Origin of the sequence: Kitasatospora sp. NPDC085464 (genome assembly GCF_044541955.1) — a bacterium.
Lineage (GTDB): Bacteria > Actinomycetota > Actinomycetes > Streptomycetales > Streptomycetaceae > Kitasatospora.
The window spans coordinates 31959-80496 of sequence record NZ_JBITTM010000045.1; the positions used below are offsets into that span (position 1 = coordinate 31959).

Sequence of the window (48538 nt, forward strand, 5' to 3'; positions counted from 1 at the left end):
CCTGGGGGGGGCCCACCCCCGGCCGGCCCCCCCCGTGCTCACCCGCGCCGGCGGGGGGCGGGCGGGGGGCCCGGGGCCCGCCCGACGGCGTTCCGGCGTGTGCGGTGGGGGTCGCGCGGCCGGTGCGGTGCGGTGGGGCGCTGTGGGGGCGGCGCGGGGGTCGGAGGGGGCCCGGAGCGGGCGAGGGCCGGGGCCCGGGAAGAGTCGGGGGCCCGGCGGGTCTCAGAGGGAGATGCTCACAGGGCGATGCCGCCGTCGATCCGGAGGACCTCGCCGGTGAGGTAGGCGGCGCGCGGCGACACCAGGAAGGCGACCAGGTCGGCCACCTCGTGCGCGGTGCCGAAGCGCCCCATCGGGATCCGGCGCAGCAGTTCCTGCTCCCGCTTCGTCGACAGGCCGGCGCTCATATCGGTCGAGATCAGCCCGGGCGCCACGGCGTTGACCCGGACGCCGTGCGGGCCGACCTCCTTGGCCAGGGCCTTGGTCAGGCCGACCAGGCCGGCCTTGGAGGCGGCGTAGTTGGCCTGGGTGGCGTTCCCGGTGAGCCCCACGACGGAGGACAGGGTGACGATGGCGCCGCGGCCGCGCTTGATCATCGGGAGCAGGGCCGGCCGGCAGACGTTGAACGTGCCGTCCAGGTTGGTGCGCAGCACGGTGTCCCACTCGGCGCCGCTCATCAGGGCCGCCGGGCGGTCCCGCAGCACGCCGGCCGAGGCGACCAGGGCGTCCAGCGGGCCGAGGTCCGCGGTCACCTCGGCGACGAACTCCTCCGCGGCCGTCCGGTCGGCGACGTCGAGCCGGCGGGCCAGTACCCGGGCGCCGTGGGCGCGGGCCAGGTCGGCGGTCCGTTCCGCGGCCGCCTCGTCGCTGCGGTAGCAGAACGCGATGTCGTGGCCGTCCTGGGCGAGGCGTTCGACCACGGCCCGGCCGATGCCGCGGGAGCCTCCGGTGACCAGGGCGATCGGCCGGGGCACGGGCTGTTCCGCCGTCGGCGGCGGAACGGGGACGGACGGGGCGGTCATGGTCTCTCCTCGGGGTCGCGCGGTCGGGTCGGTCGGGTCGGTCGGGTCGATCGGGTCGGGAGGGTCGGGAGGATCGGAAGGATCGGAAGGAGCAACGGGAGCAACGGGAGCAACGGGAGCAACGGGAGCAACGGGAGCAACGGGATCGGCCGGGTCGGCCGGGGAGGCCGACCCGGCCGGGTCGGGCGGGGTGGTGCCGCCCGGCGTCGGCCGCGGGCGGGCCGGTCAGGCGGCGGCGGGGTGCTCCAGCCGGAGCAGGGTGCAGCCGACCGTCCCCGCCGGACTGACCGAGGTGACCAGGGCCAGCGCTCCGTCCGGCTGGGGCTGCGCGCGGGCCAGCGAGAGGACGGCGGCGAGCTGGAACCCGGCGGAGGCCGCGCCGGTGTCGCCGAGCAGCCGCCGGACCCGCAGCCGGACCGGAGCCGATCCGGCGGTTCCGGCCGTTCCGAGCGCGCGGTCCAGCCCGGCCTCCTCCTGTGCGCCGAGCGGGCCCGGCGCCTCCCCGGGCGCGATCACCCGGACGTCGGCGGCGGTGGCGCCGGCGGCGGCGAGCACCTCGGTGACGGCGCGGGCCAGGGTGGCCCCCACGGCCCCGGGGGCGTGGAAGGCGAGGAAGCGCGAGCCGAGCACGGTGGCCAGCGGCTGCCTCCCGGCCGCGCGCGCCCCGGCCGCGGTCTCGGTGAGGAACACGGCGCAGCCCTCGCCCAGCGGGCCGGGCGCTCCGCCGCCCCCGGGGCCGCCGCCGTGCCACTCCAGCCGGGCCCGCTGGGCCGAGTACTCCTCGACGGCGCCGCAGAGGAAGACCCGGCCGTGGCCCTGGCGGTGCATCCGGACCGCGTAGTTGAGCGCCAGCAGCGAGGTGAGGGACCCGCCGCTGATGGTGGTGTTCGGGCCCTTCAGCCCGTAGCGGATGGCGCCGGCCCCGGTCGCCCGGTTCTGCACGGTGTTGGGGAAGAGCGCCGGGTCCACGTCGTAGGGCCGCTCGCCGGCCTGGGAGGCCCGGGAGAAGTCCATGATGCTCTGGACACTGGTGGCACCGATGCCCAGGACCAGCCCGATGTCCTCGGGGTCGGCGCCGAGTTCACCGTCGTACTGGTCGAGCAGCAGGCCGACGGTGGCGAGCGCGATGCCGGTGGAGCGGTCCAGGGCGCGGGTGCCCTTGCGGCCGAGCACGCCCGCGACGGTGAAGTCGGGGATCAGACCGGCCGTGTCGTACGGGCCGTCCCAGTGTTCCCGGTCCAGCGGCGCGGTCGCCGCGTGGCCGGCCGTCAGCCCCTCGGTGAAGGCCTCGGCGCCGAGGCCGAAGGGGGAGGCGGCCGACCAGCCCGACAGCACGATCGGCCGGTCCGGCGGGGAATCGGTGGTCACGTGAGAGCTCCTGATCGTCGGGGTGCCGTCAGGCGGCGGCGGGCGCCGCACCCAGCAGCAGGACGGCGTTGTTGCCGCCGAAGGCCAGTGCGTTGTTCTGCACCACGCGCAGGTCGGCCGGCCGGGCCACGTTCGGCACCACGTCCAGGCCGATCTCCGGATCGGTCTCGACGTGGTTGATGGTGGGCGGGATGAAGCGCTCGGTGAGGGCGATGGCGCAGGCCGCGGCGGCGATCGCGCTCGCGGCGCCCATCGAGTGCCCGATCATCGACTTGATCGAGACGGTGGCGGGCGGCCGTTCGCCGAAGACCCGCCGGATCGCGCGGGACTCGGTGATGTCGTTGGCCTTGGTGCCGGTGCCGTGCGCGCTGATGAAGTCGACCTGGTCCGGGGTCACCCCCGCGTTGCGCTGGGCGATCCGGATGCACCGGGCGATGCTGTCCTCGTCCGGGGCGACGGGGTGCTGGGCGTCGCAGGTCAGGCCGTAGCCGAGCACCTCGGCGTAGATCCGGGCGCCGCGGGCGAGCGCGGAGTCCAGCGACTCCATCAGCAGGATGCCGGCGCCCTCGCCGGTGAGGATGCCCTGGCGGTTCACGTCGAACGGCCGGCAGACCTCGGGGGCGATCGTGCCCAGGCGGTAGAAGCCCGCGAAGGTCTTGCGGCAGAGCGCGTCGGCGCCGCCGCACAGGGCCAGGTCGGCGTCCCCGAGCCGGATCGCGTCGTAGCCGTAGCCGACCGCGTAGTTGCCGGCGGCGCACGCGGTCGGGACGGTCGCGGCCTCGACGTCGACCAGCCCGAGCTCCCGGACGATCCCGGCGGAGAGCTGCTCGTTGCCGACGCGGCGCGCCAGCACCGGGTCGACCTGCTCCGGGCCCTCCGCGATCTGCCGGCCGACCAGCGCGTCGAGGTCGCGGGTCTCGCCGTCGGTGGTGCCGACGGCGACCACGGTCCGGGCGGCCAGCAGCCTCTCGCGGTCGAGCCCGGAGTCCTCGAACGCCATCCGGGCGGCGGCGGCCGAGAACTGCGAGGCCCGGCCGAGGTCCTCGGGGCGGACGGTGCGCAGGTGCTCGGCCGGGTCGAAGTCGGTGATCTCGCCGGCGTTGGCGTACGCGAAGCCCGCGGTGTCGAACGCGGTGATGGGCTTGACGCCGCTCGCCCCGGCCCGCAGGCCGGAGGCGAACGCGTCGACGCCGATCCCGATGGCGGAGACCAGGCCGAGGCCGGTCAGCACCACTCTCCGCCCCCGGGTCGGGTCGACGGTGGTCACCGGGACTCGGCGTCGGCGACGACCGCGTAGACACCGGCCAGGTTGGTCATCCGCTCCAGTTCCTCCTGCGCCAGCTCGATGTGGAGGTCGCGCTCCAGCGTGGCGAGGATGGTCAGGCCGGCCAGCGAGTCGGCCTCGTGCTGCTCGACGAAGTCGTCGTCCTCGCCCAGCTCCGCCGGCTCGACCTCCAGCACGTCGCAGACGATCGACTTGACCAGGGCCTTGCGCTCGGCGTCCAGGATGCCGGTGACTTCGGTGTCGGACATGGTGTCCCTCGATTCTTCGGTGGGAGCGGAAGGATGTCGGGCGGCTGCCGCGCGGCGGGGTGGTGCCCCGTCCCGGCGGCGTGCACCGCGGGAGGAAGGCTCCCCCCGGTTCCTATGCGGACTCCATATACGGCTCCGCTCGCAGGGCGCAGGCCGGGCACTGCGCGGCGTCGTGCGGGACCAGGAGCGAGGGCTCGCCCACCCAGTAGCGGGGCGAGCCGTCGTGGCCGGGCTCGCGGACCTTCAGCAGCCCGGCCCGGACCATGGCGGCGAGGACGTCCTCGCCGCGCACCGGGAGGGTGGAGTGCACCAGTGCGAGCAGGTTCTCCCGGCCCCGGACGTGCTCGGGACCGGCCGTCCTGGCCGGCCGGGCGCCGGGCGGTTGCGGCCCGCCGGGCCCGGTGAGGAGTTCCGGGCTGTCGGTCAGCACCGCCTGGTGGACGGCGGTCAGCTCGGGGCCCGGGTCCACGCCGATCTCGTGGGCGAGGATGCGCCGGCCCTGCTGGTAGGCGGCGAGTGCGTCGGCCCGCCGGCCGGAGCGGTAGAGCGCGGTCATCAGCTGGGCCCGCAGCCTTTCCCGCAGGGGGAGTTCGGTGACCAGCGAGGTCAGCTCGGGGACGAGCCGCTGGTGCCGGCCGAGCGCCAGGTCGGCTTCGACCCGGCCCTCCAGCGCGGCCGTCCGGGCCTCCTCCAGCCCGGGGACCTCCAGTTGGGCGAGGGCCTCGGTGACGTTGCCGAGCGCCGGCCCCTGCCAGAGGGCGAGTGCGGATTCGAAGTCCCGTGCGGCGGCGTCGAACCGGGACGCCGCCAGGGCGGACCGGGCCTGCCGGGTGAGCCGCTCGAACTCGACCAGGTCGAACCGGGTGTCGCCGATGTCCAGTTGGTAGCCGGGGCCCTGGCGGGAGAGCCGCACCCGGGGTCCGAGCCGCTTGCGCAGCCGGGAGATGTAGGTGTAGATCTGCGCGCTCATGGTGGCCGGCGGATTCCAGTCCCAGAGCAGTGTGCTGAGTCGGGCGTCCGTCACCACCCGGCCGCGGGCCAGTAGCAGGGCCGCCAGCACCGTGCGTTGCTTGGCACCGTCGAGCCCCACCTCCGCCCCGCGGGCGTCCTTCACCGAGACCAGGCCGAGAACACTGAACTCCATCGAGCTACCCCCGTTCTGTCGCCATCGGCGCCCAGGCTAGGAAGCTCGCTTTTTGGATCTGTATCGCTTCCATTTCGCCGCGTGCGGGCCGCCGCCGGACGGGCGGGGCGGGCGCCGGGCGCGGCGGGCGCGCGGCGGGTGGGGGCCGGGCCGGGGCGGTGGTCAGCCGTTGAGGTAGGCGAGGACGGCCAGCACCCGGCGGTTGTCGTCGTCGTCCTCGGGGAGGTCGAGCCGGGCGAAGATGCTCGCGGTGTGCTTGCTGACGGCCCGTCCGCTGACCACCAGGCGTTGGGCGATCGCCGCGTTGGAGCGCCCCTCGGCCATCAGGGCCAGCACCTCCCGCTCGCGCGGGGTGAGCCGGGCCAGGGCGCTGGACTGCCGCCCGCCGGAGAGCAGTTTGGAGATGACGTCCGGGTCCAGCGCGGTGCCGCCGCCGGCGACCCGGTGCAGCGCGTCCATGAACTGGGCGACGTCGAAGACGCGGTCCTTCAGCAGGTACCCGACGCCGCCGCTGTTGTCCGCCAGGAGCTCGCGGGCGTAGAGCTGTTCGACGTACTGGGAGAGCACCAGCACCGGAAGCCCGGGGATCTCCTTGCGGGCCGCGATGGCGGCCCGCAGACCCTCGTCGGTGAAGGTGGGGGGCAGCCGGACGTCGACCACCGCGACGTCCGGCCGCTGGGTGAGCAGGGCCTCCAGGAGGTCCGGCCCGGTGCTGACCGCCGCCACCACCTCCAGGCCGGCGGCTTCCAGGATGGCGACGAACCCCTCCCTCAGGAGGACGAGGTCTTCGGCGATGACAACACGCACGGGATCTCCAGAATCGCCATGGTCGGACCGGACTCGGGGCTGCTCAGGGTGAGGATGCCATCAAAGGCGGCCAGTCGGCGCTCGATTCCGCGCAGTCCGCTGCCCTTGTCCGGGTCCACCCCGCCGTGGCCGTCGTCGCTGACGGAGATCCGCAGCAGGTTGTTGCTGTGCGCGAGGTCGATCCAGACCCGGGCGGCACCGGAGTGCCGGGTGGCGTTCGTCAGGAGCTCGGAGACCGCGAAGTAGGCGGCGGACTCGACCGGCAGCGACACCCGGCCGGGCACGTCCGAGACCACCTCGACGATCAGCGGGCTGTCCAGGGCCAGGGCGCGCACCGCCTCCGACAGGCCGCGGTCGCAGAGCACCGGCGGGTGGATGCCGCGGACCAGGTTGCGCAGCTCGCTCAGCGCCTTGGACGAGGAGTCCTTGACCTCGGCGAGCAGGCGGCGGGCCGCCTCCGGGTCGCTCGACAGCAGCTGCTCGGCGGCCCCGATCCGCATGCCCATCGCGACCAGCCTGGCCTGGGCGCCGTCGTGCAGGTCGCGCTCGATCCGGCGCAGCTCGGCGGCCTGGCTGTCCACCACCTCCGTTCGGGTGGCGGCGAGTTGTTCGACCCGCTGCCCGAGGATGGCCTCGGCGCTGGGGGCCAGCAGCGCGGCCGTCCAGCGGCCGTGCAGCTGCAGCAGGGCCGGGCCGGTGGTCAGGCCGAGGGCGATGGACGCCAGGCCGATCGGGACGGCGAACAGGGCGCCGATCCCGAAGCTGCCGTGCACGTGGATCACCAGGGCGTACCAGTCCTCGTACCCGGCCGAGGTGAGCGGGTGCCACAGGAGCGGAAGCAGCACGCCCTCGAACCCGTACGCGATCAGCGCGGCGGGCAGCAGGGCCGCGACGCCGCCGACCACCGGGTCGGTGACCGCCCAGGCGAGGTCCCGCCAGGTCGCACGGTCCGTCAGGATCCAGCGGACGCGCTCCACCCAGCCCACCGGGCCGGCGCTGAACTCGGGCCTCGGTGCGTACGGCCGGGCGATCTCGACGCCCGCCCACCGGCCGTTGAGCCGCCGGGCGGCGTCGGCGACCCGGCGCAGCCCGGCCGTGGCGGCCGGGAGCAGCAGGACGCCCACCCCGAGGAGGAGGTAGCCGATCGAGGCCAGTGAGAGGGCGAACAGCACCAGTGCCGGGATCTTCAGTGCGAAGAGGCGCAGCCCGCGCAGCGGTGCCTTGAAGTCGAGCCGCAGCCGCCTGCCGCTCAGGGCGCCCGGGAACCCTGCCCTCCGGACGGTTGACGTCTGGTCCACCATGATGAACTCTCCCCATTCGGGAGCCCGTTGGCTCCGTGGCCTCAAGTCTGGCCGCGCGGGCGGCCCGGTGCAGTGGGTCTTACCCCCGAGTCCACCGGTGTAGGTAACTACACCCCGGTGGTTCCGGGAGCGGCACACCGGAGCGCGGGGGCGTCCGGCCGGGGCCCGGAGGCGCAGCCGGCGGCGGCCCGCGGAGCGGCCCGGGGGGCGGTCCCGGCGTGTTCCCGGAGTGTTCCCGAGCGGCTCCGGAAACGCCCGCGGAGTGCCTCCGGAATGTTCCCGGGAATGCGCCGGGGAAGGCCGGGTCGGGTGGCTCCCGCAGGCATTCTCCAAGGTCCGGCTATATTAATTCGATACGTCGGAATCGTTCGCCCCGGGGAATTCCCGCCGGTTATGCTACGGCCGGATGGAGGAGGACGGGAAATGGCTGATCCGAAGAATTCCGGCGACGCGTCCTGGTTCCGGCACCGCCCGGGGGTCGAGCCCCCGGCGCTGCGCCTGGTGTGCTTCCCGCACGCCGGGGCCGGTTCCGCCGCCTTCGCCGACTGGCAGTCCGGCCTGCCGTCCGGGGTGGCGGTGCTCGCCGCGTGCCACCCCGGGCGGCAGGACCGGCTGGCCGAGCCGCCGGTCGGTTCGATGGACGAGCTGGCCGACCGGTCGGTGGCCGCACTGCTGCCCTGGCTGGACCGGCCGTACGCGCTGTTCGGCCACAGCATGGGCTCGGCGGTGGCCTACGAGGTCGCCCGGCGACTGGCCGAACTGCCGGTGCGGCAGCCGGAGTTGATGGTGGCCTCGGGGCGGGTCGCCCCGCACCGGGTGGTCCCCGGGGACTTCCCGGGCGACGGTGACGAGGAGATCCTGGCCTCCCTGCGGGAGGTCTCGGGGCACCGGCTGGACGCCTTCGCCGAGCCGGCCCTGCGCGAGCTGCTGATGCCCGCCCTGCGGGCCGACTACCGGGTCCTGCGGACCTACCGCCCGGACCGGGCGGTGCTGGACGTGCCGGTCGCCGGGTGCGTCGGCATCAGCGACCCGCGCTGCGACCTGGCCGGCATCCGGACCTGGTCCGAACTGACCTCGGCCGGATTCGAGCACCGGTTGTTCGCCGGGGACCACTTCTATCCGGAAACGCACCGGAGCGACCTGCTGGGATACCTGTCCCGGCGGCTGCCGTGCGGCGGCGGAATTCCGGTGCCGGCCCGGCGGTAGGTGCGGCGCATTTCGGGGCCGGCCGTCCGGTCGGCCCTTTTTCCTGTCCGTGGACGAGAACGGGCCCGGCGGACTGCCGGGCGGAGCGAAAGGGGATCGGCCGATGGCCGAGGAGGACCTGCGGGTCGCGGTGGTCGGGGCCGGCATCGGCGGGCTGGCTGCCGCAACGGCGCTGCACCGCAAGGGAGTTCGGGTCGAGGTCTTCGAACAGGCGCCCGCGCTGCGCGAGGTGGGCGCCGGCCTGCACCTGGCCCCGAACGGCAGCCGGCTGCTGCACCGCTTCGGGCTCGCCGACCGGCTGCGCGCGATCGCGGTGCGGCCGGAGGCGCTGGAGGTGCGACTGTTCAACGGGGCGAAGGTGCTGACCAGGCAGCCGATGGGCGACTCCTGGGAGGCCGAGTTCGGGGCCCCGCACTACACGGTGCACCGCGCCCACCTGCACGCCCTGCTGGCGGAGCAGGTGCCGGCCGGGGCGATCCGGACCGGCCGGCGGCTGGTCGGCTTCACCGAAGCGGCGGACGGCGTGCGACTGGAGTTCGCCGACGGAACGGCCGCGCGGGCCGATCTGCTGGTCGGTGCGGACGGGGTGCACTCGGTGGTCCGCCGGGCCCTGGGTCACCCGGACGAGCCGGTCTTCTCGGGGACGGCCGCGGTGCGCGGCGTCGTCCCGGCCGGGCTCGTCCCGGAGGTCGCCCCGGACACCATGTACGTGTGGGCGGGCGCCGAACTCCGGCTGATGGCCCAGCCGGTGGACGGCGGGCGGCAGATCTCCTTCGTCGCCGTGCTGCCGGACACCGGCGGCAGCGCGGAGTCCTGGAGCCGGCCCGGCGTCCGCGGGGCACTGCTCGACGCGTTCGCGGGCTGGGACCCGGCCGCGACCGCCCTGCTGGCCGCGGCGACGGAGACGTGGCACTGGACGCTGTACGACCGGGAGCCGCTGCCCGGCTGGAGCACGCCGCGCACCACGCTGCTCGGCGACGCCGCCCACCCGATGCTGCCGCACCACGGCCAGGGCGCCAGCCAGGCGATCGAGGACGCCGTCGCGCTGGCCGCCGTGCTGGCCGACCGCGCGCCCGGCCCGGAGGGGTTGGCGGAGGCGCTGCAGCGGTACGAGCGGCTGCGGCTCGACCACACCTCGCGGGTGCGCGCGGGCTCGTTGGCGGGCGGCTCGCAGCGGCTGGCGCCGCCCGCCGGTGGCGCGGGCGGACCGGGCGGCTCGGGTGGTCCGGGCCGCCCCGGAGGCGCCGGCGGCGCGGGTGGTCCCGGCGGGCCCGGCGCGGCCGGTGGTGCGATGTCCGCGCTGGTGGCGGACGTGTCCTGGGTGCAGAAGTACGACGTGGCGGCCGAGTTGGCCGCGATGCCGACCGGACGGTGAGTCAACTCCCTTGGGAGCAAGCAAAATCTCCTTGCAAAGAAGACTTGCAAGGAGATTTTGCAACCCCTACAGTGGTGGCATGGTCGATCGCGATGCGAAGCCGGTCACACGTGAGGTCACCGACATCGAGGCACTACGCCTGTTGGCGCACCCGCTGCGGAACCGGATCGTGCAGCAGCTCAGGTCCGGGCCGGCCACCTCAACCACGCTGGCCAAGGCCCTCGGCGAAAGCAGCGGCCTGACCAGTTACCACCTTCGGCAGATGGCTCAGCACGGCTTCATCGAAGAGGTCCCGGAACTCTCCAGGGGCCGGGAACGCTGGTGGCGCACGGCGCCGGTGGATCTGCGGATCCCCCGCCGGGTCGACCAGAGTCCGGAGATGCGTGCCGTCATCGACGAGATGACCAGGCTCGACCTGGCCTTCGACCTGGAGCACTTCGCCAGGCTCCAACTGGAGGCCGGATCGGAGGACGGGCCCTGGGGAGAAGGACTGCCCATCTCCCGGGGGCAGATCAAGGTCACCTACGACGAACTCCTGGAGTTCTTCGAGGAGTACATCAAACTGCTCTACCGCTACAAGCGCCCCGAGTCGGAAACCCCGCCGGGCGCCCGCGCGGTGCTCACCCGGTTCTTCGCCTTCCCGGCGCAGCCCGCAACCGGCGGGATACCGGACGAACCCGGACCGGACCGTCCGAACAACTGATCCCCGTGCGTTCCCGGAAAGGGAACACCGGGCCGTCCAGCGGCAACTGGGCGACCCGGCAGCGGAAGTCGCAGCACCACGCCGAATCGACGTGGCTTCATCGAATTGCACGCCTCCACAGATGAGGAGAACATCCCATGTCGGGATCCAGCAAGTCCGGCGGCGGATTCCTCGGGTTACCGGGGAGCCGGGTGGGCAAATGGCTGGTGCTGGTCGCCTGGATCATCGCCACCGTCGTTTCGGTACCGCTGGGCGCCAAGCTCTCCGGTGTCGAGAAGAACAGCGTCACCGTCGAACTCGCCCGCGGGGCCGAGTCCACCAACGCGGCCAACGCCGCCGACAACTTCCCCGACGCCAAGATCTCCAACGGCATCGTGGTCTACGTCCGTGACTCCGGTGTCACCGAGGCCGACAAGGCCAAGGCGGAGGCCGACCGCAAGGCCTTCGGGGACTGGGCGGTCGGACCGGTGCAGGCCGTCTCCACCTCCTCCGACGGCAGGGCGCTCAGCGTCGTCGTCCCGCTCGACAGCAACACCACCAAGCTGCCCGTGGACGCGGAGAAGGTCCGCGACCAGGCCACCGGCAACCTGCCGGACGGGCTGACCGCCAAGCTCACCGGCCCGGCCGGGTCCTCGCTGGACGCCGCGGACGCGGCCAAGTCGACCGGACACGTGCTGACCCTGGTCACCATCGTCGTCGTGGCCGGCCTGCTGCTCTACACCTACCGCAGCCCCTCGCTCTGGCTGCTCCCGCTGCTGACCGTCGGCTTCGCCTTCGCGCTGTCCCGCGGCCTCACCTACGTGATGGCCGAGGTCACCGGCGTGACGGTGGACTCCGGCAACGGCATCGTGGTCACCGCGCTGCTGTTCGGCGTCGGGACCGACTACGCGATGCTGCTGCTCGCCCGGTACCGCGAGGAACTGTACGAGCACGAGGACCGGCACGTCGCGATGAAGATCGCGCTGCGGCGTTCCGTCCCGGCGATCGGCGCCTCCGCGGCGACCGTCGCCATCGCCCTGCTCTGCCTGCTCGCCGCCGACATGGGCTTCAACTACACCTTCGGACCGGCCGGCACGCTCGCCGTGATCTGCGGCTTCATCGCGATGACCACGCTGCTGCCGGCGCTGCTGGTGATCCTCGGCCGCTGGATCTTCTGGCCGGCGATCCCGCGCCCCGGGGCACCGCTGACCGGCCGGCGCGCCAAGGCCGCCCGCAACGGCACGGTCTGGGACCGCATCGGCGCCCGGATCAGCCGTCGGCCCCGGACGGTCTGGCTGACCTCCGCGCTGCTGCTCGGCGTGGTGGCGTTCGGCTCGGTCGGCATCAAGACCGGTCTGGACGACGCCCACGTGGTCACCGGCAAGCCGGGCTCGGTGGCCGGCCAGGAACTGCTGGCCGCGCACTTCCCGGCCGGCCGGACCAAGCCCGTCATCGTCATCTCCGACACCGGGGCGGCCACCGCGGTCGCCGCCGCGGTCAAGGGCGTCGACGGGGTGGCCGAGGTCAGCGCGCCGAAGGCCTCCAACGACGGCTCCCAGACCATGGTCCGGGCCGTCCTCAAGGACGCCGCCGACAGCCCGGCCGCCGTCGCCGCCGTGGAGCGGATCCGCACCGCGGCCCACGCGGTGCCCGGTTCCAACGCCCTGATCGGCGGCCCCACCGCCATCGAGCAGGACAAGGAGATCGCGCAGGCCCACGACCGCAAGCTGGTCATCCCGCTGGTGCTGGCCGTGGTCTTCCTGATCCTGATCGTGCTGCTGCGCGCACTGGTCGCCCCGGTGCTGCTGATGCTCACCGTGGTGCTGTCCTACTTCGCCGCGCTCGGCATCAGCTGGCAGCTGTTCGACAAGGTGTTCCACTTCCCGGCCGTGGACATCCAGGTCATGCTGATGGCCTTCCTGTTCCTGGTCGCCCTCGGGGTGGACTACAACATCTTCCTGCTGCACCGGATCCGGGAGGAGGTCGGTGCGCTCGGGCACGCCGACGGCATCCGCCGCGGCCTGTCCGCCACCGGCGGGGTGATCACCAGCGCCGGCGCCGTCCTGGTGGCCACCTTCGGTGCGCTCACCGCCTCCCCGCAGACGGCGTTCATCGAGATCGGCACCATGGTGGCGCTCGGCGTCCTGATCGACACCTTCCTGGTCCGCTCGGTGCTCGTCCCGGCGCTGGCGATCGACACCGGCCGGAAGTTCTGGTGGCCGGGCCGGCTGTCCCGGCTGACCGGCGGCCCGGGGCCGGTCGCCCAGGATCCCGCCCCGCTCAGCCTGGTGGACTCCGCCGGCTGAGCACCCCGTGAACTCCGTGGTTGCGGCCTCTCCGGAGAGGCCGCAACCACGGTTCGGCGTTTCCGGGGCCGGACGGACGGACGGGCGGACGGACGGGCGGCGCCGGCCGGTGACCGGGAGCCGATATGGGCGCGCTATAGCCGGGTGCCGGACGGTGGTCCGAATCCCACCGGGTGGCCCGCCCGGACCCCGGAGCGTGGGCCCGGTGACCGGCCCCTGGGAGCCCGTCCATGTCGCCCGACCAGCAGTACCGGCCGTTGCCGGCCGACCAGCAGTACCGGCCGTTGTCGGCCGGCCAGCAGATGATCTGGACCGCGCACCGCGTGGCCCCGCAGAGCAGCGCCTACGTCATCGCCGTCGCGCTGCGGATCCGCGGCGAGCTGCGCACCGACGCGCTCGCCACCGCCGTCGACGCCCTGGTGGCCCGGCACGAACTGCTCGGCTCGGTCGTCGTCGAGGACGCCGGCCGGCCCCGGTTCGCACCCGCCCCCGACACCGGACGGGTCCTGCGGGTCGAGGACCTGCCCGAGGAGGGCGAGGCGGCCTTCCTCGCCGCCGTCCGCGACCGCTGCCGGGAGGGGTTCGGACCGGCCGAGGAGCCGATGGTCCGGGTGACGGTGCTGCGCCGGCCCGGGCAGGAGGCCGCACTGGTCCTCACCGCGCACCACATGATCAGCGACTACGCCTCCCAACACGTGATGCTGCGCGAGCTGTTGGAGGACCACCACGCACTCCTCGCCACCGGCGCCCCGCTGCCGCGGCCCGCCGCCTTCCCGTACCGGACATACGTCGCCGAGGAGCGCGGGCTGCCGGGCACCCCGGCCGCCGAGCGGGCCGAGAGGCACTGGCGGTCGGTGTGCGAGGGCTCCGAACCGATCGGGCTGGCGCTGGACCGCCCGCGCCCCGCGGTGCCCGGATACCGCGGCGGAACCGTCGAACTCGACCTCACCGAGAGCGAGTTCGCCGGGGTCAGGGAGCGGGCGGCACGGGCGGGCACGATCCCGTTCGGCTACCTGCTCGGGCTCTTCCAGGCCGCCCTGTACCGCTACACCGGCCGCCGGGACTTCCTGATCGGCGTCCCGGTGTCGCAGCGGCGCCGGCGCGCCGACGCCGTCGGGTACTTCGCCAGCACCGTGCCGCTGCGGGCCCGCTTCACCCCCGGCACCACCGTGCGCGACGCGGTGCAGTCGGTCGGGCGCCAGCTCGGCGAGGCACGGGTGCACGCCCGCCACCCCGTGACCCCGCCGCTGCGGGTCGCCCTCACCATGATCACCACGGACCGGCAGCTGCCGGTGCTCGACCACGTGCCGGCCGGCACGCCGTACGGGCCGGAGCGCGAGTACCTCGGGCTGCGGATCAGCCGGATCGGGATCAGCCAGCAGGAAGGCCAACTCGACCTGGTGGTGCGGCTGGAGGAGAGCGGTGGCGCGCTCAAGGCGGTGTTCGCCTACGACGGGGACCTCCTCGACCGCGCCACCGTGCAGCGGATCGCCGACTACTTCGGGCGGCTGCTCGACCGGGCCGCCGTGGACACCCGGATCGACGACATCCGGCTCGCCGACCGCACCGACCTGGCCGACCTGCTCGCCCTCGGCCAGGGCTGAGTGCCACCGGCCGGGGTCGAGCGGCCCCGCAGGGCACCGCCGCGGCCGCGCGGGGGCCTATAGGTCGGGTATAGCGCGGCGACGGAGGCTGGGGGAGTGCGGACGGTGGCGGCGGGACAACCGCCCCCCGGTCGCCGCGCGGCGCCGCCCCCGTGAGCAGACGCCGGGGGCGGACACCGGGGCCCGGAACCACGCCCGGACCTCGTACGAACCCACGAAGGGGACACCGTGGCCGAATCTGGGCCCAGAGGGATTCTCTCCACGATCGGGAACACTCCGCTGGTACAGCTGGACCGCCTGCTCCCGGGGTTTCGCGGCAGGGTCCACGCCAAGCTGGAGCGCTTCAACCCGGGTGGCAGCATCAAGGACCGCTCCGCGTACAGCATGGTGCGGGCCAAACTGGCCTCCGGCGAACTGCAGCCGGGGCGTTCGGTGGTCGTCGAATCGAGTTCGGGCAACCTGGCGATCGGGCTGGCGCAGGTCTGCCGTTACTACGGCCTGCGCTTCATCTGCGTCGTGGACGCCAAGACGACGGAGCAGAACCTCGCGATCCTGCGCGCCCTGCAGGCCGAGGTCGAGGTGGTCACCGAGGCCGACCCGGCCACCGGCGAGTACCTGCCGATGCGGCTGCGCCGGGTCCGCGAGCTGGTCGCCGCCCTGCCCGACGCGTTCTCGCCCGACCAGTACGCCAACCCGCTCAACCCGTCCGCCCACTACGAGACCATGCGGGAGATCGCCGAGGCGCTCGACGGCCGGGTGGACTACGTGTTCTGCCCCACCAGCACCACCGGCACCCTGCTCGGCTGCCGCGCCTACATCGCCGACCAGGGACTGGACACCCGGCTGGTCGCGGTCGACGCCGTCGGCAGCGTGCTGTACGGCCGCGGCGACGGCCGCCGGCGGCTCATCCCGGGCCACGGCGCCTCGGTGCGCCCGCCGCTGCTCGACCCGACCGCACCCGACCACGTCGTCCACGTGAGCGACCTCGACTGCGTGGTCGGCTGCCGACGGCTCGGCCAGCGCGAGGCGATCCTCGGCGGCGGCTCCTCCGGAGCGACCGTCGCCGCCCTGGACAAGCTGGCGCCGACCCTGCCGGACGGCGCGGTCTGCGTCCTGGTCTTCCCGGACGGCGGCGACCGCTATCTGGACACCATCTACTCCGACAGCTGGGTGCACGAGCACTTCGGGGAAGTGACCCACCTGTGGAAGGAATCCCGGGAAGGGGTGCCACAGCCTTGCTGATCCTTCGACACGACGACGTCCGGCGGATCCTGGACGGCCGGACGGCCGAGCTGATCGACCTGGTCGCCGAGGCCTACCGGGCGCACCACGAGGGCCGTTCCTCGTTGCCGCACTCGGTCTTCCTCCGCTTCCCGGAGCAGCCGGCCGACCGGGTCATCGGACTGCCCGGCTACCTGGGCGGGGAACGGCCCGTCGCCGGGATGAAGTGGATCGCCTCGTTCCCCGGGAACCTCGCGGCCGGCCTGGCCCGGGCCAGCGCCGTCATGGTGCTGAACTCGCCGGCCACCGGCCACCCCGAGGCGCTCGTCGAGGCCTCGCTGATCTCCGCCCGGCGCACCGCGGCCAGTGCCGCGCTCGCCGCGGGCCTGCTGCTGCCCGAGGGCGGCGCCGGCACCACCGGCGTCACCCTGGTCGGCACCGGGGTGATCAACGGCGAGGTCCTGGCCGCCCTGCGCGTCCGGCTGCCGGACCTCGCCGAGGTGACCGTCCACGACCGCGACCCGGAGCGGGCCGAGCGGTTCGCCCGGGTCACCGCCGACGAGACCGGCCTCAAGGTCGGCCGGGAGGACAGCCTGCCGGCCGCACTCGCCGCGCACGGCCTGGTCTCCTTCGCCACCACGGCCGGCGGACCGTACGTCGACCCGGCCGACGTGCCGGCCGGCTCCACCGTGCTGCACGTCTCGCTGCGCGACCTGCACCCGGAGACCGTCCTGGGCAGCCGCAACGTCGTCGACGACGCGGACCACGTCTGCCGGGAGCGCACCTCGCTGCACCTCACCGAACAGCGCGTCGGGAACCGGGAGTTCATCGAGGCGGAGATCGGCGCCCTGATCGGCCCGGACGCCGCCCCGTTCGTCCGGGACCGCGAGCAGACCGTGGTGTTCTCGCCGTTCGGCCTGGGCGTGCTCGACCTCGCGCTCGCCGACTTCGTCCGGCACGAGGCCCGCCGCCAGGGCCTCGGCCTGACCGTGGACGGCTTCCTGCCGCAGCACGACTGACCCACCGACAGCAGTCCGACACCGGCGGCCGGCGGGCCGCCGCGACGAGAGGAGGCCACGATGGCCGACGAAGCGAACGACCGGGTCCACCTCGTGGTGCACAACGACGAGGAGCAGTACTCGATCTGGTGGGCCGAGCGCGAGGTGCCGGCCGGCTGGTACCGCGAGGGCACCGAGGGCACCCGGGCCGAGTGCCTGGCCCGGATCGAGGAGGTCTGGACGGACATGCGGCCGCTGAGCCTGCGCCGCCGGGTGGAGCAGGCCGGCGCGGTCTGACCGCGGACGAGCCCGCCCCCCCCGGGCCCCGGGCCGGTCCGCCGGCCTGGGGCCCCGCCATCGAAGTCCGCCGTCGAGCTCCGCCATCGAACCCAGTCGTCGAGCTCCGCCGTCGAGCTCCGCATCAGAACTCCCGCCTGCGAACTCCCTTCTGCGGGCGACGAACCACCCGCCGCGAGGCGATCGAGCATCCGCGCACAGAGCCCAGGAGTAGTGGTGACATCCCAGCTGAGGCCCCAGAAGTCGACCGCGGCCCGGCCCTCGGCCGGGCACGTGCTGCCCGGCCTGTTCGCCGAGCAGGCCCGCCGCACCCCCGATGCGATCGCCGTCGAGACCGCCGACGAGCGGATCGACTACCGCACCCTCGACCGGAGGGCGGACGCCCTCGCGGCCCGCCTCGCCGCGCGCGGGATCGGCGCCGGTGCGCTGGTCGCCGTGTGCCTGCCGCGCGGCGCCGACGTGGTGAGCGCGCTGCTCGCCGTCTGGCGGGTCGGCGCGACGTACGTCCCGCTCGACCCCGCCCACCCCCGCGAGCGGCTGGCCTGGCTGCTGGAGGCCACCGCGGCGCCGCTGGTCCTGACCGACCGGGCCACCCGGGCCGTCCTGCCGCAGGACGCCCCGGCCGGCTGCCTGGACGAGGACTGGCCGACCGACGGCGACGCCACCCCGGCCGCGCCGTTCCCCGTCGAGCCGCTCGACGCCGCCTACGTCATCTTCACCTCCGGCTCGACCGGCCGCCCCAAGGGCGTGGTGGTGCCGCACGAGGGCATCGCCAACCGGGTCGGCTGGACGGTCCGCCGCCACGGGCTCGGCCCGGGCGACCGGATCCTGCAGAAGACGACGCTCAGCTTCGACGCGGCGGGCTGGGAGATCTTCGCGCCGCTGGTCAGCGGGGCGACCGTGGTGATGGCGCCGCCCGGCACCGAACGCGACCCCGCGCTGATGGTCGCCACCGTCGCCGAGCAGCGGATCACCGTGCTCCAGGTCGTCCCCTCGGTGCTGCGGCTGCTCACCGAGCAGCCCGGGTGGGAACGCCTCGACTCGCTGCGGCTGCTGTTCTGCGCCGGCGAGCCGCTGCGCGCCGAACTGCTCCGCAAGCTCCCCGCCGGGCTGACCGACGGCGTGTGGAACACCTACGGCCCCACCGAGTGCTCGATCGACGTCACCGCCCAGGAGGTCGACCTCGACCAGGCGGACGGCCCGGTGCCGATCGGCCGGCCGATCGAGGGCATGCGGGTGCTGGTGCTGGACACCGCCGGTGAGCCGGTGCCGATCGGCGTCCCCGGCGAGCTGTACGCGGGCGGCCCCGGCGTCGCCCTGGGCTACCTGAACCGTCCCGACCTGACCGCCGAGCGCTTCGTCCCGGACCCGTACGGCCTGCCCGGCGGCCGGCTGTACCGCACCGGCGACCTGGTGCGCTGGCGCGCCGACCGGACCCTGGAGTACCTGGGCCGGCTCGACCAGCAGACCAAGGTCAACGGCGTCCGGATCGAGCCCGGCGAGATCGAGGCGGCCCTCGCCACCCACCCCGGCCTGCACGCGGCCGCCGTCACCGTCGCCACCGGCCCGGACGGCGCCGTCCGCCTGGTCGCCCACGTCCGGCCGCAGGCCGAGCGGATCACGTCGGCCGAGCTGCGGACCTTCCTGCGCGACCGGCTGCCCGAGGCCATGGTTCCCGCGCTGTACCGCAGCGTCGACCGGTTCCCGCTCACCCCCAGCGGCAAGACCGACCGCCGGGCACTGGCCGCCGAGGCCGCCGCCGACATCGCCCGGCCCGCGTTCGTCCTCCCGGCCGGAGCGGCCGAGCGGGCCGTCGCCGAGGCCTGGGCCGCGCTGCTGCCCGCCGAGGCGATCGGCCGCGACGACGACTTCTTCCAACTCGGCGGCTCCTCCATCCTGTTCACCCGGCTGCTGGCCCTGCTGCGGGACCGCTCGGAGCGCGAGATCGACCTGCGCGAGCTCTTCACCGCCACGACCGTGCGCCGGCAGGCCCTCCTGCTCGCCCCCGACGGCGGCCGGCACACCGCGATCACCCCGGTGCCCCGTACCGGGCCGCTGCCGCTCTCGCCCGCCCAGCAGCGCTTCTGGTTCCTCGACCGGATGGACCCGGGCAGCTCCGAGTGGGTCACCCCGCTGCTGGTGCGGCTGCCCGCCGGCGTCACCGAGGAGCGGCTGCGCGCCGCCCTGTCCGCGCTCGCCGGCCGGCACGAGATCCTGCGCACCCGCTACCTCACCGTGGACGGCGAGCCCCGCCAACTGGCCGACCTGCCGGCCGGGGCCCCGCTGACCGTCCGGGAGACCGGACCGGACGGCGTCGCGGCCCTGCTCGCCGAGCGGCTGGCCGAGGGGTTCGACCTGGAGCACGGCCCGGTCTGGCGCGCCCTGCTGCTGAAGCCGGCCGGACAGGACCCGCTCCTGGTGGTGACGATCCACCACATCGCCTCGGACGGCCGGAGCTCCGTCGTGCTGGAGCGCGATCTGCTGGACCTCTGCGCCGGCCGCGAGCCGGCCGAACCGGTCGTCCAGTACGCGGACTTCGCCGCCTGGCAGAACCAGCGGCTGACCCCGGAACTGGTCCGGCCGCAACTGGACTTCTGGCGGGAGCGGCTGGCCGGGCTGGAGCCGCTGGAGCTGCCCGCCGACCGGCCCCGGCCGGCGGTGCGCGACTCCCGCGGCGGTGTGGTCGAGTTCAGCGTGCCGGAGGACCTCACCGGCCGCCTGCGCGCCCTCAGCCGCCGACGCGGGACCACCCCTTTCATGACCCTGCTGGCCGCCTACGCGGTGGCGCTCGCCCGGCACACCGGCCGGGAGGACATCGCGGTCGGCACCCCCGTCCTCGGGCGCAGCCGCCCCGAGGCCGCCGACGTGGTGGGCTGCTTCCTCAACAACCTGGTGCTCCGCTGCGACCTCACCGGCGACCCGACCTTCGAGGAACTGCTGGACCGCGTCCGGGAGACCTCGCTGGCCGCCCTCGCCCACCAGGACCTGCCGTTCGAGCGCCTGGTCGAGGAGCTGAGCCCCGAGCGCGACACCTCGCGCACCCCGCTCCACCAGGTCGCCTTCGACTTCCAGGACGAGGGTGCCACCGGCACCGCCCTGGACGACGCGGACCTCGCGGCGCTCGCCGCGGGGTGGCGGGTCGCCAAGACCGACCTGACGCTGTTCGTCCAGCACACCGTGGGTGGTGGGTTGCGGGGGCAGGTGGAGTTCGCTTCGGCGTTGTTCGATCGGGTGTCGGTGGAGGGGTTCGCGGGTCGGTTCGTGCGGTTGTTGGAGGGGTTGGTGGGGGATCCGTCGGCGCGGGTGTCGTCGGTGGGGTTGTTGTCGGTGGGTGAGTTGGCGGTGGTGGCGCCGGGTGCGGTGGTGCCGGCGGGTGTGGTGGTGCCTCGGTTGTTGCACGAGGTGTTTCAGGAGCGGGTGGTGGAGTCGCCGGGGTCGGTGGCGGTGGTGGCCGGCGGGGTGGAGTTGTCGTATGGGGAGGTGAATGTTCGGGCGAACCGGTTGGCGCACTTCTTGCGGGAGTTGGGGGTGGGTGCGGAGTCGCCGGTGGGTGTGTGTCTGGGTCGTGGTGTGGATCTGGTGCCGTCGTTGTTGGGGGTGTTGAAGTCGGGGGCGGCGTATGTGCCGTTGGATCCGGCGCATCCGGTGGAGCGGCGTGGGTTCGTGTTGGGTGACACGGGGGCGTCGGTGGTGGTGACGTCGTCGGAGTTCGTGGACGAGTTGGCGGGGGTGTTCTCGGGTCGTCTGGTGGTGGTGGACGAGGGGTTGCCGGTTCGTGCGGGGTGGGATGCGGATCCGGTGGCGGTGGGGTCGCCGGAGGGTTTGGCGTATGTGATCTACACGTCGGGTTCGACGGGTCGGCCGAAGGGCGTGTGTGTGTCGCACGCGAGTGTGTGGCGGCTGTCGGTGGTGACGCGGGGTGAGTACGGGTTCGACGGGTCGGATGTGTGGCCGTTGTTCCACTCGTATGCGTTCGACGTGTCGGTGTGGGAGATGTGGGGGGCGTTGTTGAACGGTGGCCGCCTGGTGGTGGTGCCGTTCGAGGTGGCGCGGTCGCCGGAGGACTTCCTGGATCTGTTGGTGGAGCACCGGGTGACGGTGTTGAACCAGACGCCGTCGGCGTTCCGTGCGCTGGTGTCGGCGGCGGGGGCGGGTGACGAGCGGGTCGGGCGGCTCGCGGTGCGGGTGGTGGTGTTCGCGGGTGAGCGGCTGGAGTTCGGTGAGCTGCGGCCGTGGGCGGAGCGGTTGGGGCTGGAGTGCCCGGTGTTGGTGAACATGTACGGGATCACGGAGACGACCGTGCACTCCACGTACTACCGGGTCACCGACAAGGACCTGTCGGGCACCGGGAACCCGGTGGGTGTGCCGCTGGGTGATCTGCGGATCTACGTCCTGGACCGGTTCGGTGAGGTCGTTCCGCCCGGTGTGGTGGGTGAGATGTATGTGGGCGGTCCCGGTGTGGCGCGGGGCTATCTGGGGCGTCCTGCTCTGACGGCGGAGCGTTTCGTGCCGGATCCGTTCGGTCCGGCGGGCGGGCGTCTGTATCGCAGTGGTGATCTGGCGCGGCGGATGGCGGATGGTTCGCTGGAGTTCGTCGGCCGGATCGACGACCAGGTGAAGATCCGTGGTTACCGCATCGAACTCGGCGAGATCGCCGCCGTGATCGCCCAGGACGAGGCGGTGCGGGACGCCGTGGTGCTGGCCCGGGAGGACGTGCCGGGTGAGCGCCGACTGGTGGCGTACGTGGTGCCGGCAGACGCGGGATCGGCCGGCGCCGGGTCGGACGGTGTCCGGTTGCGGGCCCGGGTGGCGGAGCAGCTGCCCTCGTACATGGTGCCGGCGGCCTTCGTGGAACTCGACGCCTTCCCGCTGACCGCCAACGGCAAGCTCGACAAGCGCGCCCTGCCCGCCCCGGACGGGCGTGCCCTGGCCCTGGGCGGGGAGTTCGTGGCCCCCGACGGACCGGTGGAGGAGCTCGTCGCGGCGGTGTGGGCGGACGTCCTGGGCATCGAGCGGGTCGGCGCCCACGACAACTTCTTCGACCTCGGCGGCAACTCGCTGCTGGCCCTGCGCCTGGTGTCCCAGGTGCAGGAAGCGATCGACATCGACCTTCCGGTACGGCAGGTGTTCGACCAGCCGACCGTGGCCCGGATGGCCGACCAGGTCGAGGCAAGGCTCAGGGCGGAGCTGTCGCAGACCGGCGACTCCGCGGTGAACGGCACCAAGGACGCCGAGGAGACGAAAGCATGAGCGCCGCAGACAGCCAGCGCCGGGACAGCCGGCGCCAGGACACCGCCGACGACGTCAGCACCGAGCAGCTGCGGGCCGAGCTGCTGCGCCGCCGGGCCGCCGGCCGCGCGGGCGGCGGCCGCACCGCCATCCCCCGGGCCGACCGGTCCGCCGCCCTGCCGCTCACCTTCGGCCAGCAGCAGCTCTGGTTCCTGCACCGGCTGGACCCGACCAGCCCGGAGTACCTCGTCCCGCTGCTGCGCCGGCTCCGCGGCCCGCTCGACCACGGGGCCCTGGACCGGTCCTGGCAGGAACTGCTGGACCGGCACGAGGTCCTGCGCACCCGGTACGGCCTGGCGGACGGCCGGCCCGTCCAGCTGATCGACCCGGCCGCGCCGCTCGACCTCCCGCTGACCGACCTCACCGGCCTGCCCGCCGACGAGCGCGAGGCACGCGCCACCGAGCTGGCCGAGGCCGCCGTGGCGGAGCCCTTCGACCTGGCCGCGCAGTGGCCGGTGCGCGGCTCGCTGATCCGGCTCGCCGAGGACGACCACCTGCTGGTCGTGGTGTTCCACCACATCGCCTGCGACGCGTGGTCGACCCGGGTGTTCGAGGAGGAACTGGGCGCGCTGTACGGCGCGTTCACCGCCGGCCAGGCGTCGCCGCTGGCTCCGCTGCCGGTGCAGTACGCGGACTTCGCGGCCTGGCAGCGGGACCGGGTCACCGGGGACGAGCTGGACCGGCTGCTCGGCTACTGGCGGGAGCGGCTGGCCGGGCTGGAGCCGCTGGAGCTGCCCGCCGACCGGCCCCGGCCGGCCGTGCGCGACTGGCGCGGCGCGGCCGTTCCGGTGGAGGTCCCCGCGGCGCTGGCCCAGCGGCTGGACGCCTACTCCAAGGAGCGGGGCGTCACCCTCTTCACCACGCTGCTGGCCGCCTTCGACGTGGCGCTCGCCCGGCACACCGGCCGGGAGGACATCGCGGTCGGCACCGTCGTCTCCGAGCGCAACCGCCCGGAGCTCGCCCGGATGATCGGGTACGGCGTCAACACCCTGGTGCTGCGCGAGCAGTGGACGGGCGAGCCGTCGTTCGCCGAGCTGCTGGACTCCGTCCGGACGACCGTGCTCGACGCCTTCGACCACCAGGAGGTGCCGTTCGCCCGGCTGGTGGACGAGCTGAGCCCCGAGCGCGACACCTCGCGCACCCCGCTGTTCCAGGTCGCCTTCACCCTGCACGAGTCCGTCGAGGGGCTGCTCAACCTGCCCGGGATCGACACCGAGGTCGTCGAACTTCCCTGGCGGACCGCGAAGTTCGATCTCGCGATGCAGATCGAGACCACCGTGGGTGGTGGGTTGCGGGGGCAGGTGGAGTTCGCTTCGGCGTTGTTCGATCGGGTGTCGGTGGAGGGGTTTGCGGGTCGGTTCGTGCGGTTGTTGGAGGGGTTGGTGGGGGATCCGTCGGCGCGGGTGTCGTCGGTGGGGTTGTTGTCGGTGGGTGAGTTGGCGGTGGTGGCGCCGGGTGCGGTGGTGCCGGCGGGTGTGGTGGTGCCTCGGTTGTTGCACGAGGTGTTTCAGGAGCGGGTGGTGGAGTCGCCGGGGTCGGTGGCGGTGGTGGCCGGCGGGGTGGAGTTGTCGTATGGGGAGGTGAATGTTCGGGCGAACCGGTTGGCGCACTTCTTGCGGGAGTTGGGGGTGGGTGCGGAGTCGCCGGTGGGTGTGTGTCTGGGTCGTGGTGTGGATCTGGTGCCGTCGTTGTTGGGGGTGTTGAAGTCGGGGGCGGCGTATGTGCCGTTGGATCCGGCGCATCCGGTGGAGCGGCGTGGGTTCGTGTTGGGTGACACGGGGGCGTCGGTGGTGGTGACGTCGTCGGAGTTCGTGGACGAGTTGGCGGGGGTGTTCTCGGGTCGTCTGGTGGTGGTGGACGAGGGGTTGCCGGTTCGTGCGGGGTGGGATGCGGATCCGGTGGCGGTGGGGTCGCCGGAGGGTTTGGCGTATGTGATCTACACGTCGGGTTCGACGGGTCGGCCGAAGGGCGTGTGTGTGTCGCACGCGAGTGTGTGGCGGCTGTCGGTGGTGACGCGGGGTGAGTACGGGTTCGACGGGTCGGATGTGTGGCCGTTGTTCCACTCGTATGCGTTCGACGTGTCGGTGTGGGAGATGTGGGGGGCGTTGTTGAACGGTGGCCGCCTGGTGGTGGTGCCGTTCGAGGTGGCGCGGTCGCCGGAGGACTTCCTGGATCTGTTGGTGGAGCACCGGGTGACGGTGTTGAACCAGACGCCGTCGGCGTTCCGTGCGCTGGTGTCGGCGGCGGGGGCGGGTGACGAGCGGGTCGGGCGGCTCGCGGTGCGGGTGGTGGTGTTCGCGGGTGAGCGGCTGGAGTTCGGTGAGCTGCGGCCGTGGGCGGAGCGGTTGGGGCTGGAGTGCCCGGTGTTGGTGAACATGTACGGGATCACGGAGACGACCGTGCACTCCACGTACTACCGGGTCACCGACAAGGACCTGTCGGGCACCGGGAACCCTGTCGGCGTGCCGCTGGGTGATCTGCGGATCTACGTCCTGGACCGGTTCGGTGAGGTCGTTCCGCCCGGTGTGGTGGGTGAGATGTATGTGGGTGGTCCCGGTGTGGCGCGTGGCTATCTGGGGCGTCCTGCTTTGACGGCGGAGCGTTTCGTGCCGGATCCGTTCGGTCCGGCGGGCGGGCGTCTGTATCGCAGTGGTGATCTGGCGCGGCGGATGGCGGACGGTTCGCTGGAGTTCGTCGGCCGGATCGACGACCAGGTGAAGATCCGTGGTTACCGCATCGAACTCGGCGAGATCGCCGCCGTCCTGACCGCCGACCCGGCCGTCCGGGACGCCGTCGTCCTCGCCCGCGAGGACGTCCCCGGCGACCGCCGGCTGGTCGCCTACCTGGTGCCCGCCGACGCCGGGTCGGACGCCGCCGCGCTGCGGGCCCGGGTGGCGGAGCAGCTGCCCTCGTACATGGTGCCGGCCGCCTTCGTGGAACTCGACGCCTTCCCGCTGACCGCCAACGGCAAGCTCGACAAGCGCGCCCTGCCCGCCCCCGAGGGCCACTCCCTCGCCCTGGGCGGGGAGTTCGTCGCCCCCGACGGACCGGTCGAGGAGCTCGTCGCGGCCGTGTGGGCGGACGTCCTCGGCACCGAGCGGGTCGGCGCCCACGACAACTTCTTCGACCTCGGCGGCGACTCCATCCGCGGTGTGGTGCTGGTCGGTGCGCTGCGGGCGGCCGGGCTGGACGTGTCGGTGCGCGACGTCTTCGAGCACCGTACGGTGGCCGCGCTGGCGCGGTCCGCCGAGGGCCGGGCGGCGGCCGTCGAGCAGACCTACGTCCGGCCGTTCGAGCTGCTCTCGGCGGCGGACCGGGAGCGGGTGCCGGCCGGTGTCACCGACGCCTACCCGATGTCGCAGGTGCAGCTCGGCATGCTGGTCGAGATGCTCGCCGACGACGAGCTGAACAAGTACCACAACATCACCCTGTTCAAGATCCGCGACGACGGCCCGTTCGACGGCGAGGCGCTGCGCGAGGCCGTCCGGGTGGTGACCGCGCGGCACGAGATGCTGCGGACCGCGTTCGCCGTCTCCGGCTACTCGGTGCCGATGCAGCTGGTGCACGCCGAGGCCGGGATGCCGGTGCTGATCCACGACCTGTCCGGGCTGGACGCGCAGGAGCAGCAGCGCGAACTCGCGGCGCACACCGCGCGGGAGCGCGCCGCCCTGTTCGACCTCACCAGCCCGCCGCTGCTGCGGGTCTCCGCGCACCCGGTGGACGAGCGGACCTGGTGGTTCGGGCTCACCGAGTGCCACTCGATCCTGGAGGGCTGGAGCTTCCACACCCTCCTGATGGAGTTCCTGGCGGTCTACCGGCAGGTCCGCGACGGCTCGGAGCCCGTGCCGTTCGACCCGCCCGCCGTCCGCTACGCCGACTTCATCGCCGCCGAGCTGCAGGCGCTGGAGTCCGCCGAGGACCGCGCCTACTGGCAGGAGACCGTCCGCGACCACCAGCCGGTCGGCCTGCCGGCCACCTGGGCGGGCGGCGCGGACGAGCCGCGGGAGAGCTACCGGATCAAGGTGCCCTACCTGGACCTGGACGCCAGGCTGCGCGCGCTGGCCGCCGAGGAGGGCGTCTCGCTGAAGAGCGTGCTGCACGCCGCGCACCTCAAGGTGATGAGCCAGCTGACCGACGCCCCGGCGTTCTTCACCGGCCTGGTCTGCAACGGCCGGCCGGAGGCGGAGGGCGCCGAGCGGGTGTACGGGATGTACCTGAACAGCCTGCCGTTCGGCCACGAGCGGGGCGCCCGGACCTGGCGCGAGCTGGTCGGCCGGGTGTTCGCCCGCGAGGTGGAGCTGTGGCCGCACCGGCGGTTCCCGATGCCGGTGATCCAGCGGGAGTTCGGCGAGGGGCCGCGGCTGCTGGACATCCGCTTCAGCTACCTGGACTTCCATCAGGTCGACACCGACCTCGTCGACGCCGGCGCCAGCGTGGACGACAGCCTGACCGAGTTCGCGCTCGCCACCCTCGTGCTGGGCGGCAACCTGGTCCTGATGTCGCACACCCACGCGATGACCCGGGCGAACGCCGAGCGGCTGGCCGGCATGTACCGGTCGGTGCTGGAGGCGATGGCCGCCGACTTCGACGGCGACGCGCTCGCCGCCCGCCTCCCGGTCGGCGAGCGGGAGACGGTGCTGCGGGGGTTCAACACCTCCGCCCCCGCCGGGGGCGCCCCGGGAAGCGTGCTGGACCTCTTCGAGGCGCAGGCCGACCGGACGCCGGACGCGGTGGCGCTGACCTTCGGCGAGGCCGCCGAGGGCGCCACCACGTACGCCGCACTGGAGGCCGCCGCCAACCGGCTGGCCCACCGGCTGCGGGGCCTGGGCGTCGGCCCGGAGTCCGTGGTCGGCGTCCTGCTGGACCGCGGCCCGGACCTGCTGACGGCCCTGCTGGCGGTCTGGAAGGCCGGCGGCGCCTACCTGCCGCTGGACCCTGGCCACCCGGGCGAGCGGATCGGCGCCATGCTGGCCACGGCCGGGGTCCGCGCCGTGCTGACCCAGGAGGCGTACCGGGACGCGGTGTCCGGTGCGGCCGGGCGGCCGGTGGTCGTGCTGGACGCCGAGCCGGAGCGCGCGGCGCTGGCCGCCCTGCCCGCCGGGCGGACCGGGCAGGGCGCCGACCCGGCCGGGCTGGCGTACGTCATCTTCACCTCCGGCTCGACCGGCACCCCCAAGGGCGTCCAGGTGCACCACCACGGCCTGGCCAACCACGTCCGCTGGGCGGCCGCCGACCTGGCCGGTCGGGGCCGCGGTGGCGGGGCGCTGTTCTCCTCGGTCGCCTTCGACCTGGTGGTGCCCAACCTCTGGGCGCCGCTGGTCACCGGGCAGCGGGTCCATCTGCTCCCGCAGGACCTCCCGCTCGACCGGCTGGGCGAACTGCTCGTCGCCGCAGGCCCGTTCAGCTTCCTCAAGCTCACCCCGGGCCACCTGGAGATCCTCTCCCGGCAGCTGGACGAGCGGCAGGCCGAGGCGCTGGCCGAGGTGGTCGTGGTGGCCGGCGAGGCCTTCCCCGGCCGGTCGGCCGACCACTGGCTGGGGCTGCTGGGCACCGGCCGGCTGATCAACGAGTACGGTCCGACGGAGGCGTCGGTCGGCACCAGCATCCTGCCGGTGGACCGCCCGCAGCCGGTCGACGTGGTGCCGATCGGCCGCCCGCTGCCGGGCCTGCGGATGTACGTCCTGGACGACGCGCTGGAGCCGGTGCCGGTCGGCGTGGTCGGCCAGCTGTACGTCGGCGGCGAGGGTGTGGCCCGCGGCTACGCCGGCCGGCCGGACCTCACCGCCGAGCGCTTCCTGCCCGACCCGTACGGCCCGCCCGGCGCGCGGCTGTACCGCACCGGGGACCTCGCCCGGCTGACGGCCGACGGCGTGGTGGACTTCGTCGGCCGGGCCGACGACCAGGTGAAGATCCGTGGCCACCGGATCGAGCCCGGCGAGATCCGCAGCGTGCTGCTGGCCCACCCCGGGGTGGCGGACGCGACCGTGGTCGCCCACCGCGCGGCCAACGGGGACCTCCGGCTGGCGGCCTACTGGGCCCCGGCCGGGGACGGCGGCCGGTCCGGTGCCGAGGCGCTGCGGGCGCACTGCGCCGGCCTGCTCCCGGAGCACATGGTCCCGGCCTCGTTCACCTCCCTGGAGCGGATCCCGCTCAACCGCAACGGCAAGGTCGACCGCCGCGCGCTGCCCGCCCCGGACGAGGGCGGCGCCGCGGGCGGCCGGGCGTACGTCTCGCCGCGCAACCCGCTGGAGGAGCAGCTCGCCACGGCCTGGGCCCAGGTGCTGGAGACGGACCGGGTCGGGGTCGAGGACAGCTTCTTCGACCTCGGCGGCCACTCCATCCGCGCGGTCGTGCTGGTCGGCTCGCTGCGGGCGGTGGGGCTGGACGTGTCGGTGCGCGACGTCTTCGAGCACCGCACGGTGGCCGCGCTGGCCGCCTCGCTGGCGGGCCGCTCCCACGTCGCCGCCGAACGGCCGGTCGAGCCCTTCGAGCTGATCGGCCCGGCCGACCGCGAGCTGCTGCCGGCGGGCGTCACCGACGCCTACCCGATGTCGCAGGTCCAGGTCGGCATGCTGGTCGAGATGCTCGCCGACGACGAGCGGAACAGCTACCACAACGTCACGGTGCTCAAGATCCGCGACGACGCGCCGTTCGACGCCGAGGCGCTGCGCGGCGCCGTCCGGGCGGCCACCGCGCGGCACGAGATCCTGCGCACCTCGCTGCACGTCTCCGGGTACTCGCTGCCGCTGCAGCTGGTGCACGCCGAGGCGCCGGTCCCGGTGGCGGTGCTGGACCACCGGGAGCTCGACGACCGGGCCCGGCGTAGCGCACTGGACGACCACACGGCCCGCGAGCGGGCCGAGCTGTTCGACCTGACCCGGGCGCCGCTGGTGCGGGTCGCCGCCCTGCTGGAGGGCGAGCACGGCTGGCGGCTGGCCTTCACCCAGTTCCACGGCATCACCGAGGGCTGGACCTTCCACAACCTGGTGATGGAGCTGCTGGAGGACTACCGGCGGCTGCGCGACGGCCGGCCGGTCCCGGCGGACACGCCGCCCCCCGTCCGGTACGCCGACTTCATCGCCGCCGAACGGCGCGCCCTGGACTCCGCCGAGGACCGCGAGTACTGGCGCGACCACGCCGCCCGCTACCCGCGCTTCGGCTTCCCCCAGGACTGGGCCGACCTCACCCGGCCGCGCGAGGACTACCACCTGTACGTGATGCACCGGGACCTCGAAGCCGGGCTGCGGGCGCTGGCCAGCGAGGCCGGGGTGTCCCTGAAGAGCGTGCTGCACGCGGCGCACCTGAAGGTGATGAGCCAGCTGACCGACGCCCCGGCGTTCTCCACCGGCCTGGTGTACAGCGCCCGGCCGGAGGTGCGGGGTGCCGAACGCGTCCACGGCATGCAGCTGAACAGCCTGCCGTTCGGCTTCGACCGGGGCGCGCGGACGTGGCGCGAGCTGGTCCGCCGGGTGTTCGCCCGGGAGCTGGAGCAGTGGCCGCACCGGCGGTACCCGATGCCGGTGATCCAGCGGGAGTTCGGCGGCGGGGAGCGCCTGGTCGACGTCCTCTTCACCTTCCAGGACTTCGAGCAGATGGACGCCGACCTGGTCGACCTCGACGCCGGCGAGGGCGACGACAGCACCGACTTCGCCCTCGGCGTGCCGACCACGCCCGGCTACTACACCCTGCGCACCCACACCCACGCGCTGAGCCGCGCGCACGCCGAGCGGCTGGCCGCGATGTACCGGTCGGTGCTGGAGGCGATGGTCGGGGACACCGACGGCGACGCGCTCGCCACCTACCTGCCCGCCGGGGAACGGGAGTCGGTGCTCGGCCCCTGGAACGGCCCGCTCGCCACCGAGCCCGTCCGGGGCACCGCGGCCGCCGCCTTCGAGGCGCAGGCCGCCCGCACCCCCGAGGCCGTCGCGGTCGAGCACGGCCAGGACCGGCTGGGCTACGGCGAACTGAACGCACGGGCCAACCGCCTGGCGCACCACCTGCGGTCGCTCGGCGTCGGGCCCGAGTCGGTGGTCGGCGTGCTGCTGCCGCCGGGCACCGAGCTGGTCACCGTCCTGCTCGCCGTCCTGAAGGCCGGCGGGGCCTACCTGCCGCTCGACCCGGACCAGCCGCCGGCCCGGCTGGCGCACATGGCGCAGGACGCCGGGAACCCGCTGGTGGTGACCCGCGCCGAGCACGCCGACCGGGTCCCGTCCGCCGCCGCCCGGGTGCTGCTCGACGGGGACGCCGGGCAGATCGCCGCCCGGCCGGCCACCGACCCGGCGCCCGTCGCCGGGCCGGACAACCTGATGTACGTCATCTACACCTCCGGCAGCACCGGGAAGCCCAAGGGCGTCGGCCTCACCAACGCCAACCTGCTGCGCCTGTACCGGGCGACGGCCGGGCGCTGCCCGTTCGACGCCGACCAGACGTGGGCCCTGCTGCACTCCGCGGCCTTCGACGTCTCGGTCTGGGAGATGTGGGGCGCGCTGCTGCACGGCGGGCGGATCCTCGTCGTGCCGTCCGCGACGGCGCGCGAACCCCGCGCACTGCTCGCGCTGCTGACGGAGAGCCGGACCACCCACGTGTCGATCTCGCCGGTGGCGTTCCGCGCGCTGGTCGCGGCGGCCGACGGCGACCGGGCGGTGCTCGACGCGCTCGCGCTGCGCACCGTGGTCTTCGGCGGGGACCGGCTCGCGGCCTCCGACCTCGCCGAGTGGACGGCGGTCCGCTCCCCGGAGGCCACCGCGCTCGCCCAGGCGTACGGGCCGACCGAGGCCACCGTGCACGCCACCTACCGCCCGATCGGGGCCGCCGACCTCGACCTGGCCGGCGGCATCCCGCTCGGCCGGCCGATCGACGACACCCGGGTGTACGTCCTCGACCCGGAGGGCCGGATCGTGCCGGTGGGCGTGCCCGGGGAGCTGCACCTGGCCGGCCCCGGCCTGGCCCGCGGCTACCTCGGCCGGCCGGCGCTGACCGCCGAGCGGTTCCTGCCGGACCCGTACGGCGCGCCCGGCAGCCGGATGTACGCCACCGGTGACCAGGCCCGGCTGCTGCCCGACGGCGAGCTGGAGTTCCTCGGCCGGGTCGACGAGCAGCTGAAGATCCGCGGCTACCGGATCGAACCCGGCGAGGTCCAGGCCGTGCTCACCGAGCACCCGGCCGCCCGCGAGGCCGTGGTCACCGCCACCGCGCCGGGCAACGGACCGCGCCGGCTGGTCGCCTACTACGTGCCCGAGGCCGGGGCCGCCGCGACCGGGACCGAACTCGCGGCGCACTGCGCCGAGCGGCTGCCCGCGTACATGGTCCCCGCCGCCTTCGTCCCGCTGGAGCGGATCCCGCTCAGCGTCAACGGCAAGCTCGACCACGCCGCGCTGCCCGCGCCCGACCGCGAGGACTCGTGGGCCGGCGAGGAGTTCGTGGCACCGCGCACGCCGGTCGAGCGGCAGCTGGCGGAGATCTGGCGGGACGTCCTGGGACTGGAGCGGGTCGGAGCGCGGGACAGTTTCTTCGAGCTCGGCGGGGACTCGATGACCGTGCTGCGCGTCATGGAGCAGGCGCGCGCCGCGGGCCTGCCGCTGACCCTGCGGATGCTCTACCAGACCGCCTCGATCGAGGAGCTCGCCGTGACCCTCACCGCCCCCGAGTCCGCCCCCGAGCCCGCCTCCGGGTCCGCCGCGGAGCCCGCCCCGGAGGGGCCCGCCGGGCAGTCCGCCGGGCACCGGCCCCGCCGGGCGTCCGCCGCCTCCCCGTACGCCGGGCTGATGGAGCGCCACGGCGTCCCCGGGATGAGCGTGGCCCTGCTGCGCGACGGCGAACTCGCCGGGCTGGAGACGCACGGCGTGGTCGCCGCCGGCAGCACCGACCGGGTCACCGCGGACACCCCGTTCAAGGTCGCCTCGGTCAGCAAGCACATCACCGCGCTCGGCACGCTCGCCCTCGCCGCCGAAGGGCTGCTGGACCTCGACACCGACGTCAACGCGTACCTGCGCGACTGGCGGGTGCCTGCCGCCGTCGGCCCGGTCACCGTGCGCCGGCTGCTGCTCAACACCTCCGGCCTGGCGCTCGAACCGGCGCACGAGCCGTACCGCCCCGGCGACGAGGTGCCCACCGTCCTGCAGGCGCTGCGCGGCGAGCACCCCTCCCGGACCCCGGAGCCCGCCTTCGAGCACCGCCCCGGCGAGCTGTTCCGCAAGAACAAGCTCAACTACCTGCTGCTGGAGCAGGTCCTGACCGACCTCACCGGCCTGGCGTTCCCCGAGCTGATGCGCAGCCGGGTGTTCCTGCCGCTCGGGATGACCGGCAGCCGCTACGACTGGGGCTTCGGACTGCGCTCCCGGCGGCCGGTCGCCCAGGGCCACGACACCGCGGGCCGGCCCGTCCCGGTCGGGCTGCCGATCCACCCGTCGGTGGCCGGCGGCGGCCTGTGGACCACCGCGACCGACCTCGCCCGGGCCGCCGCCGAGATCCGCCGCGCGTACCTCGACGACGAACCGGTCCTGCTCACCCCGTCGCTCGCCCGGGACCTGCTCACGCCGAGCCCCGGCTCCATGTACGGCATGTCCACCGTCATCGACGCCACCGCCGGTGACCTCGACTTCGGCGTCTTCGGCGAGTTCGAGGGCTACTTCGCGATGACCATGACCCAGGTGCACGGCGGCAACGGCTTCGTGGTGCTGACCAACGGCGACAACGGCAAGGAGCTCGCCCGGGCCGTCATCGAGGCGGGCGAGGGCGACGACGCCCACTTCGGCTCGCGCTGGTGACGCCCCGGCGCTGCGGCCCACCCCCACCGACCGCAAGGAGACACCCGTGACACCCGCGACACCCGCGACACCCGCGACACCCGCGACACCGGAGACACCGAGGACGCAGTCCAGGCGCAGCCTGGTGTCCCTCGACGACCTCACCGACGCCGAACTCCGCCACCTCGCCCGCCGCGGCGCGGAGTTCGCGGCCGGCCGGGCCGGCGCCGGGCGGCCGCTGAGCGGCCTGATCGCCGGCGCGTACTTCGCCAAGACCTCCACCCGCACCCGCACCGCCTTCTCCGCCGGGGCCCTGCGCCTCGGCGCCCAGGTCATCGCCTACGGGCCGGGCGACCTGCAGACCAACACCGGCGAGACGGTGCAGGACACCGGCCGGGTGTTCGCCGGGATGCTCGACGTCCTGGTCGCCCGCACCACCGGCGACCCGGCCGAACTGCGCGGCTGGGCCGAGGACGGCCGGCTGGCCGTCGTCAACGCGATGACCGCCGACGAGCACCCCACCCAGGCGCTGACCGACCTGGCCACCCTGCTCGGCCACTTCGGGCGGATCGAGGGCCTGCGGGTGCTCTACCTCGGCGAGGGCAACAACTCGGCCGCCGCCCTGGCCCTGGCCCTCGCCCGCTTCCCGGGCGCCCGGCTGGAGCTGCGGACCCCGCCCGGCTACGGCCTGGCCGCCGACGTACTGGCCCGGGCCGGCGCCCACGCCGCCCGCTGCGGCGCGGAGGTGACCGAACGCCACGACCTCGACGACCTCGGCGAGCCCTTCGACGCCGTCTACACCACGCGCTGGCAGACCACCGGCACCAGCAAGCCCGACCCCGACTGGCGCACCCTGTTCGAACCGTTCCGGGTCACCGCCGACCTGTGGAAGCACAGCCCGGACGCCGTCCTCCTGCACGACCTGCCCGCCCACCGCGGCGAGGAGGTCACCGCGGAGGTGCTCGACGGCCCGGCGAGCCTGGCGTTCCGGCAGGCCGAGAACAAGATGCACAGCGCCATGGCCGTCCTGGAGTGGAGCTGCGCCGCCCGGGACATCGAGCCCCGCGGATGAGCGACCCGGCGGACCCCTCCGCCGGGGCCGGGCACGCGGCGCCCGCACCGCTGCGCCGCAACCGCGACTTCCTGCTGCTGTGGGGAGGCGTCGGCCTCACCCTGCTCGGCGCGCGGGCCTGCGTCGTGGCGTACCCCTTCCTGGTGCTGTGGAAGACGGGCGAGGCCCGCGACGCCGGCCTGGTCGGCTTCGCGGGCCTGCTGCCCAACCTCCTGGTGCAGCTGCCCGCCGGAGCGCTGGTGGACCGCTGGGACCGGCGCCGACTGATGATCGTGTGCGACATCGGTGCGGTGCTGGTCGCGGGCAGCGTCGCCGCGGCGGTGCTCGCCGACCGGATCGGCCTGGCCCACCTGGTGGCCGCGGCCTTCGCGGAGTCGACCCTCGCGGTCTTCTACCAGCTCGCCGAACGCGCGGCCGTGCGGCACGTGGTGCCCGCCGAGCAGCTCTCGGCCGCGCTCGGCCAGAACGAGGCCAGGTGGCGCGCCGCCGGGCTGCTCGGCCAGCCGCTCGGCGGCCTGCTCTACACCGCGGCCCGGTGGGCGCCCTTCCTGTTCTCGGCCGTCACCCACGTGCTGTCGCTGCTCGCCCTGCTGCCGATCAGGACCAGGCTGCAGAGCGAACCGGACGGCCCGCGGGCCCCGCTCGTCGCGGAACTGCGCGAAGGGCTGGTCTGGACGTGGCGGCGCCGCTTCCTGCGCGTCCTGGTCAGCCTGATCGCCGGGACCAACCTGCTGTTCCAGGTGATCAGCCTCGCCCTCGTCCTGATCGTCCGGGAGAACGGCGGCTCGGCCACCACCCTGGGGCTGGTCACCGCCGCGGGCGGCATCGGCGGCACCGTCGGCGCGCTCACCGGCATGCGGGTGGCCCGGAGGGTGCCGCTGCGCGCCGTGGTGGCCGGCGGCACCGCGCTGTGGGCCGTCCTCGTCCCGGTCCTCGCCCTCACCGGCTCCCCGGTGCTGCTGGGCGCCGTGATGGCCGCGATGGCCTACGTCGGCGGGCTGACCAACGTGGCCGGCGGCGTCTACCAGGTCACGATCACCCCGGAACGGATGCAGGGCCGGGTCAGCAGCCTGATCCAGCTGCTCGCCTTCGGGACGGGCTCCTTCGGCGCGCTGGCCGGCGGCTACCTGCTGGACGGCCTGGGCGTCACCCGCACGCTCGGCGCGATCGCCGCCGCGATGGCCGTGCTCGCGCTGTTCGCGGTGGTCAGCCCGGCGCTGCGGCACCCCGACCGGGCGCCGGAGGCGGACCTCCCGGTGGGGGAACCCGCCGCCGCCGGCTATATGGACGCCGTATAGCCGGCGTTCCTAGGCTCCGAAGCACCATCAGCGCAGGCCGGGATCCCCGGCCCGTCCCCGCTGCCGGGCGGCAGGCCCGTGCCGGCGGCCAGGGACTCGCAGCGCAGTCGAAAGTCCACGGACCACAGCAGGACCGGAGCGCCCCGGGCGCCCGGCCCGCACGTCCCACACGAGGAGACCTCCGTGTCCCAGCCCATCGACCGTCGGCGCATGCTCAAACTCTCCGCCGGCGCGGTCACCCTGGCCGGTGCGGGCCTGGCCGTCGCCGCCGTCCCGGCGTCCGCGGCCCCGGCCTCCGCGACCGCGGCGTCCGGCACCGCCGCCCCGGCCCGCCGCCGGGACCGCGTCGTCCTCCCCGACGTCCCCGGGATGCTCGGCGACCCGTACGCCAACGAGTTCTGGTACCAGTACGACGAGGTGCTGTGGTTCAAGGCCACCCCCGAGATCAAGGCCGCCTACGGGCAGCTGGCGGCGGCGCTCGGCAAGGACTTCGAGGTGGCCATCGTCAAGGCCTACCAGGACCAGCGCAAGGCCGGCACCTACCCGGGCAGCTTCATCGCCATGGTCCGCCCGCTCAAGGACGCGCTGACCGTGATCTCCACGGCCCAGCTCGGCGTCATCGACACCTTCTTCCCGCACGACCGGCACCGGATGATCAGCGCCTTCGTCGACTTCGGCCAGGGCGTGCTGTACGACCCGCGCCGCAACCCCGGCGGCCGGACCCACATCATGAACGGCAACCCGCCGGTCGGCTTCCACGCCTGGCACGGCTTCGTCCGCGCCATGCAGTTCCTGGACATCGACGCGGACCGCTGGGCCGAGGTCGACCCGCTGATCGCGCTCTCCTGGGCCGTGCAGTCCACCGCCAAGCCCAAGACGGACACCGTGGCCGAGCCCCTCGCGCCGGAGGTGCTGCGCTCGCTGCGCCGCACCTGGCTGCACAAGTCGCCGGAGGAGATCGACGCGGCCTACGACAGCTTCCCCTACCCGCCCGGCATCTGACGGGCAGTCGCAGCCGTCGGGCAGGGAACGGGGCCTGCTCCCCGGGGGCGCACCCCCGGGGAGCAGGCCTTCGTCTCCCGGCCGCTCCGGCGGCGGTCCCAGCAGCGGAAGGACCAGGATGAACACGGAACAGCACAGGACCGGCGTCTGGCTGGTCGGAGCCCGCGGATCGGTGGCGACCACCGCGGTGGTCGGCGCGGCGGCGATCGCGGCAGGGCTCGCCGAACCGACCGGCTGCGTCAGCAGCCTGCCGGACTTCGCGGAACTGGACCTGCCCGGCTTCGACGGGCTGGTCTTCGGCGGGCACGACACCGCCACCGAACCGCTGGCCAAACGCGCCGAACGGCTCGTCGACGCCGGCGTGCTGCCGGGCGTCCTGCTGCCGCCGCTGGCGGCCGAACTGGCCGCCGCCGAGGAAGAGATCCGGACCGTCCCCACCGGGGACGACCTCCCGCAGGCCGAACTGGTCGACCGGCTCGCCGCGGACCTCCGGGACTTCCGGAACCGCCACCGCCTCGACCGGGTCGTCGTGGTCAACGTCGCCACCACCGAGCCGAGCACCGACCCCGACCCCGCCTGGGCCACGCCCGGCGCCCTGCGCGAGGCCCTCGCCGCGGGCCGCGCCCCGCTGCCCTACAGCGCGGTCTACGCGTACGCGGCCCTGCTGGCGGACTGCGCCTACGTGGACTTCACCCCGTCCACCGGGGCCCGGATCCCCGCCCTGGACGCGATCGCCCGGGAGAACGGCCTGCCGTACGCGGGCAGCGACGGCAAGACCGGGGAGACCCTGGTCAAGTCGGTGCTCGCCCCGATGTTCGCCAAACGGGCGCTACGGGTGCGCAGTTGGTCCGGCACCAACCTGCTGGGCGGCGGCGACGGCGCGGCCCTCGCCGAGCCTGACCGGGCCCGCAGCAAGGTCGGCTCCAAGCGGCGCGTCCTGGAGGAGACGCTCGGCCACCCCGTCGAGGGCGGCGTGCACATCCACAACGTGCCGGCGCTCGGCGAGTGGAAGACGGCCTGGGACCACATCGGCTTCGAGGGCTTCCTCGGGGTGCGGATGACGCTCCAGTTCACCTGGGAGGGCTGTGATTCGACGCTGGCCGCGCCGCTGGTCCTCGACCTGGCCCGGTTCGCGGCGCTCGCCCACCGCCGAGGCGTGGCGGGGCCGGTCGCCGAGCTGGGGTTCTTCTTCAAGGACCCGGTCGCGGGCACCACCCACGAACTCGCCGCGCAGTACCAGCGGTTGCGCGACTGGGCGCTCGGACCGGAGGCGGTGCGGTGAGCCTCCTCCTGGCCGGGCCCGGGGCGGTCGGCGCCGCCACCGGCCCGGCGGTCGCTCCCGCACCGACCGGGGTGGGCGACCTGCTGGAGCTGGTCCGCGCGCCCGCCGCGCTCTCCGTGCCCGGCGACGTCCTGCTCGGCGCCGCCGCGGCCGGCCTGCCCACCGGGCCGCGCACCGCCCTGCGGGCCGCCTCCTCGGTCTGCCTCTACTGGGGCGGGATGGCCCTCAACGACTACGCCGACCGCGAGCTGGACGCCGTCGAGCGGCCCGAGCGGCCGATCCCGTCCGGGCGGGTCACCCCGGGGACGGCGCTGGCCGTCGCCACCGGCCTCACCGCCGCCGGGTTCGCCCTGGCCGCGGCCGCGGGCGGCGCCGCCGCGCTGCGGGTGGCCGTCCCGCTGGCCGGCACCGTCTGGCTCTACGACCTGGTGCTCAAGGACACCCCGGCCGGACCGGCCGCGATGGCGGCCGCCCGCGGCCTGGACGTGCTCTCCGGCGCCGCCGGCAGCGGCCGGGTCCGCGCGGCCCTGCCGTCCGCGCTGGTGCTGGCCGGGCACACCGCGGCGCTGACCGTGCTCAGCCGGCGCGAGGTCCACGGCGCCACCCCCGCCCTGCCCCGGGCCACCCTGGCGGCCGGCGGCCTCGTCGCCGGGACGGTCCTCGCCCTCGGCCGCCGCCGGGGAGCCGCCGGGCGGGCGCTGACCGGCCTGCTCACCGCCGGCTACCTCGCCACCGCCGCCCCGGCCCAGCTCGCCGCCGTCCGGGCGCCCTCCCCGGTGCGGGTCCGCCGGGCCGTCGGGGCCGGCATCCACGCGATGGCGCCGCTGCAGGCCGCGCTGTCCGCCGCCGCCGGCGCCCGCGGCGTCGCCCTGGCGCCCGTCCTCGCCGTGTCGCTGGCCCGCCGCCTCGCCCGGAAGGTGTCCCCGACATGACGCACCGGCACCCCGGACCGCCGCCCCCGCGCTTCGGCTTCGGCACCAACGGACTCACCGACAACCGGCTCCCGGACGCGCTGCGCCTGCTCGCCGACCTCGGCTACGACGGGGTCGCGCTGACCCTGGACCACGCCCACCTCGACCCGCTCGCCCCCGGCCTCGTCCACGAGGTGGAGCGGACGGCGGCGCTGCTCCAACGGCTCGGACTGGCCGTGGTCGTCGAGACCGGCGCCCGCTACCTGCTCGACCCCCGCCGCAAGCACCAGCCGACCATGCTCAGCGACGAGGGCGCCGAACGCCGGGTGCGGCTGCTGACCACCGCGGTGCGGATCGGCGCCGAACTGGGCGCCGAGGCGGTCTCGTTCTGGAGCGGCACCGCCCCCGCCGGCGTCCCGGAAGGGCTGCTGTGGGAGCGGCTGCTGCGCGGCTGCGAGCCGGTGCTGCGGGCCGCCGAGCAACAGCGGGTCGTGGTCGGCATCGAACCCGAACCCGGCATGTTCGTCGACACCCTCGACTCCGCCCGGCGGCTGCTGGCCCGGCTGGACGGGGCCGGTGCACCGGGCCGGCTCGGGATCACCCTGGACATCGGCCACTGCCGCTGCCTGGAGCCGCGGTCCATCCCGGAGTGCGTCGACCTGGTCGCCGACCGGCTGGTCAACGTCCAGATCGAGGACATGCGGCGCGGCCGGCACGAGCACCTGGAGTTCGGCCACGGCGAGATCGACTTCCCGCCGGTGCTGGCCGCCCTCGGCGCGGCCGGCTACCGCGGGCTGATCAGCGTCGAACTGCCGCGGCACAGCCACGACGGCCCCGGCGTGGCCCGGCGCTCACTGGAATTCCTGCGCGCGGCCGCCGCCCGGCCCGCGATGACGATGGAGACGGCGCGATGACGGAACCCGAATGGAGCACGACCCGGCTGCGCGAGGCGCTGGCCGACCGGCTGACGCCGCAGGCCGACGACTGGCTGCGCGGGCGGCTGGCCGCGGCGGCCGCCGGACCGGAAGCGGTCCGCACGGCCTTCCCGGGCGCCGCCCGGCACGGCGGCCGGGGCGACCTGCAGCCGGCCGGCCGCGGCGGCGGAGCCGACCACCCACTGGCCCGCTGGCAGGTCGAGGACGCCGTCCGCACCCTGCTGCTCGCGGCCCTGCCGCTGCGCGGCGAGGCACTGGTGGCCGAACTGACCGCACTGTACCGGGGCGGCGACACCGCCGAACGCCGGGCCGTGCTGCGCGCGTTGAGCGTGCTCGACCACCGCACCACGGACGAGCAGCTGCCCGGGGCGGGCCCGTACGGCCTCGGCGACGGCGCGCTGCCCCTGGTCCGGGACGCCCTGCGCACCAACGACCTGCGCCTGATCGCCGCCGCGCTGGGCGACTACGCCGCCCGCCGGCTGGACCAGGCCGCCTGGCGGCAGGCCGTGCTCAAGTGCGTCTTCACCGGCGTCCCGCTGGCCCTGGTGGCCGGCCTGGCCGACCGTGCGGACACCGAACTCCTGCGGATGCTGGACGACTTCGGCACCGAGCGGCGCGCCGCGGGCCGGGCCGTGCCGGCCGACATCGAGTCCGTCCTGCACGCCCACCGAGTGTCCTGACCCGCCCGGCCTCCCCGCACCGAAGGAACCCACCGCCATGCGCATCTTCGACCCGCACATCCACATGACCTCCCGGACCACCGACGACTACGCGGCGATGAGCGCCGCGGGCGTACGCGCCCTGGTGGAGCCGTCGTTCTGGCTCGGCCAGCCGCGGACCAGCGTCGGCAGCTTCGTCGACTACTTCGACGCCCTGATCGGCTGGGAGCCCTTCCGCGCCGCCCAGTTCGGCATCCGGCACCACTGCGCCCTCGCCCTCAACCCCAAGGAGGCCAACGACCCGCGGCTGCGCGAGGTCCTGGACCTGCTCCCGCGCTACCTGGAGAAGGACCAGGTCGTGGCGATCGGCGAGATCGGCTACGACTCGATGACCGCCGAGGAGGACGAGGCGCTCGCCGCCCAGCTCGCCCTCGCGGTGGAGCACCACCTGCCGGTGCTGGTGCACACCCCGCACCGCGACAAGGCGGCCGGCACCCGCCGCACCCTGGACGTGGTGCGCGAGTCCGGCATCGACCCCGCGCTGGTCGTCCTGGACCACCTCAACGAGGTCACCGTCGCCATGGTGCGGGACTCCGGCTGCTGGGCCGGCTTCTCCGTCTACCCGGACACCAAGATGGACGAGCCCCGGATGGCCGCGATCCTCGCCGAGTACGGCCTCACCGGGATGCTGGTCAACTCCGCGGCGGACTGGGGCAACAGCGACCCGCTGAAGACCCGGAAGGTCGGCGACACCATGCTCCTCGCCGGGTTCACCGAGGCCGACGTCGAGCAGGTGCTCTGGGAGAACCCGGTGGCCTTCTACGGGCAGAGCGGCCGCCTCGACCTCAGCGAGCCGGCCGTCGACGCCACCGGGCTGCACGAGGGCAACTCCGTCCTGCGCGGCGGCGCACCCGCGCCCGGGGCGGTGCGGTAGCCCGTGCGCTTCCGGCACCCGGACGGCACCACCGTCCACCTCGCCTACTGCACCAACGTCCACCCGGCGGAGGACCTGGCCGGGGTCCGGGACCAGCTCGGCCGGTACGGCGAGCCGGTCCGCGAACGCCTCGGCGTCGACCGGCTCGGCCTCGGCCTCTGGCTGGCCCGCCCCGTCCTGGACGAACTCCTCGCCGACGGCGCCGCGCTGCGCCGCCTGCGCGCCGACCTCGAAGCCCGCGGCCTGGAGGTGGTGACCCTCAACGGCTTCCCCTACCGGGGCTTCGGCGGGGCCGTCGTCAAGCACCGGGTGTACCGGCCGGACTGGGCCGACCCGGAACGCCTGCGCTACACCCTGGACCTGGCCCGGGTGCTCACCGAACTCCTCCCGGACGACGCCCGGCGCGGCAGCATCTCCACCCTCCCGCTCGGCTGGCGCGCCGACTGGACGCCGCGGCACGCCGACCCGGCCCGCCGGCAGCTCGACCGGCTCGCCCGGGAGCTCGCCCGGATCTCCGGGAGCACCGGGCGCCTCCTGCGGGTCGGGTTCGAGCCCGAACCCGGCTGCGTCGTCGAGTCGACGGCCGACGCCGTCCGCGAGCTCGCCGACGCGGCCGGCCCGCACCTGGGCGTCTGCCTGGACGCCTGCCACCTCGCGGTCGAGCACGAGGAGCCGGCCGCCGCGCTCGACCGGCTCGCCGCGGCCGGCCTGGAGGTGGTCAAGCTGCAGGCGTCCGCCGCCCTCGTCGCGGACCGCCCGCGCAGCGCCGCCGGGCGCACCGCCCTGGAGCCGTACGCGGAGCCGCGGTTCCTGCACCAGACCCGCGAGCCCGGCGCGGACGGCCTGCTGCGCCGGGACGACCTGGACCAGGCCCTGGCCGGGCCGGATCCGCTGCCGGGGGAGCACCCCTGGCGGGTCCACTTCCACGTCCCGCTGGGTGCCGAACCGGCCGCGCCGCTGGCGAGCACCGGCCCGGTGCTCCGGGAGACGCTCGGCCTGCTGCTGGGCGGCCCCCGGGCGGCGGTCGACCACATCGAGGTCGAGACCTACACCTGGCCGGTGCTGCCGCCAGGCCCGGAACGGCGGGCGCCCGACGCGTCCGCCGCAGCCCGCACGGTCGGCGCAACCGCCGGGGCACCCGACCCGGTCGGCGGAATCGCCGAGGAACTCGACTGGACGCGCGTCGAACTGCAGCGCCTGGGACTCAAGGAGACGGACTCATGAAACGGCTGCTGGTGGTGGACGTGGTCGGGCTAACCCCGGCCCTGCTCCGCCACATGCCCACCCTCGCCGGACTCGCCGACCGCGGCTTCAGCGCCCCGCTCGGCACCGTCCTGCCCGCCGTCACCTGCTCCGTCCAGTCCACCTTCCTCACCGGCGAACTCCCCGCCGGCCACGGCGTCGTGGGCAACGGCTGGTACTTCCGCGACCTCGGCGAGGTGCTGCTGTGGCGCCAGCACAACGCCCTGGTCGGCGGCGACAAGCTCTGGGACGCCGCCCGCCGGCGCAAACCCGGGTACACCGTCGCCAACGTCTGCTGGTGGTACGCGATGGGCGCCGACGTGGACTGGACGGTCACCCCCCGCCCGATCTACTACGCGGACGGCCGCAAGGAGCCCGACTGCTACACCAGGCCGCCCGGCCTGCACGACGAACTCACGGCCAGGCTCGGCGAGTTCCCGCTCTTCACCTACTGGGGGCCGACGGCCGGACTGCCCTCCTCGCAGTGGATCGTCGGCGCCTCCCGGCAGATCCTCCGGGATCACCGCCCCGACCTCACCCTGGTCTACGTACCGCACCTGGACTACGACCTGCAGCGCTTCGGCCCGGACTCCCCCCAGGCCGCCGACGCGGCCGCCGAGATCGACTGGGCGCTCCGCCCGCTGCTGGCCGACGCCGCCGCGCAGGACGTCACGGTCGTCGTCCTCAGCGAGTACGGCATCACCGCCGTCGACCAGCCGGTGGACATCAACCGGGTGCTGCGCCGGGCGGGCCTGCTGAACGTCCACACCCAGGACGGCATGGAGTACCTGGACCCGTGGACCTCCAGGGCGTTCGCCGTCGCCGACCACCAGCTCGCGCACGTCTACGTCCGCGACCGGACCGACCGGGACCGCGTGCAGGAGCTGCTCGAAGGCGTGGACGGCATCGACACCGTGCTGGACGAGGCGGCCAAGAAGGAGCACGGCCTCGACCACGAACGCTCCGGCGACCTCGTCGCCGTCGCCGCCCCCCGCGCCTGGTTCACCTACTACTACTGGCTCGACGACGCCCTCGCCCCGGACTTCGCGCCCACCGTCGAGATCCACCGCAAGCCCGGCTACGACCCGGCCGAGCTGTTCTTCGACCCGGCCGACCGCACCGCCCGGCTGCGGGCCGGCGGCGCCCTGCTGCGCAAGAAGCTCGGCCTGCGCTACCGGATGGACGTCGTGCCGCTGGACCCGTCCCCGGTCCGCGGCAGCCACGGGCGGCTGCCCGCCCACCCGGACGAGGGGCCGGTGCTGCTCTGCAGCGACGGCACGGCGGCCCGGGACGCCCTGGAAGCCACCGAGGTCAAGGCGTTCCTGCTGGAACTCGCGGGCCTGGGCCCGGAACCGCGGGCCCGGTAGCCGCCCGTCCGCTCTCCGCTCCACTCCCGCCCGTCCCCATTCCCGCCCGTCCCCTTTCACGCCCGTCCCCTTTCACGCCCGTCCCCGCCCCGTCGGCGAGCGCCGCCGACGGGGCGCTGCGCATGCGTACGCGGCGTGCGTAAAGGGGGATTTCAGTATGTACCGGGTCTCGGCGGGCGTGGTCGAATGGCCGCGTAGTCGCTGGTGCCGGGGGCAGGCGGCCGGCCCTGGGCGGGGTGCGGGAATCCCCTCGCGAACGGGCCGGAATTACCTCCTCCTGGGCAGACCGAGGAAGAAGAGGTAACCGTGGCCGAGCATTTCCTTTCCGCCTATCTCACGCCGCCGGGGCCGGGTGCGGTCTTCTCGGTCCGGCACGACCAGAACGTCGCGCTGTGGCGCCGGGACGACGCGGACGTCGAACTGGTGCGGGTGTGGGAACTGGAGCGGGTCAGCGGGCAGAAGCACCACTTCTGGCCGCTGTACACCGAGGGCCGGGCCGAGGCGTTCCTGTCGGCACTGCTGGCCGAGGAGGGGCTCACCCTCGACGACGTGACGGCGACCTGGGGCACGCCGGGGCTGCCGAAGGCGCAGCCGGTGCCGAAGCCCGCCGGGGCGGAGGAGTTCCCGCTGCACAGCCTGGCGCACCTGTTCAGCGGGGTGCTGCGGGACCTCCCGCTGTTCCGTGACGGGCAGATCGTCGGCATGGCGATCGACGCGCTGCCCGACTACGCGCAGGAGAGCCGTCCGAACACCTACTGGTACGCCGGCTGCGTGGTGAAGCAGGGGCGGATCACCTTCGAGCCGGTGGAGTCCCCCGGCCCGCTGTACACCGCCGCCGAGACGGTGTTCGGCCTGGAGCCCGGCTCGCTGATGGCGCTGGCCACGGCCTCGACCGCGGCGATCGAGTTCGACGCCGAGGCCGCGATCGCGGACGTCACCTTCTTCGGCGGCTCCGCCACCCAGCCGTGGAAGGCTGCGCACGACCTGGTCCGCGCGGTGGTGGCCGCCGCCGAGGAGCAGCTGGCCGGCGTCGAGCTGGACGACTCGCTCAGCCGCGAGGACCACCTGCGCAGCGCGGTGATGAAGGTCGTCCAGCGCTGCTGCGAGGGCGTCGCGATCCGCAACGTGGAGCGGCTGCTGGAGGTCGGCGGCATCCGCGCCGAGGACACCCACCTGTCCACCAGCGGCGGCTACGCGCTCAACTGCCCCACCAACACGCTGCTGATGGACCGGTTCGGCTTCAAGGGCCTGGTCACCCCGCCGTGCGCCAACGACTCCGGCCAGGGCATCGGCCTCGGCCTGCTCGGCCTCTACGGGGCCGGCGCGCTGGCGGACTCCGGGCTGCGGATCGTCTCGCCGTACTACGGCCGGGACGTCATGGACGTCGAGGAGGCGCTGGCCGAGTTCGCGCCGTGGATCGCATCGGTGACGGACTTCGAGGCGGAGCGGTTCGTCGCCGACGTCTCCGACGGCGTGATCGCCTGGGTGGACGGCCGGGCGGAGCTCGGGCCGCGTGCGCTGGGCCACCGCAGCCTGATCGGCGACCCGCGCTCGCAGAAGGTCAAGGACCTGCTGAACGCGTACAAGCGGCGCCAGTGGTGGCGCCCGGTCGCACCGATGGTGATGGCCGAGCACACCGGCGAGTGGTTCGCCTCGGACCGCGAGTCGCCGTACATGCTGGAGGCGGTCCAGGTCCGCCCGGAGGTGCGGGAGCTGGTGCCCGCGATCGTCCACCTGGACGGCTCGGCCCGGCACCAGACGGTCACCGCCGAGTCCAACCCGCGGCTGCACCGGGCGCTGGACGCGTTCCGGGCGGCGACCGGGGTGCCGATCCTGTGCAACACCTCGCTCAACGACAAGGCCGAGGCGGTCGTCGACCAGGCCGCGGAGGCGCTCAACTTCTGCGTGCGCAAGGGCGTCGCGGTGCTGTACCTGTGCGGGCGGCGGGTCGAGCTGCGCGCCGAGCCGGTGCCGGCCACGGCCGCGCCGACCGAGCCGCGGCCGCGCGCCCTGGCGTACTTCGCCGGGCAGGAGGCGGACCGCGACGGGCTGTGGCAGGGCTGGCTGGACGCCGGGTACACCGTCGAGGGCATGTACCACCTGTCCCGCAGCCACCAGCTGCGCGCCGAGCAGGAGCTGTCCACGCCGGAGCGGGTCAACCTGCTGGCCGCGTACCGGGTGACGGTGGACCCGTCGTTCCGCGGGCTGGTCGACAACTTCCGCCGCACGCACGGGCCGGGCGGCTCCTTCGTCGACCCGTCCACGCTGACCGGGGCGTTCGGGGTGATCAACCCGCTGCGCCGGTCGCGCTAGCCGGTAGCGGGAACGGGTCGGGGGGTAGGGCTTTTCGAAGCCCTACCCCCCGACCCGTTGTGCTGCTAAGCGACCCGGCGTCGACACCACCGTCAGTAGCGCGGCTTCCGGGTCAGCGCCAGACCGCCCAGCAGGAAGGCGACGCCGAGCACGCCGGCGACGACCGCGTCGGTGGTCTGGGCGGGCTTGTGGCTGGCGTCCATCACGGCGGTGATCAGGCCGGCGACGGCGCTGATGTAGCAGAAGATGGTGATGAAGATCTTGACCTTGGGGTGCATGGCGATTCCTTCCGGGGCTGCGGTTCTCGGTGTGGTCAGGCGGTTTCCTGCGGTCCGCGGCCCGCGGGTGCGGTCGCGGCGGCGGTGAGGCCGAGCAGCATCACCCAGGCGTCGGGGTCCGACCGGAAGCGGTTCCAGCGGTCCGCGGCGAGGGCGAGTTCGGCCAGGGAGAGGACGCCCCGGGCCACCAGCGGCTCCAGGCGCTGCGGCCCGAGCTGGGGGGCGAAGGCGTCGGTGGGGTGGTCGTCGTTGGTGGTGGCGAAGGGGCGCAGCACGACCTCGTCGAAGCCGGCCGCGCGCAGCAGCCGGGGCAGCCGCCGGCCGATCGACCGGTCGCCGCCGTCGGCGCGCTGGGCGGCCGCCATCTTGGCGTGCACGCCCGCGAGTTCGGGGTACGAGGGCTCGGCCGCGCCCCACAGCGCGGAGTCGACCTCGGTGCAGGCGACCCGCCCGCCGGGCTTCAGCACCCGGCGGGCCTCGGCCAGGACGGCGGCCGGGTCGGGGACGTGCTGCAGGACGTAGCGGAGCAGGACGAAGTCCACGCTCGCGTCCGGCAGCGGCAGGTCGGCGCCGTCGGCGACCAGCAGGGTGACGTCGGGGCCGGCCGCGTGGGCGAGCAGCTCGCCGTCGATGTCGGCGGCGATCAGGGCCGTCCCGGCGGGCAGCGCGGCGCGCAGCCGCCGGGTCACCGCGCCCGGCCCGGCGCCGAGTTCGAGCACGGTGGCGCCGGCGTCGGTGCCGGGCTCGGCGGCGCCGTCCCCCATCCCGAGTTCGCGCAGGATGCGCAGCTCCTCGGGGAAGGAGAGCGCGGCCTGCGCCTCCAGCCGGTCGAGTTCGGCGGCGAGGCCGCCGCCGGTGGTGCGGGCCGGGTCGTAGGACCCGCCGACGGGGCGGACGGCTGTGCTCATCGGGGCCTCGCGATCATCGTCATGCCGTGCTTGGGGCGGAGGGTGACCAGGGCCTCGGGCTCCACGGGGAAGCCCTCGACCAGTTCCAGCCGGACCGACTGCAGCAGCGTGGCGAGCACCAGGACGGCCTCCAGCATCGCGAAGTGCTGTCCGACGCAGATCCGGTCGCCGCCGCCGAACGGCAGGTAGAGGTGGCTGGGGAGGGTGGCGCCGTCGAAGCGGTCCGGGCGGTACGCGTCCGGGGCGTCCCAGTGGTCGGGGTGGCGGTGCAGCACCCACTGGCTGACGCACACCAGGGTGCCGGGCTCGACGTCGTACCCGCCGATGACGTCGTGCTCGACGGCCCGGCGGGAGATCAGCCAGACCGGCGGGTAGAGCCGCATCGCCTCCTGGATGGCCCGGCGGCAGGCCGGCAGGTCCTGGAGGTCGGCTGCGGTCGGCGGGCGGCCGCCGAGGACCCGGTCGACCTCCTCGCGGACCTTGGCCAGCTCCTCGGGGTGGCGGTCGAGCAGGTAGAGCGTCCAGGTCAGGGACTTGGCGGTGGTCTCGTGGCCGGCCATCACGATGGTCAGCACCTGGTCGCGCAGGTCCTCGTCGGAGACCAGGTGGTCGCCGGACATCATGGTGTCCAGGAGGTCGCCGCCGGCGGTGCTGCTGCCGCCCGCGCGGCGGGAGGCGATCAGAGTCCGGGTGACGGTGTTGAGGAACACCCGGGCCCGGCCGAAGTCGGCGAACCGGCGGGCGGTGTCGGCCGGGTCGGGGTCGGGGTTCGGTACGTAGTGGCCGATGCAGCGGTTGACGGCGTCCACCGCGCGGCCGAAGCCCTCGCCGATGCCGTCGATGTCGGCGCCGAGGATGGCGTGGGTCAGGATGCCGAGGGTGAGCGCGGTGAAGTGCTGGTCCACCTCCAGCGGGGCGCCGGACTCGACGGACGGGCGCCAGCGCTCCAGCATGCCGGCGGTGGCGTCGGTGACGATGGTGTCGAAGCTGCGCACCGCGCTCGGGCGGAACGCCGGTGCGGTCAGGTGCCGTTGGCGGGCCCAGTCGGCGCCGTTGCTGGTCAGCAGCCCGTTGCCGAGCAGCGGACGCAGCATGGCGTCGTCCGGGGTGCCCTCCTTGGTGTAGTTGGCGCCGTTGTCCTTGAGCACGTGCTTGGCGTACTCGGGACGGTTGAGCAGGTAGACGGTGTCGCCGTCCGCACGGTGGCGGGTGATGTCGCCGTAGCGGCGGGCCAGGTCGGTGATGAAGTCGAGCGGCGACTCCCTCATCAGCGCCATGTCGACGTCGTCGGCAGGGCCTGGCGGGACGGTGTGCGTAGGCACGGTGCGGACCACCCCCGTGATTCCTCTCGATGCTTACCCGGGACTCCGGAATGCGTACTCGGCTCCGGGATACGTACTCGGCATTTCCCGGTACGTATTCGGATGCGTATTCCGATG

At 74.4% G+C, this 48538-nt stretch carries 31 protein-coding genes; 21 read left to right on the forward strand and 10 right to left on the reverse strand.

Annotated features, from left to right (window positions below; translation table 11 throughout):
* Positions 1-236: 236 nt before the first annotated feature.
* From fabG to ACIGG8_RS32890, 7 genes are all read right to left on the reverse strand, one after another.
* Positions 237-1022, reverse strand: coding sequence for a 3-oxoacyl-ACP reductase FabG (gene fabG / locus ACIGG8_RS32860; RefSeq protein WP_396552318.1), 786 nt, complete (start codon positions 1020-1022; stop codon positions 237-239).
* Between the two features lie 225 nt (positions 1023-1247).
* Positions 1248-2390 (reverse strand): beta-ketoacyl synthase N-terminal-like domain-containing protein, encoded by a 1143-nt coding sequence (locus tag ACIGG8_RS32865; protein ID WP_396552319.1) that lies wholly within the window; start codon positions 2388-2390, stop codon positions 1248-1250.
* Positions 2391-2418: 28 nt separating this feature from the next.
* Positions 2419-3657 carry a beta-ketoacyl-[acyl-carrier-protein] synthase family protein gene (locus ACIGG8_RS32870; RefSeq protein ID WP_396552320.1) on the reverse strand — a complete coding sequence of 413 codons (1239 nt, stop codon included), beginning with the start codon at positions 3655-3657 and terminating at the stop codon, positions 2419-2421.
* A complete protein-coding gene (locus ACIGG8_RS32875; protein ID WP_350526343.1) occupies positions 3654-3923 on the reverse strand; it encodes an acyl carrier protein in 270 nt (89 codons plus the stop codon). Before ACIGG8_RS32875 ends, ACIGG8_RS32870 begins: the two co-directional genes overlap by 4 nt.
* 112 nt (positions 3924-4035) lie before the next feature.
* The gene (locus tag ACIGG8_RS32880) at positions 4036-5067 is read right to left on the reverse strand and encodes a BTAD domain-containing putative transcriptional regulator (protein WP_396552321.1); all 1032 of its coding nucleotides are present in this window, start codon (positions 5065-5067) and stop codon (positions 4036-4038) included.
* A 162-nt stretch (positions 5068-5229) separates the two neighbouring features.
* Positions 5230-5874, reverse strand: coding sequence for a response regulator transcription factor (locus tag ACIGG8_RS32885; protein ID WP_350526345.1), 645 nt, complete (start codon positions 5872-5874; stop codon positions 5230-5232).
* Positions 5838-7175 (reverse strand): sensor domain-containing protein, encoded by a 1338-nt coding sequence (locus tag ACIGG8_RS32890; protein WP_396552322.1) that lies wholly within the window; start codon positions 7173-7175, stop codon positions 5838-5840. Before ACIGG8_RS32890 ends, ACIGG8_RS32885 begins: the two co-directional genes overlap by 37 nt.
* Before the next feature lie 423 nt (positions 7176-7598).
* Between ACIGG8_RS32890 and ACIGG8_RS32895 the strand changes: the two genes are divergently transcribed.
* The 21 genes from ACIGG8_RS32895 (at position 7599) to ACIGG8_RS32995 (ending at position 45913) form a co-directional block, all read left to right on the forward strand.
* Entirely contained in the window at positions 7599-8381 is a 783-nt protein-coding gene (locus tag ACIGG8_RS32895) for a thioesterase II family protein (RefSeq protein WP_396552323.1), read from the forward strand.
* A 103-nt stretch (positions 8382-8484) separates the two neighbouring features.
* On the forward strand, positions 8485-9756 hold the full coding sequence (locus ACIGG8_RS32900; RefSeq protein ID WP_396552324.1) for an FAD-dependent monooxygenase: 1272 nt from the start codon (positions 8485-8487) through the stop codon (positions 9754-9756).
* 79 nt (positions 9757-9835) lie between these two features.
* Positions 9836-10459, forward strand: a complete 624-nt coding sequence (locus ACIGG8_RS32905; protein ID WP_396552325.1) for an ArsR/SmtB family transcription factor — start codon at positions 9836-9838, stop codon at positions 10457-10459.
* Positions 10460-10596: 137 nt separating this feature from the next.
* Positions 10597-12744, forward strand: coding sequence for an MMPL family transporter (locus ACIGG8_RS32910; RefSeq protein WP_396552326.1), 2148 nt, complete (start codon positions 10597-10599; stop codon positions 12742-12744).
* Between the two features lie 230 nt (positions 12745-12974).
* Positions 12975-14348: a condensation domain-containing protein gene (locus ACIGG8_RS32915; RefSeq protein WP_396552327.1), complete on the forward strand. Its 1374-nt coding sequence runs from the start codon at positions 12975-12977 to the stop codon at positions 14346-14348.
* A 228-nt stretch (positions 14349-14576) separates the two neighbouring features.
* On the forward strand, positions 14577-15590 hold the full coding sequence (gene sbnA / locus ACIGG8_RS32920) for a 2,3-diaminopropionate biosynthesis protein SbnA (RefSeq protein ID WP_396552328.1): 1014 nt from the start codon (positions 14577-14579) through the stop codon (positions 15588-15590).
* On the forward strand, positions 15584-16588 hold the full coding sequence (gene sbnB / locus ACIGG8_RS32925; protein ID WP_396552329.1) for a 2,3-diaminopropionate biosynthesis protein SbnB: 1005 nt from the start codon (positions 15584-15586) through the stop codon (positions 16586-16588). The genes sbnA and sbnB overlap by 7 nt, the downstream gene beginning before the upstream one ends.
* A 60-nt stretch (positions 16589-16648) precedes the next feature.
* Positions 16649-16864: an MbtH family protein gene (locus ACIGG8_RS32930; RefSeq protein ID WP_396552330.1), complete on the forward strand. Its 216-nt coding sequence runs from the start codon at positions 16649-16651 to the stop codon at positions 16862-16864.
* Positions 16865-17080: 216 nt separating this feature from the next.
* Positions 17081-22114 carry an amino acid adenylation domain-containing protein gene (locus tag ACIGG8_RS32935; protein WP_396552331.1) on the forward strand — a complete coding sequence of 1678 codons (5034 nt, stop codon included), beginning with the start codon at positions 17081-17083 and terminating at the stop codon, positions 22112-22114.
* Entirely contained in the window at positions 22111-32919 is a 10809-nt protein-coding gene (locus ACIGG8_RS32940) for an amino acid adenylation domain-containing protein (protein WP_396552332.1), read from the forward strand. Before ACIGG8_RS32935 ends, ACIGG8_RS32940 begins: the two co-directional genes overlap by 4 nt.
* Positions 32920-33040: 121 nt before the next feature.
* Entirely contained in the window at positions 33041-33970 is a 930-nt protein-coding gene (locus tag ACIGG8_RS32945) for an ornithine carbamoyltransferase (RefSeq protein ID WP_396552343.1), read from the forward strand.
* Positions 33967-35268 carry an MFS transporter gene (locus ACIGG8_RS32950; RefSeq protein WP_396552333.1) on the forward strand — a complete coding sequence of 434 codons (1302 nt, stop codon included), beginning with the start codon at positions 33967-33969 and terminating at the stop codon, positions 35266-35268. The genes ACIGG8_RS32945 and ACIGG8_RS32950 overlap by 4 nt, the downstream gene beginning before the upstream one ends.
* A 183-nt stretch (positions 35269-35451) precedes the next feature.
* Positions 35452-36270, forward strand: coding sequence for a hypothetical protein (locus ACIGG8_RS32955; protein ID WP_350526387.1), 819 nt, complete (start codon positions 35452-35454; stop codon positions 36268-36270).
* 118 nt (positions 36271-36388) lie between these two features.
* Positions 36389-37552, forward strand: coding sequence for an inositol-3-phosphate synthase (locus ACIGG8_RS32960; RefSeq protein ID WP_396552334.1), 1164 nt, complete (start codon positions 36389-36391; stop codon positions 37550-37552).
* Between the two features lie 83 nt (positions 37553-37635).
* The gene (locus ACIGG8_RS32965; protein WP_396552344.1) at positions 37636-38484 is read left to right on the forward strand and encodes an SCO3242 family prenyltransferase; all 849 of its coding nucleotides are present in this window, start codon (positions 37636-37638) and stop codon (positions 38482-38484) included.
* On the forward strand, positions 38481-39377 hold the full coding sequence (locus ACIGG8_RS32970) for a sugar phosphate isomerase/epimerase family protein (RefSeq protein WP_396552335.1): 897 nt from the start codon (positions 38481-38483) through the stop codon (positions 39375-39377). The genes ACIGG8_RS32965 and ACIGG8_RS32970 overlap by 4 nt, the downstream gene beginning before the upstream one ends.
* Positions 39374-40078, forward strand: a complete 705-nt coding sequence (locus ACIGG8_RS32975) for an EboA domain-containing protein (RefSeq protein ID WP_396552336.1) — start codon at positions 39374-39376, stop codon at positions 40076-40078. Before ACIGG8_RS32970 ends, ACIGG8_RS32975 begins: the two co-directional genes overlap by 4 nt.
* 37 nt (positions 40079-40115) lie before the next feature.
* Positions 40116-40991: a TatD family hydrolase gene (locus ACIGG8_RS32980; RefSeq protein WP_396552337.1), complete on the forward strand. Its 876-nt coding sequence runs from the start codon at positions 40116-40118 to the stop codon at positions 40989-40991.
* A 3-nt stretch (positions 40992-40994) separates the two neighbouring features.
* Positions 40995-42215, forward strand: coding sequence for a metabolite traffic protein EboE (gene eboE / locus ACIGG8_RS32985; RefSeq protein WP_396552338.1), 1221 nt, complete (start codon positions 40995-40997; stop codon positions 42213-42215).
* Positions 42212-43600, forward strand: a complete 1389-nt coding sequence (locus ACIGG8_RS32990; protein ID WP_396552339.1) for an alkaline phosphatase family protein — start codon at positions 42212-42214, stop codon at positions 43598-43600. The genes eboE and ACIGG8_RS32990 overlap by 4 nt, the downstream gene beginning before the upstream one ends.
* A gap of 306 nt (positions 43601-43906) precedes the next feature.
* Positions 43907-45913, forward strand: a complete 2007-nt coding sequence (locus tag ACIGG8_RS32995; protein WP_396552340.1) for a carbamoyltransferase C-terminal domain-containing protein — start codon at positions 43907-43909, stop codon at positions 45911-45913.
* 92 nt (positions 45914-46005) lie between these two features.
* Here ACIGG8_RS32995 and ACIGG8_RS33000 read toward each other — a convergent pair whose 3' ends face one another.
* The 3 genes from ACIGG8_RS33000 to ACIGG8_RS33010 are packed head-to-tail and all read right to left on the reverse strand — an operon-like array spanning position 46006 to position 48421.
* Positions 46006-46191, reverse strand: a complete 186-nt coding sequence (locus tag ACIGG8_RS33000) for a hypothetical protein (protein WP_030245889.1) — start codon at positions 46189-46191, stop codon at positions 46006-46008.
* A 35-nt stretch (positions 46192-46226) separates the two neighbouring features.
* On the reverse strand, positions 46227-47099 hold the full coding sequence (locus ACIGG8_RS33005; RefSeq protein WP_396552341.1) for a class I SAM-dependent methyltransferase: 873 nt from the start codon (positions 47097-47099) through the stop codon (positions 46227-46229).
* Entirely contained in the window at positions 47096-48421 is a 1326-nt protein-coding gene (locus tag ACIGG8_RS33010; protein ID WP_396552342.1) for a cytochrome P450, read from the reverse strand. Before ACIGG8_RS33010 ends, ACIGG8_RS33005 begins: the two co-directional genes overlap by 4 nt.
* Positions 48422-48538 lie beyond the last annotated feature (117 nt).

Bases quoted from the DNA above. Each gene is read 5' to 3' on its own strand.
- ACIGG8_RS32910 (WP_396552326.1), top strand. From the start codon at position 10,597: ATGTCGGGATCCAGCAAGTCCGGCGGCGGATTCCTCGGGTTACCGGGG.
- ACIGG8_RS32975 (WP_396552336.1), top strand. From the start codon at position 39,374: ATGACGGAACCCGAATGGAGCACGACCCGGCTGCGCGAGGCGCTGGCC.
- ACIGG8_RS32940 (WP_396552332.1), top strand. From the start codon at position 22,111: ATGAGCGCCGCAGACAGCCAGCGCCGGGACAGCCGGCGCCAGGACACC.
- ACIGG8_RS33005 (WP_396552341.1), bottom strand. From the start codon at position 47,099: ATGAGCACAGCCGTCCGCCCCGTCGGCGGGTCCTACGACCCGGCCCGC.
- ACIGG8_RS32880 (WP_396552321.1), bottom strand. From the start codon at position 5,067: ATGGAGTTCAGTGTTCTCGGCCTGGTCTCGGTGAAGGACGCCCGCGGG.
- ACIGG8_RS32895 (WP_396552323.1), top strand. From the start codon at position 7,599: ATGGCTGATCCGAAGAATTCCGGCGACGCGTCCTGGTTCCGGCACCGC.
- ACIGG8_RS32970 (WP_396552335.1), top strand. From the start codon at position 38,481: ATGACGCACCGGCACCCCGGACCGCCGCCCCCGCGCTTCGGCTTCGGC.
- ACIGG8_RS32930 (WP_396552330.1), top strand. From the start codon at position 16,649: ATGGCCGACGAAGCGAACGACCGGGTCCACCTCGTGGTGCACAACGAC.
- ACIGG8_RS33000 (WP_030245889.1), bottom strand. From the start codon at position 46,191: ATGCACCCCAAGGTCAAGATCTTCATCACCATCTTCTGCTACATCAGC.
- ACIGG8_RS32915 (WP_396552327.1), top strand. From the start codon at position 12,975: ATGTCGCCCGACCAGCAGTACCGGCCGTTGCCGGCCGACCAGCAGTAC.
- ACIGG8_RS32960 (WP_396552334.1), top strand. From the start codon at position 36,389: ATGAACACGGAACAGCACAGGACCGGCGTCTGGCTGGTCGGAGCCCGC.
- fabG (WP_396552318.1), bottom strand. From the start codon at position 1,022: ATGACCGCCCCGTCCGTCCCCGTTCCGCCGCCGACGGCGGAACAGCCC.
- ACIGG8_RS32875 (WP_350526343.1), bottom strand. From the start codon at position 3,923: ATGTCCGACACCGAAGTCACCGGCATCCTGGACGCCGAGCGCAAGGCC.
- ACIGG8_RS32890 (WP_396552322.1), bottom strand. From the start codon at position 7,175: ATGGTGGACCAGACGTCAACCGTCCGGAGGGCAGGGTTCCCGGGCGCC.
- ACIGG8_RS32905 (WP_396552325.1), top strand. From the start codon at position 9,836: ATGGTCGATCGCGATGCGAAGCCGGTCACACGTGAGGTCACCGACATC.
- ACIGG8_RS32950 (WP_396552333.1), top strand. From the start codon at position 33,967: ATGAGCGACCCGGCGGACCCCTCCGCCGGGGCCGGGCACGCGGCGCCC.
- ACIGG8_RS32980 (WP_396552337.1), top strand. From the start codon at position 40,116: ATGCGCATCTTCGACCCGCACATCCACATGACCTCCCGGACCACCGAC.
- ACIGG8_RS32990 (WP_396552339.1), top strand. From the start codon at position 42,212: ATGAAACGGCTGCTGGTGGTGGACGTGGTCGGGCTAACCCCGGCCCTG.
- ACIGG8_RS32900 (WP_396552324.1), top strand. From the start codon at position 8,485: ATGGCCGAGGAGGACCTGCGGGTCGCGGTGGTCGGGGCCGGCATCGGC.